The organism is Cedecea sp. NFIX57, from assembly GCF_900177785.1.
Taxonomy (GTDB): Bacteria; Pseudomonadota; Gammaproteobacteria; order Enterobacterales; family Enterobacteriaceae; genus Cedecea; species Cedecea neteri_C.
Genome location: NZ_FXAS01000005.1, coordinates 1 through 57,671, shown reverse-complemented (window position 1 = coordinate 57,671; position 57,671 = coordinate 1). Strand labels below are relative to the sequence as shown.

49 protein-coding genes are annotated in these 57,671 nt (G+C 56.5%); 21 read left to right on the top strand and 28 right to left on the bottom strand.

Annotated elements, in window-relative coordinates; translation table 11 throughout:
* Positions 1-251: 251 nt before the first annotated feature.
* The 5 genes from B9Y90_RS05325 (at position 252) to B9Y90_RS05305 (ending at position 13,095) form a co-directional block, all read left to right on the top strand.
* Positions 252-1,955, top strand: coding sequence for a ShlB/FhaC/HecB family hemolysin secretion/activation protein (locus B9Y90_RS05325; protein ID WP_441302647.1), 1,704 nt, complete (start codon positions 252-254; stop codon positions 1,953-1,955).
* A 44-nt stretch (positions 1,956-1,999) separates the two neighbouring features.
* Positions 2,000-11,110, top strand: coding sequence for a hemagglutinin repeat-containing protein (locus B9Y90_RS27210; protein ID WP_085540467.1), 9,111 nt, complete (start codon positions 2,000-2,002; stop codon positions 11,108-11,110).
* 31 nt (positions 11,111-11,141) lie between these two features.
* The gene (locus B9Y90_RS27205; protein WP_254902647.1) at positions 11,142-11,711 is read left to right on the top strand and encodes a cytidine deaminase-like fold-containing protein; all 570 of its coding nucleotides are present in this window, start codon (positions 11,142-11,144) and stop codon (positions 11,709-11,711) included.
* The gene (locus tag B9Y90_RS05310; protein ID WP_085540465.1) at positions 11,704-12,081 is read left to right on the top strand and encodes a DUF6911 family protein; all 378 of its coding nucleotides are present in this window, start codon (positions 11,704-11,706) and stop codon (positions 12,079-12,081) included. Before B9Y90_RS27205 ends, B9Y90_RS05310 begins: the two co-directional genes overlap by 8 nt.
* A gap of 465 nt (positions 12,082-12,546) precedes the next feature.
* Entirely contained in the window at positions 12,547-13,095 is a 549-nt protein-coding gene (locus B9Y90_RS05305) for a hypothetical protein (RefSeq protein WP_085540464.1), read from the top strand.
* A 73-nt stretch (positions 13,096-13,168) separates the two neighbouring features.
* On the opposite strand, the gene B9Y90_RS05300 is transcribed toward B9Y90_RS05305, so the two are convergent.
* Together B9Y90_RS05300 and B9Y90_RS05295 are read right to left on the bottom strand one after the other, a co-directional pair.
* Positions 13,169-13,609 (bottom strand): SymE family type I addiction module toxin, encoded by a 441-nt coding sequence (locus B9Y90_RS05300; protein ID WP_085540463.1) that lies wholly within the window; start codon positions 13,607-13,609, stop codon positions 13,169-13,171.
* A 251-nt stretch (positions 13,610-13,860) separates the two neighbouring features.
* Complete coding sequence (locus tag B9Y90_RS05295; RefSeq protein WP_085540462.1) at positions 13,861-14,544, bottom strand: helix-turn-helix transcriptional regulator; 684 nt, start codon at positions 14,542-14,544, stop codon at positions 13,861-13,863.
* A 90-nt stretch (positions 14,545-14,634) separates the two neighbouring features.
* Between B9Y90_RS05295 and B9Y90_RS05290 the strand changes: the two genes are divergently transcribed.
* The gene (locus B9Y90_RS05290; protein WP_085540461.1) at positions 14,635-15,030 is read left to right on the top strand and encodes a VOC family protein; all 396 of its coding nucleotides are present in this window, start codon (positions 14,635-14,637) and stop codon (positions 15,028-15,030) included.
* Between the two features lie 22 nt (positions 15,031-15,052).
* Here the strand turns inward: B9Y90_RS05290 and argE are convergent, their stop codons facing one another.
* The 5 genes from argE to B9Y90_RS05265 form a co-directional block, all read right to left on the bottom strand.
* The gene (argE, locus tag B9Y90_RS05285; RefSeq protein ID WP_085540460.1) at positions 15,053-16,201 is read right to left on the bottom strand and encodes an acetylornithine deacetylase; all 1,149 of its coding nucleotides are present in this window, start codon (positions 16,199-16,201) and stop codon (positions 15,053-15,055) included.
* Complete coding sequence (locus B9Y90_RS05280; RefSeq protein WP_085540459.1) at positions 16,194-16,868, bottom strand: DUF1028 domain-containing protein; 675 nt, start codon at positions 16,866-16,868, stop codon at positions 16,194-16,196. The genes argE and B9Y90_RS05280 overlap by 8 nt, the downstream gene beginning before the upstream one ends.
* Positions 16,865-17,293 (bottom strand): RidA family protein, encoded by a 429-nt coding sequence (locus B9Y90_RS05275; RefSeq protein WP_085540458.1) that lies wholly within the window; start codon positions 17,291-17,293, stop codon positions 16,865-16,867. The genes B9Y90_RS05280 and B9Y90_RS05275 overlap by 4 nt, the downstream gene beginning before the upstream one ends.
* Before the next feature lie 25 nt (positions 17,294-17,318).
* Positions 17,319-18,584 (bottom strand): flavin-containing monooxygenase, encoded by a 1,266-nt coding sequence (locus B9Y90_RS05270; RefSeq protein WP_085540457.1) that lies wholly within the window; start codon positions 18,582-18,584, stop codon positions 17,319-17,321.
* 176 nt (positions 18,585-18,760) lie between these two features.
* Entirely contained in the window at positions 18,761-19,684 is a 924-nt protein-coding gene (locus B9Y90_RS05265; RefSeq protein WP_085540456.1) for a LysR substrate-binding domain-containing protein, read from the bottom strand.
* A 531-nt stretch (positions 19,685-20,215) separates the two neighbouring features.
* Here B9Y90_RS05265 and B9Y90_RS05260 point away from each other — a divergent pair.
* Positions 20,216-21,043, top strand: coding sequence for an ABC transporter substrate-binding protein (locus B9Y90_RS05260; protein ID WP_085540455.1), 828 nt, complete (start codon positions 20,216-20,218; stop codon positions 21,041-21,043).
* A 24-nt stretch (positions 21,044-21,067) separates the two neighbouring features.
* Positions 21,068-22,600: an amino acid ABC transporter permease/ATP-binding protein gene (locus B9Y90_RS05255; protein WP_085540454.1), complete on the top strand. Its 1,533-nt coding sequence runs from the start codon at positions 21,068-21,070 to the stop codon at positions 22,598-22,600.
* A gap of 45 nt (positions 22,601-22,645) precedes the next feature.
* Here the strand turns inward: B9Y90_RS05255 and B9Y90_RS05250 are convergent, their stop codons facing one another.
* The 4 genes from B9Y90_RS05250 to mgtA all read right to left on the bottom strand — a co-directional run bounded on the left by B9Y90_RS05250 (position 22,646) and on the right by mgtA (position 27,714).
* A complete protein-coding gene (locus tag B9Y90_RS05250; RefSeq protein ID WP_008458076.1) occupies positions 22,646-22,987 on the bottom strand; it encodes a DUF2493 domain-containing protein in 342 nt (113 codons plus the stop codon).
* 67 nt (positions 22,988-23,054) lie between these two features.
* A complete protein-coding gene (locus tag B9Y90_RS05245) occupies positions 23,055-24,707 on the bottom strand; it encodes a Na/Pi cotransporter family protein (RefSeq protein ID WP_085540453.1) in 1,653 nt (550 codons plus the stop codon).
* Between the two features lie 2 nt (positions 24,708-24,709).
* Positions 24,710-24,946, bottom strand: a complete 237-nt coding sequence (locus tag B9Y90_RS05240; RefSeq protein ID WP_039294831.1) for a hypothetical protein — start codon at positions 24,944-24,946, stop codon at positions 24,710-24,712.
* A 74-nt stretch (positions 24,947-25,020) separates the two neighbouring features.
* Complete coding sequence (gene mgtA / locus B9Y90_RS05235; protein WP_039294828.1) at positions 25,021-27,714, bottom strand: magnesium-translocating P-type ATPase; 2,694 nt, start codon at positions 27,712-27,714, stop codon at positions 25,021-25,023.
* Positions 27,715-29,462: 1,748 nt separating this feature from the next.
* Between mgtA and drpB the strand changes: the two genes are divergently transcribed.
* From drpB to B9Y90_RS05185, 8 genes are all read left to right on the top strand, one after another.
* Positions 29,463-29,735 (top strand): cell division protein DrpB, encoded by a 273-nt coding sequence (gene drpB / locus B9Y90_RS05225; protein ID WP_085540452.1) that lies wholly within the window; start codon positions 29,463-29,465, stop codon positions 29,733-29,735.
* 720 nt (positions 29,736-30,455) lie between these two features.
* Entirely contained in the window at positions 30,456-30,770 is a 315-nt protein-coding gene (locus B9Y90_RS05215; protein WP_039294815.1) for a PTS fructose transporter subunit IIB, read from the top strand.
* Entirely contained in the window at positions 30,763-31,878 is a 1,116-nt protein-coding gene (locus tag B9Y90_RS05210) for a PTS fructose transporter subunit IIC (RefSeq protein ID WP_085540451.1), read from the top strand. The genes B9Y90_RS05215 and B9Y90_RS05210 overlap by 8 nt, the downstream gene beginning before the upstream one ends.
* Before the next feature lie 109 nt (positions 31,879-31,987).
* A complete protein-coding gene (locus B9Y90_RS05205) occupies positions 31,988-34,576 on the top strand; it encodes a glycoside hydrolase family 38 N-terminal domain-containing protein (protein WP_085540450.1) in 2,589 nt (862 codons plus the stop codon).
* 12 nt (positions 34,577-34,588) lie between these two features.
* The gene (locus B9Y90_RS05200) at positions 34,589-36,124 is read left to right on the top strand and encodes a fructose PTS transporter subunit IIA (RefSeq protein ID WP_085540449.1); all 1,536 of its coding nucleotides are present in this window, start codon (positions 34,589-34,591) and stop codon (positions 36,122-36,124) included.
* Positions 36,125-36,173: 49 nt separating this feature from the next.
* A complete protein-coding gene (locus B9Y90_RS05195) occupies positions 36,174-36,866 on the top strand; it encodes a phosphohydrolase (RefSeq protein WP_085540448.1) in 693 nt (230 codons plus the stop codon).
* A gap of 93 nt (positions 36,867-36,959) precedes the next feature.
* A complete protein-coding gene (locus tag B9Y90_RS05190; protein ID WP_085540447.1) occupies positions 36,960-38,369 on the top strand; it encodes a DNA cytosine methyltransferase in 1,410 nt (469 codons plus the stop codon).
* 12 nt (positions 38,370-38,381) lie between these two features.
* Complete coding sequence (locus B9Y90_RS05185) at positions 38,382-38,882, top strand: very short patch repair endonuclease (protein ID WP_039294796.1); 501 nt, start codon at positions 38,382-38,384, stop codon at positions 38,880-38,882.
* Here B9Y90_RS05185 and yedA read toward each other — a convergent pair whose 3' ends face one another.
* A complete protein-coding gene (gene yedA / locus B9Y90_RS05180) occupies positions 38,883-39,800 on the bottom strand; it encodes a drug/metabolite exporter YedA (RefSeq protein WP_085540446.1) in 918 nt (305 codons plus the stop codon). It lies immediately after the preceding gene.
* A 169-nt stretch (positions 39,801-39,969) separates the two neighbouring features.
* Between yedA and B9Y90_RS05175 the strand changes: the two genes are divergently transcribed.
* The 3 genes from B9Y90_RS05175 to dgcQ all read left to right on the top strand — a co-directional run bounded on the left by B9Y90_RS05175 (position 39,970) and on the right by dgcQ (position 42,989).
* Positions 39,970-40,887, top strand: coding sequence for a DUF808 domain-containing protein (locus tag B9Y90_RS05175; RefSeq protein ID WP_369678982.1), 918 nt, complete (start codon positions 39,970-39,972; stop codon positions 40,885-40,887).
* 92 nt (positions 40,888-40,979) lie between these two features.
* Positions 40,980-41,159: a YodC family protein gene (locus tag B9Y90_RS05170; RefSeq protein ID WP_039294786.1), complete on the top strand. Its 180-nt coding sequence runs from the start codon at positions 40,980-40,982 to the stop codon at positions 41,157-41,159.
* A gap of 162 nt (positions 41,160-41,321) precedes the next feature.
* Positions 41,322-42,989, top strand: a complete 1,668-nt coding sequence (gene dgcQ, locus B9Y90_RS05165; RefSeq protein ID WP_085540444.1) for a cellulose biosynthesis regulator diguanylate cyclase DgcQ — start codon at positions 41,322-41,324, stop codon at positions 42,987-42,989.
* A gap of 439 nt (positions 42,990-43,428) precedes the next feature.
* On the opposite strand, the gene yodD is transcribed toward dgcQ, so the two are convergent.
* On the bottom strand, positions 43,429-43,662 hold the full coding sequence (yodD, locus tag B9Y90_RS05160; RefSeq protein WP_052050363.1) for a YodD family peroxide/acid resistance protein: 234 nt from the start codon (positions 43,660-43,662) through the stop codon (positions 43,429-43,431).
* A 129-nt stretch (positions 43,663-43,791) separates the two neighbouring features.
* Here yodD and dsrB point away from each other — a divergent pair, with 129 nt between their 5' ends.
* Complete coding sequence (dsrB, locus tag B9Y90_RS05155; protein WP_039294781.1) at positions 43,792-43,980, top strand: protein DsrB; 189 nt, start codon at positions 43,792-43,794, stop codon at positions 43,978-43,980.
* Between the two features lie 325 nt (positions 43,981-44,305).
* Here dsrB and lpxO read toward each other — a convergent pair whose 3' ends face one another.
* The 15 genes from lpxO to fliF form a co-directional block, all read right to left on the bottom strand.
* A complete protein-coding gene (gene lpxO, locus B9Y90_RS05150; protein WP_085540443.1) occupies positions 44,306-45,214 on the bottom strand; it encodes a lipid A hydroxylase LpxO in 909 nt (302 codons plus the stop codon).
* A 181-nt stretch (positions 45,215-45,395) separates the two neighbouring features.
* Entirely contained in the window at positions 45,396-46,019 is a 624-nt protein-coding gene (gene rcsA / locus B9Y90_RS05145; RefSeq protein ID WP_039294777.1) for a transcriptional regulator RcsA, read from the bottom strand.
* 348 nt (positions 46,020-46,367) lie between these two features.
* Positions 46,368-47,153 carry a flagellar biosynthetic protein FliR gene (gene fliR / locus B9Y90_RS05140; RefSeq protein ID WP_039294774.1) on the bottom strand — a complete coding sequence of 262 codons (786 nt, stop codon included), beginning with the start codon at positions 47,151-47,153 and terminating at the stop codon, positions 46,368-46,370.
* Positions 47,150-47,419: a flagellar biosynthesis protein FliQ gene (gene fliQ, locus B9Y90_RS05135; RefSeq protein WP_039294771.1), complete on the bottom strand. Its 270-nt coding sequence runs from the start codon at positions 47,417-47,419 to the stop codon at positions 47,150-47,152. The genes fliR and fliQ overlap by 4 nt, the downstream gene beginning before the upstream one ends.
* A gap of 12 nt (positions 47,420-47,431) precedes the next feature.
* On the bottom strand, positions 47,432-48,172 hold the full coding sequence (gene fliP / locus B9Y90_RS05130; protein ID WP_008458126.1) for a flagellar type III secretion system pore protein FliP: 741 nt from the start codon (positions 48,170-48,172) through the stop codon (positions 47,432-47,434).
* Positions 48,172-48,552 (bottom strand): flagellar biosynthetic protein FliO, encoded by a 381-nt coding sequence (gene fliO, locus B9Y90_RS05125; RefSeq protein WP_085540442.1) that lies wholly within the window; start codon positions 48,550-48,552, stop codon positions 48,172-48,174. Before fliO ends, fliP begins: the two co-directional genes overlap by 1 nt.
* Positions 48,553-48,963: a flagellar motor switch protein FliN gene (gene fliN, locus B9Y90_RS05120; protein ID WP_008458131.1), complete on the bottom strand. Its 411-nt coding sequence runs from the start codon at positions 48,961-48,963 to the stop codon at positions 48,553-48,555.
* Positions 48,960-49,964 carry a flagellar motor switch protein FliM gene (gene fliM, locus B9Y90_RS05115; protein ID WP_039294764.1) on the bottom strand — a complete coding sequence of 335 codons (1,005 nt, stop codon included), beginning with the start codon at positions 49,962-49,964 and terminating at the stop codon, positions 48,960-48,962. The genes fliN and fliM overlap by 4 nt, the downstream gene beginning before the upstream one ends.
* Positions 49,965-49,968: 4 nt before the next feature.
* Positions 49,969-50,442, bottom strand: a complete 474-nt coding sequence (gene fliL / locus B9Y90_RS05110) for a flagellar basal body-associated protein FliL (RefSeq protein ID WP_085540441.1) — start codon at positions 50,440-50,442, stop codon at positions 49,969-49,971.
* Positions 50,443-50,563: 121 nt separating this feature from the next.
* Positions 50,564-51,805 carry a flagellar hook-length control protein FliK gene (locus B9Y90_RS05105; RefSeq protein WP_085540440.1) on the bottom strand — a complete coding sequence of 414 codons (1,242 nt, stop codon included), beginning with the start codon at positions 51,803-51,805 and terminating at the stop codon, positions 50,564-50,566.
* Entirely contained in the window at positions 51,802-52,245 is a 444-nt protein-coding gene (gene fliJ, locus B9Y90_RS05100) for a flagellar export protein FliJ (protein ID WP_008458139.1), read from the bottom strand. Before fliJ ends, B9Y90_RS05105 begins: the two co-directional genes overlap by 4 nt.
* Positions 52,246-52,257: 12 nt before the next feature.
* Positions 52,258-53,616: a flagellar protein export ATPase FliI gene (gene fliI / locus B9Y90_RS05095; RefSeq protein ID WP_039294757.1), complete on the bottom strand. Its 1,359-nt coding sequence runs from the start codon at positions 53,614-53,616 to the stop codon at positions 52,258-52,260.
* Entirely contained in the window at positions 53,616-54,311 is a 696-nt protein-coding gene (gene fliH / locus B9Y90_RS05090; protein ID WP_039294755.1) for a flagellar assembly protein FliH, read from the bottom strand. Before fliH ends, fliI begins: the two co-directional genes overlap by 1 nt.
* Positions 54,304-55,296, bottom strand: a complete 993-nt coding sequence (gene fliG / locus B9Y90_RS05085; RefSeq protein ID WP_008458144.1) for a flagellar motor switch protein FliG — start codon at positions 55,294-55,296, stop codon at positions 54,304-54,306. The genes fliH and fliG overlap by 8 nt, the downstream gene beginning before the upstream one ends.
* Complete coding sequence (gene fliF / locus B9Y90_RS05080; protein ID WP_085540439.1) at positions 55,293-56,984, bottom strand: flagellar basal-body MS-ring/collar protein FliF; 1,692 nt, start codon at positions 56,982-56,984, stop codon at positions 55,293-55,295. Before fliF ends, fliG begins: the two co-directional genes overlap by 4 nt.
* Before the next feature lie 229 nt (positions 56,985-57,213).
* On the opposite strand from fliF, the gene fliE reads away from it, so the two are divergent.
* Entirely contained in the window at positions 57,214-57,528 is a 315-nt protein-coding gene (gene fliE / locus B9Y90_RS05075) for a flagellar hook-basal body complex protein FliE (protein ID WP_085540438.1), read from the top strand.
* Positions 57,529-57,671 lie beyond the last annotated feature (143 nt).

The following is a 57,671-nucleotide window of genomic DNA, read 5'->3' as shown; positions in this document are numbered from 1 at the left end:
AATTCACAACACAGAAAGCGCCATATTGTCCTTTTTGCATTGTGGATATTTCGTTTAAATATCTTAAATGTACTTAGGAATACGCCGGCGTGGTCGGTAAGTTTTTAGGAGAAATCAATGCGTGCATTTAAACGTGAAGGATATATCGTCGGTCAAATTAAGCGTAATTATTGCCATTGAACGCGTTTTAACGATAATAGGCGAAATCTTAGAATATTTCATATTTCATCAGGGAAGGTGATATGCCGTCTGTGCATTCATTCCTTTTTAATTCGTTAGCCGTTTTCTGTGCAGGCAGTGTATTCCAGACTCTGGCCGCCCCCGACAGTTCCCGACTTTTCGATCATCAACAGCAACACCAGCAGGCCCAACAGGACGCTCGTGAGGCGCAATTAGCCCCCCAGGCTCCGGGCGTACGTCTGGAGGCTGACACCACGCCAGATGTGAACGGCCCATTCCCGGCTGAAACCCCGTGCTTCCCGATTCATACCGTTGAATTGAGCGGCAGGCAGGCGTTTCCCCATTGGGTGCCCCTGCCGCGCATCGCCAACGCTGGGGTCGGGCACTGCCTCGGCATAAAAGGCATCAACCAGCTTATCAGCCGCATACAAAACAACCTGATTGAGCACGGCTGGGTCACCAGCCGGGTGCTGGCACCTGAACAGGATCTGCGCTCCGGCACATTGCAGTTAACGCTCTTCCCGGGGAAAGTGCGGGCGGTTCGCTATAAAGAAGATGCCGACAGCCGGGCGATTATCACAACGGCCATGCCGGTGAAAGCAGGGGATCTGCTGGATCTGCGCGACATTGAGCAAGGGCTGGAGAACTTGCAGCGTTTACCCACCGTCGAAGCCAGTATGGAACTGGTGCCGGGTGAGCAGCCAGGGGAGAGTGACATCGTCATAGCCCGGAAACAATCCCGCCTCTGGCATACCAGCGTCTGGGTAGACGACTCCGGCACCAAAAGTACCGGGCGTACCCAGGGCGGTGTGATGCTGGCGCTGGACAACCCACTGGCGCTGAGTGACCTGTTTTATGTTTCAGCGGGGCACGATCTCGGTTTCCAGGGAAAAAAACAGAGCACCAGCCTGAATGCGCACTATTCGCTGCCGTGGGGCTACTGGCTGTTCGATATGACCGGTGGGCGCTCCAACTATGTTCAGTCCATTGCTGGCCTCAACGGCGATATCCGCTATTCCGGGCTGAGCAAAAATCTGAATACCGGCCTTAGCCGGGTGATTCAGCGCGGCAGCAACAGCAAAACCACGCTGCGCTACGGCGTGCTGTACCGCGAAACGCGTAACTACATTAACGATACCGAACTGGATATACAGCGTCGGCGGACCAGTGCCTGGCAACTGGGGTTGAGTCATCGTCACTATCTGGGAGCGGCGACGCTGGACGCTGGCGTGAGCTATCAGCGCGGTACGCGCTGGTTTGGCGCAATGCCGGCCTGGGAAGAACAAAACCCTGAAGGCGACTACGCGACAGCGCTGAGCAAAATCCTCACCTGGAACGCTTCGTTAAACCTGCCGTTTGCCCTGGCGAATCAGCAATTCCGCTACCAGGTTAGCTGGCTGCGCCAGACCAGCTCTACGCCTCTGACGCCTCAGGATCAATTTTCTATCGGTAACCGCTGGACGGTTCGCGGCTTTGACGGGGAGCGTTCTCTCAGCGCCAACCACGGCTGGTATGTGCAGAACACCCTGGCGTGGCAAACGCCGCTGCCTCAGCAGGAGCTCTACCTCGGGGCAGATTATGGCGAAGTAGGCGGCCGCGCGGACGGGTTTGCGCTACTGGGGCGTCATCTGGCCGGGGCGGTAAGCGGGGTTCGCGGCAATATCAGCAGCACGGGAATTGGCTACGACTTGTTTGCCGGCATACCGCTCTCTAAGCCTTCCGGCTTTCGCACCGATCCGGTGACCTTAGGCTTTAGCGTTAACTGGCAATATTAATTCAACATGGACTGCCTGAGGCAGAATGACGGGAAGTTATTGTTATGAACAAGCTGTGCTACCGCATCGTTTTTAATCGTGCCCGCCAGATGCTGGTAGTGGTGTCAGAATTAGCTCGTGCACACGGCGGAGAGTCAACGCGGGGTCCCGGGGCTGTACCTGGCGCCTGTCTCCGTCTCTCAGCGCTAACCTTCTCGTTATGGCTTGCCGGTGGCATCGTTGCACCTTTGGCCTGGGCCGACGGCATTGTGGCGGACGGCTCCGCTGCCGGTCACCAGCAGCCGACGGTGGTCAACACGTCCAACGGTCTGCCTCAGGTCAATATCCAGGCCCCAAATGAAAACGGCCTGTCACACAACCGCTACAGCCAGTTTGATGTTGGCGAACGCGGCGCCGTGCTGAACAACAGCCGGGTTAACAGCCAGACACAGCTGGCCGGTGCAGTGGCGGGCAACCCGTGGCTTGCCAAAGGCGAAGCCAAAGTCATTCTCAACGAAGTGAACAGCCGCAACCCCAGTCAGCTCAACGGCTTTATTGAAGTGGCCGGGAAGCGCGCGGATGTGATTATCGCCAACCCGGCGGGCATTACCTGTAGCGGCTGCGGTTTTATCAACGCCAATACCTCCACGCTGGCAGCGGGTAAAGCGCGCATTGAAAATGGCCGTCTGCAGGGGGTTGACGTGGATAACGGCCGGATCCGCATCGAAGGTAAGGGGCTTAACGATGGGCAGAGTGATTACACCCGGCTGATTGCCCGCTCGGTTGACGTCAATGCCCAGTTACAGGCAAAAAATTTGCAGCTCACAACCGGGCGTAACCAGACCGACGCCCAGGGCAATGTGTTGTCCAGCCAGCCGGAAAGCGCGGGAGACAAGCCCGAATTTGCGCTGGACGTGGCTGCGCTGGGCGGCATGTATGCCAATAAAATTAAGCTGGTGGGCACCGAGCGTGGCGTTGGGGTGCGTAACGCCGGGGAGATTGGCGCGTCAGCGGGGGAGCTGTCGCTCAGTGCCGACGGCAAGCTCACGAATAACGGGCTAATGACCTCGACGCAGGCGATACACGTCGCCTCCGGTGATATCGATAACCGCGGCAATATCCGCTCGGACGGGCAGATTCAGCTTGATGCCCGCCATCAGGCCACTCAGCGCGGTACGGTGCTGGCGGCAGGCAATGTGCAGGTTACGGCAGAGGCAATCAACGCAGAGCAGAACAGCGTCACCGCCGCGGGTGTGGATGAGAAAGGCAACCTGACGAAGCCCGGCGCTATGACGCTAACGGCGAGTGGCCAGCTTCAGGCTCAGGGGCAACTCCTGGCCGGCGAGCGCCTCTCCGCCAGCGGGCAGACGCTGGATTTACAGGGTGCAAAGCTGAAGGCGAAAGACATGTCTCTCACCGCCACTCAGGGGGACATTGACACCCGTAGCGCCACGCTGGCGGCGGATCGTAGCCTGAGCGCCAGCACCCAGGGCCAGCTTCGCAATGATAAAGGCCACCTTAGCGCGGAAACTCTGCAGCTTCAGGCAGGGGCAATCAGCAACCACGAGGGGCAACTGGTGCAGACCGGGGCGCAGGCTTTAACTCTCAAAACCGGCGTCGTCGATAACACCCTGGGATCGATCACCGCGGCGCATGGCCTGGCGGTTGAGGCTGATACGTTGAACAACAGCCAGGGGCAGGTGGGCAGTTTTGATGGCGGCGTCACCCTCAAGGCCGCGCGCATCGACAACCAGCAGGGGCGTTTGATAGCGCAGAAAAACGGCGGGCTGGCCGTCACCAGCCAGGATTTTGTCGGCGACAAGGGCGACATACTCAGTGAGGATTTCCTGAGCCTGAACAGCGCTCGCCTGTCCCTGAACGGGGCCAGGACTGAAGGCCAGCAGCTGCAGCTCGAGGGGAACAGCCTGTCCCACCGGTGCGGCACGCTGCTGCAGCGGGGGCCGGGGGAAGCCACATTCACATTCAGCGGTGAGATCGATAACAGCGGCGGGCAAATTGCCAGCCTGAGCGGAGTGCGCATCAATGCGGGCTCGCTCAATAACCAGCAGGGCACGCTGAGCGGCGACGGTGATTTTACCCTTAGCTACGGTGCCGGGCTGAATAACCAGCAGGGCAGCATCAGTGCGTCAGCCGTGACCCTTGCCGGGCGCGGACTGGACAACACGGCGGGCCTGATCCAGGCCAGAGGCGATTTATCACTTAATACCCAGGGCCAGCAGCTGAATAACTCGCAGACCCTGGGCGATAAAACCGGTATTCGCGCGGGGGGAACTGCGACGCTGCAAGCCGGAGAGGTGAATAACCAGTCCGGGCTGATCGCGGCAGACAAGGTAAACGCCGTGGGGAAATCCTGGGATAACAGCCGCGGTGAAACCAGCGGTGCGAGCGAACTGACGCTGAGTACGGAAGGGCTGGATAACAGTCATGGTCTGCTCAGCAGCCGTGACGGGCAGCTAAAACTGAACGCCAGCGACGCGGTAAACAACCAAAGCGGCACTATTCAAAGCGGCAGCGGCGTCACCCTGGCAGGGGCGGCCCTGGATAACCGGACAGGTACGCTAATGGCGGCCAACGGTGGCGTTAATATCTCGCTGGCGCGTGGCATGGATAACCGTAACGGGCGGGTGGTCGGGCAGCAGGGAATCACCCTCAATGCTTCAGATCTGAACAACCAGGCGGGGCGAATCAGCACGCCTCAGGGGGCGGTGAATCTGCTGATCTCCGGGGCGCTTGATAACAGCCAGGGCACCCTTGAAAGCCTGCGAGGGCTGGGGCTTCGGGCCGGTAGTTTGAACAACGCCGGCGGACTGGTTCAGTCGGCGGATGACGATGCCAGCCTGACGCTGGACGGCGCCTTGCTCAACGGTGACGGGCGCATTGCCGCCCGGCAGGCGCTGACGATTCAGGGCGACCAGGTGAACAACCAGCGCGGCAGGCTGACCGGCAGCCAATTGACGCTGACCGGCGGAGCACTGGATAACACGGGCGGCCTGATCCAGGCGACCGGCGATCTTACCCTTGATACTCAGGGGGCAAAGCTTACCAACGTAGGTACCAGCGGCGATGTCACCGGCATTCGTTCCGGTGGCAAGCTGACTTTGCGCAGCGGGGATCTCGACAACCAGGCAGGCCTGCTGGCGGCGGGGCAACTGGAGGGCAAAGGCGGGCAGTGGGATAACCGGGGCGGGCAGATTAGCACGGTGGGGGAGGCATCACTCACCGGCACGGCGTTTAACAACCAGGGTGGCCAGATACAGGCAGGCGGCACAATGCACCTGGACGCGCAACAGGGCGTGTTCAACAACCTGCAGGGCCAGATCCTGGCTAACCAGACGCTCACCTTGCTGAGCGGGTTGCTGACTAATCAGGGCGGGACGCTGCAGGGTAACACCATGCTCTCGCTGTTCAGCGGGCACATCGACAACCAGAGCGGTAAACTGCTGTCGGGCGGTGGCCTGACGCTCAGCGCCAACACGCTGAATAACCAGCAGGGCAAAGTTTTTGCCTGGAAAGACGGCGAACTGAAGGTTAATCAGGATCTCAATAACAGCCAGGGCTTTATCAAAGCTAACGAGACGCTCACGCTCGCGGCGGACAGCGTGGATAACCACAACACGCGCACCAGCGCGCAGGGCGTTGAGGCGGGCAACCTGCAGCTGGCGGCGCGCACGGTTAACAACCAGCAGGGCGCATTGCGGGCGGCGAATCAGCTTGCCGCAGATATTCAGGCGGCGCTGGACAACCGCGGCGGCCTGCTCTCTTCCCAGCAGCAACTGGACATTGCGCCGATGAACGCCAGCGCGCTGGTGATGAGTAATCAGGGCGGGGAACTGGTTTCGCAGGGCAACATGAACGTTCAGCTTCGCCAGCTTGATGGCGTGGGGCGCATCACGGCCGAGCAAGCGCTTAACCTGACAACGCTGGTGCACCTGTTACAGGATGGCACCCTCGCCAGCAACGGCGACCTGATCCTTGACGCTCGCGGGGGGCTGACCAACGCAGGCTTACTGACGGCGCTCAGAACGCTGGACATTACTACGCCTGTGCTGAACAACAACGGCAGCGGCGAAATTAAAGGCAGCACGGTCGCGATCCGCGCCGGGCAAATGACCAACACGGGGCTGGTGGACGGCACTAATAGCCATCTCATCGCCGACACGCTACACAACAGCGGCACCGGGCGGATCTACGGCGATAACCTGCTGATTGACGCCCGCAGGCTGATTAACGACAAAGATGCGTCGCAGAATAAAGCCGCGACGATTGCCGCTCGACAGCGGCTGATTGTCGCGACAGACAACCTGACTAACAGCGACCATGCACTGATTTACAGCGACGGCGATATGGCGATTGGCGGGCAGATGAGCCAGGACGGCACGCTTTCCGGCCTGGCGCAAAAAGTGGAAAACTTTAGCGCCGATATTGAAGCCATGGGGGCCATGCACCTGGCGGCACAGCAAATCGACAACCGGGATATTCATCTGTTACTGAGTGATGCGCCTGTGCTGGTGTCGTCTTCCGGTGAAGTGAGTGAGTTCCAGTTCTGCAACGGCGATGGCGATGGCGCCTGTTTTGGCGGGGATGGAAAACGCTATCGCCTCGGGCCGTGGGAAGGTCGCTTCCGTTACGCCATTGATGAGAACGGCAACCGCATTCCGGGCGTCAGCCTGCAAAAAGAGCCGGGGAGCAATAACCGACTGCGCTTCTTTATTCCCGGCGGCGTGACGAAGCACTTCTATGAATACCGCTACACCCGGCAGGTCTGGCAAACGCAGGTGGTGCAGAAAGATCCGTCGACAATTCGCAGCGGCAGGGATCTGACGGTTGAAGGTGGCACCCTCACCAACCAGGACAGCCGCATCATCGCCGGGGGCGATCTGGTCATCCGCACGGCGCAGGTCTTCAACAATGAAAGCCAGGGGATTCAGCGGATTGTTGAGCAGGGCCAGACCATCTCTAACTATAAAGGCGGCGGCAACTGGAAAACCCGGCAGTCCGTCTATGCCTATGCGGGTAATAACAGCGAAACACCGCTGGCGATGGGGCTGATGCAGGTGGCCACGCGCGCCGGGCAAGGGGCGGGGCAGCTCATTGGGCCGCAAAATAATTCAGGGACAAAAATTGTTGCCGACGGCGTGACGCAGGAGGCAGCGGCAGGGGGCCGTGCCAGCGGCAGTGGGACGGTAGACGTGACGCTCAATAACCCGGCGGACCTGGACGCGCTGGCGGCGTCGCAACCGGGGGGGATCCTCGACCTGCCGTTGAAACAAAACGGCCAGGCGAGCGAGCTGGTTGTGCGTGTCGTACCGCCGGTGTTGCGCCTCCCGGAAAGCAGCCTGTTTGTGCTGTATCCTGGGAACAACAACCATTATCTGATTGAAACCGACAGCCGCTTTACCAGCGGTAAGGCATTGTTCAGCAGCGAAGATGTCTGGGGCGACCGCCTGCAGAAACGGCTGGGCGACGGATTTTACGAGCAAAAACTGGTGCGCGACCAGGTTGCTCAGGCGACCGGGCAGCGCTTCCTGACGGGAATGAGCGACGACAATGAGCAGTACAAATGGCTGCTGAACAACGGCAAAACCTTTGCGGAACAGTATCAGCTTAAGCCTGGCGTGGCGCTGAGCGCTGAGCAGGCGGCGTTGCTCACCAGCGACATGGTGTGGATGGTGAATAAAACCGTTACTCTGCCGGACGGCAGCACCGAAGTCGTCAGCGTGCCGCAGCTTTATGTCCGGGTGAAACCGGACGATGTGACCGGCAACGGCGCGCTGCTGGCAGGCAACCGCGTGCTGATGAATACCCAGGGCGATGTTACCAACAGCGGCACGGTAAAAGGCCGCGATCTGACGCAAATCAGCGCGGAAAACCTGAGCAACGAAGGCTTCATTCAGGGTGACAAGCTCACGGTGCTGGCGAAAAACGATATCACCAACACCGGCGGCAAACTGATGGCGGGCGACAGCCTGACGCTGGCGGCCGGGCATGACATCGTCAGCCAGACCCAGGGCGGCCGCCAGGGCACAGAAGCGTGGCTGGAGCGCACGGCCGGGATCTACGTTGAAAACGACCAGGGGAAACTGATTCTTCAGGCCGGCAACGATATTCGTCTGACCGCCAGCGAGCTGGTCAACCGGGGCAAAGAGAGCGACACGCAGCTGACGGCGGGGCGGGATCTGACCCTGGATACGCGGCAACTCAGCCACGGCACCGACTACACGCGGGATGCCAAACACTTCGATCGCACGCTGCAAACCAGCGAGGCGGGCAGCCGCATCGACGCCGGAGGCAGCCTCCAGCTTTCCGCCGGGCGGGACATTAACGCCCGGGCAGCAGATATCACCGCGCAGGACGGTTTAATCGCCCAGGCGGGGCATGACATCAACCTGACCAGCGGCGAATCTACCTTCGACCATGAAGGCCGTAGCCAGTGGACGAAAAAAGGCTTCCTGTCGAAAACGACCTATGATTTTTACGGCAACACCAGCGAGCGCGACGCGCAGAGCACCACGGTCAGCGCGGACAGCATGCAGATGCGCGCGGGGAACGACCTCACTGTACAGGGCAGTAATGTGGTCGGCACGCAGGATGTGGCGCTTGCGGCAGGCAACAACCTGACGTTAACCACTGCCGATGAATCAATGCACGACACGCAGGTCACGCAGAAGAAAAAATCTGGCCTGATGGGCACCGGCGGAATCGGCTTTACGGTGGGCTCGGCCAGCCAGAAGGTGACCACCGAGAGCGACAGCAACGTCAAAAAAGGCAGTACCGTGGGCAGCAGCGTCGGGAACGTCAGCCTGACGGCGGGCAACGCGGCGACAGTGCACGGCAGCGACGTGGTGGCCGGGCAGGATCTCAGCATTATCGGGCGTGAGGTCGCCATTACGGCGGCGCAGAACAGCCATACCGAACTGACGAAAACCGAAGAGAAATCCAGCGGCTTCACGCTGGCGCTTTCCGGTACTGCTGGCAGTGCGGTGAACACTTCGGTACAGCAGGCGAAGTCGGCCCGCAACGAAAGCGACGGGCGACTGGCGGCGCTGAAGGGCACCCAGGCGGCACTGACCGGGGTCAGCGCCGCGCAGGCGGTGGCGAAAGATGATGCCACGGGCGACGTGAAGGGGAACGACAACACCGTTGGCATTAGCCTCAGCTACGGCAGCCAGTCGTCAACCTCCGAGCGTAAGCTGGATCAGCAGACGGCCTCGGGCAGCAAGCTGAATGCCGGGCGCGATATCCATATTCAGGCCACCGGCGGGGATATTGCGGTGGTGGGCAGCCAGCTCCAGGCCGGACGCGATACGACGCTGAATGCCTCACGTGATATTCTGCTGTCTTCGGCGTCGAACACCGAAACGGTCAGTGGCAGCAACAGCAGCCACGGCGGTAGCGTGGGCGTCGGGATAGGTTATGGCTCTGGCGGCGCGGGGATCAACGTGTCGGCCAGCGTGAACGCCGGGAAAGGCAAAGAGAATGGCAGCACGGTCACGCGCAGTGAAACCACGGTGGAAAGCGGGAACCGCGTGACGCTGACCAGCGGGCGGGACACCACGCTGCAGGGCGCGCAGGTCAGCGGCAACAGCATTGTGGCCGACGTGGGGCGTAACCTGACGCTGACCTCAGAGCAGGACAGCGACCGCTACGACAGCAAACAGCAGAACGTCAGCGCGGGCGCGAGCTTTAGCTTTGGCTCGATGTCGGGCTCGGCAAGCGTGAACGTCAGCCGGGACAAAATGCACAGCAACTACGACTCGGTGAAAGAGCAGACCGGGCTGTTTGCGGGCAAGGGCGGGTTTGACGTAACGGTGGGCGAGCATACCCAGCTTAACGGGGCGGTGATTGGCTCGACGGCGTCGGCAGACAAAAACCGCCTGGATACCGGCACGCTGGGCTGGGGGGACATCCACAACCAGGCCGATTACAAGGTGGAACACCAGAGCGCAGGGTTCAGTACCGGGGGCGGGGTGAGCGGGCTGGGCCAGCAGTTTGTGGGGAACATGGCGAACACGCTGCTGACCGGGGTGAATAAAGAGGGGCACGACAGCTCAACGACCCGGTCGGCGGTGTCGGCGGGGACTATCACGGTACGTGACAAAGACAAACAGCAGCAGGATGTGGCCGACCTGAGCCGCGATGCAGAGCACGCTAACCAGACACTGAGCCCTATCTTCGACAAAGAGAAAGAGCAGAAGCGGTTGCAGGAAGCGCAGCTTATCTCGGAAATCGGGAACCAGGCGGCGGATATTGCGCGGACGCAGGGTGATATCGCGGGCCTGAAGGCGAAAAAAGACCCGGCGGCGCTGGAGGCGGCGAGAGCGGAACTGATTGCCAAAGGGAATAAAGAGCCAACGGCCGAACAGATAGCCGATAAAGCCTACAACACGGCGATGGCACCTTACGGCACCGGGAGCGCCATTCAGCAGGGCATCCAGGCGGCAACGGCAGCGGTGCAGGGGCTGGCGGGGGGAAATATCGCGCAGGCCATCAGTGGGGCAGCCAATCCGTATATTGCAGAGCAGATCCATAAGCTGACGGCGGGCAATCCGGCAGCTCAGGCTATGGCGCATGCGGTGGTGGGTGCAGTCGTATCATATGCCGCGGGCAACAGCGCAGCGGCGGGTGCGGCAGGTGCGGTCAGTGGAGAGCTGATGGCAAAAGTCGTGATGGGCGCGCTGTATCCGGGCAAGGAAGTCAGCGACCTGAGCGAAGAGCAGAAGCAGACTATCAGCGCACTGGGTACCCTGGCGGCGGGGCTGGCAGGTGGCCTGGCAGGTAACAGCACGGCGGATGTGGTGGCGGGTGCGCAGACAGGGAAAAATGCGGTTGAGAATAACTGGCTGAGCGTGTCGGAGAAGACTGAGCTTGAAATCGCGAAGCAGAAACTCCAGAACAGTAAAGACCCTGTAGAGCGTGAACAGGCTCAACAGAAATATAATGAGCTGCGTGAAAAAGATATCACCAGTGACCAGAAAGTGATGGATGCGTGTGGTAACGGTAAGGCTGCAACACCGGGATGCGCCAGTGCAAGACTTGAGGTTATTGTGGCGAAAGGTGTATACGAGAACACTGGCAACTATAACTCGAAGGCCAGCCAGCAGTATGCGGATGCTTACCGGCCAGATAGTAAACCTGCTGAATATCACCAGCGTTGATGCACAGAATCAACAGCAAATCCAGGACGCAATGATCAACTATTTTATGACTACTAGAGGAGTTGATTACGCAAGAGCCAAGGATTATACCGAGTTGAAAAAGGGAGCTGAGGACTTTTTAGCTTCAGTGACTCCACTTGTTGGTGCTGCAGCAGGGAAACAACTTAGCAAGATTGTTGATGCAAATCTTAAGGTTGTTGCAAAAGGTAATGTTGATGGGGTTAGATTTTCTGATACCAATCAGGGGGCCAGACCTTCACAACTGGCTGATTTTAATAAACCGACTCTTATCAACGATGTAGTACAGGCTAAGATAGCTAAAGATCCTAGTAAAAATCTACCTAATGGAAATATGGGAACAGCTCACGCGGAAGTGGGAGTAATCCAACAAGCTTATGATAAAGGGATGACTAACGGCAAAGATATGCTTATGTCTGTGAAGGGGGAACCTGTTTGTTCATATTGTCTCAGCGATATAAAAGCAATGGCTGATAGAGCAGGGCTTAAGTCTCTAACAATTTTTGAAGAGGGTACGGGTAGAACTTTGTACTGGGAAGCTGGTGCGAAAAAATTCCGTATCAAAGGAGCTAAAGATGAGTAAGTTGCAGATCTCATGGTCAAGTCTGCAAAAAAGTGGCATTAAAGCACTTGATTGTTGGGGTGAAATAAAAAACGTATTAAATAATATAATGTTGTCCAATGGTTGTGTTACATTGGATAAATTAGATGACGACGGTTATTTAATTTCGGAAATTCAAGTAAGAATGGATGGGGGGGTATATTTGGTTACATTTTTGAATGAAGATGATGAGGTTATGACTCTCTCTGATTTAACGCAGCCAGATGAAAAAGTTCTAATTTCCGGAGACTATTGGTCAATCAGGCAGACGACAAAAGACTTTGATCTTGTCGTTAGGATATTTAAAGAGTTTTTTGATACTGGAAATGTATCAACGGATATTTTGAATTAACACAAATTGTAGTGGCTGAGGGCAGTTTGGATGTTGAGGATAGCTATCTGAATGAGAAAGAAGATCGCTAGCTTGACAAAGAAATACACGACTGCACAGCCTCTGGTGGTGATAGTAATAAGGTTATCGGGAAATATATCAGTATAAGTAATAAAAACAATTAATTGGTTGAATCGTATGCTAGTTGCGGGACTGAGGAGTGGTTAGTATCAGGTCGCCAGATATTACTTTACTTTTTTTATTTTATCGTGCCGAGGGACATATGATGCGTAAGGATGAATATAAAATACTGTAAACACAATTATGAACGGGCTAATGCCATTTATAATAATGATGAGATGTCCTGAAACATTGATTGTAATTAATATAGATAATGCTACAATTTTTCTACATTACACAGAAGAGTTTTTTAGCTAACCAACAGATGTTGATTGCTATTTTTTATTTACCTTAAGGATTGAGTCAATGAAGTATAAGAGTGTTTATTTAGTGCCATTCTTAGCGATTTTATTATCTGGATGTCAGCTTGATATGAAGCGCTCGGTTGAGGACTATAGCGGAAGTGATTCAGCAAAAATAAGAGTTCTGGATGAGGGGAAGCTCAGTCTGGTTTTTTATGAGAAAAATGGTGATTGCTATGAAGAGACCGAAACCAGAAAGTTAACCTCAGCCTTTCATTTGTCGTTGTTGAGTACTGCTGATTACAGTACCGGTTCCGATAAAAAAATCAATATGCAAACCCCGAGTAGCTTTGGAAATAAAAAAGTGAAAGAGTATGTAATAAAAGCAGATCAACCTTTAGCAATCATGAGCACCAATACTCGTTCTGATTCTTATGGGAATAATATTGTTAATACCCGTAGTATCTCTTTTATACCGGAGAAAAATCATGAGTATGAGATTTATGCTGAAGCTCCGGAATACATAGGAAGTGCTGGAAATATAGTCATCAGTGATTTAACTACACATGAAAGTGGCAAAGAGTGGAAAGTCAAAGAGTGTAGGAAAAAATAGCAGTTCTGATAAATAAACTCCCGTCACCAACGGTAAAATCCCGGCCATCAAGCCGGGATTTTCATATTAAACCTCAGCCCTTGCCCCGCTTCAGGCTGTCATAGCGGGGAGACTCCCGTCTGATGACCGGGATATCGCCGGTATCGTTCAGTGCCCCTGGAAAATCCTTGATCCACTGGTTCATCTTCTTCTTGTTGAAATGCGTGACGCTCAACCCTTCGGCACAGCCCCACAGCTCGCGGCTGTTCTGGGTGGTGATCACAATACAGTCGGGCATCACTCTGATTTTTATCGGCATCCCAGGCGTAAAGCCCGCCTGTGAAATCCATGCACCCTGGAGCGGCAGATAGTCATACCGCACCCGGTCATAGAACTCAGCACGGGAAAGCGGGGCTTCCGGCAAACCTTTATCTGATTTATTGCGCACCGAATCGCAAACTTCAGCCTTAGTTTCAGGTTTGTTTGAATTCGTTTTGGAAATAGATACTTCTGGCTTAAAATCTTTCGCAGCCATATTCAACTCCGTATTAGTTGCCTGTGGTTAGCGGCATAAAGGTGGTGGTACACCTCTATGTCGCGTTATTTAATCATTTATGCTTCGGGGAATCTTACTCACCTCTGACGTTAAAACCTTACCTGCCGGAACATTATACCTTGCTGGACAAAAATACAGTGCTTAAAAATCTGCTAATGTAGAAAACTGCGACGCGGCCTTTAAAATAAAACCGCGGAATGCAACAATTACATTATCGATAACAATCACCTTTATTTATTCTCTTCCCGCCAGCGCCGCCAGTTTTCCTTCAGCGCCTCTGCCGCTAACGGTATTTTCTCCTCCAGCACGGCTACCTCCTCAATACGATCGGCGCGGAAGTGGCGAAAGTCGCTTCGGGTTTCGCACCAGGCAATCAGCAGGCAGTGCTCAAGGTCATAGCCCAGCACAACCGGCCAGACCACCCTTACAGACATTTCATCCTTGACTGCCCGGTAGCGGAGCCGCAACTTTTTACCTTGCCGAATGGCGGCTCTGATGAGGCGGGTATCCGGCTGCTGAGCTGGCACGATATCCGGCCTGATCGCCACCGCTGAACTTGTGACAGTCCGCGCCAGCCTGTCCGGCAGGGCAGAAAGAATTTTCGTCAGCGCATCCTGGGCGTTGTTGGCGAGCGTCGCGTCCGGCAGTCTGCTGACAAACTCCGCGCCTAACAGCAGGGCTTCCAGTTCATCGGGCGTAAACATCAGGGCGGGCATGTCGTAGTCCGCGCTGAGGGTATACCCGCTCCCGGCTTCTCCCTCCACCGGCACACGCTGCCCGGCCAGGTCGGCAATATCCCGGTAAACCGTGCGTTTTGATACCTCCAGCTCTTCGGCCAGGCGTGCGGCGGTGACAGGGCGAGAGGCGCGCCTGAGGATTTGGATCAGCTGAAATAATCTGTCTGCTCGCCGCATTTTTATATCCTGTTGCCACCACGCTGGCAGCATGCCTGGGGGATGATGCCTTCAGGGCCGCGTCGTTCGCCGCCCATAAGGAGATCATCAATGAAATTTGTGTCTGTCCGTCTGATTGCGCAAAACATGCAGCAAATGGTGCCGTTTTATGAACAGGTGACCGGCGCTCGAGCCGACTGGCTGGCCCCGGTTTTCGCCGAAATTATCACGCCGGTGGGGGTTATCGCCATAGGGAGCGCGGAAACCGTCCCGCTCTTTAAAGCGGGAAGCGCGGAGCCTGCCAGCAACCGCTCGGTCATTTTGGAATTTAGGGTGGAAGATGTGGACGTGGAGTTTGCGCGTTTAAACGGCTATGTCGAGATGGTACACGAGCCCAAAGAGATGCCGTGGGGCAACCGTACCATGCAATTTCGTGACCCGGAAGGCACGCTGATTTCACTGTACACGCCAGTGACTGAGGCGGCGAAAAAGCGGTTCGCGCGCTAAATACAGGCGCGCTTTTTAGCGTTCAGGCGCTCATCCACTGGCGCAGTTTCTCCAGCATCGCCATACATTTTTGCAGCTGCTCTTCGGCAACAAACTCATCGGGCTTATGCCCCTGTTCCATACTGCCGGGGCCACAAATCAGCGTGGTTATCCCGGCTTCGTCAAAAAGTCCGCCCTCGGTGCCAAACGCCACGGTGCTGTAGTCAGCGCTGCCGCACCACTGCGCCAGCCATCCGGCAAATTCAGACTGCGCGTCCGTCAGCAGGCCGGGGTAGTGGCTCAGAGGAGTAAACCGGATAGCGCTTGCCGGGGAAACACTTTGCATGGCGGGCACCAGGTTTTGCTGCGCATAGCCTTGAATGTCGGCGATCGCCGCCGTGGCTTCGACGCCCGGCAGGTAGCGGATTTCAAAATCAAACTGGCATTCCTGCGGCACAATGTTCAGCGCGCTGCCGCCGTGAATGGTGCCAACCTGGAGCGTGCTGAACGGGGGATCAAAGCGGGCATCCGTTTTTTGGGTCAGCGCCTCGCGAACTTCTCCCAGTTTGCCGATAAGCCGGGCGGCATATTCAATGGCGTTCACGCCTTGTGGCGCATAGGCAGAGTGGCAGGCGTGGCCGTGTACCTCGCAGCGCATGGCGATTTTGCCTTTGTGCCCGTAAACCGGGCGCATTTCGGTTGGCTCCCCGACAATGCAAAGCGCGGGTTTCTCTTTGGAAGCACGGAGGTGCTCCACCAGGCTGCGCACGCCGAGGCAGCCGACTTCTTCGTCGTAGGAGAAGGCGAAGTGCAGCGGCATTCTCAGCGGCTGGGCAAGAAACGCCGGGACGGCGGCCAGCACGCAGGCGATAAAACCCTTCATGTCTGCCGCGCCGCGCCCGTAGTAGCGGCCCTCCCGGTAAGTCATCTCGAAAGGAGGGACGCTCCACTGTTGCCCGTCCACCGGCACCACGTCGGTATGGCCGGAGAGCATCACGCCGCCGCCACCTGCCGGGCCAAGCGTCGCATAAAGATTGGCTTTACGCCCGTCTGCGCTGTGAAACAGCTCCGCGTTAATACCCCATTCGGCGAGATAATCATGAATATCCTGGATCAGCGCCAGGTTGGACTCCCGGCTGGTGGTGTCCCGCGCCAGCAGTTTTTGCAATAAAGGAATCAGGTGTTTATTCATCGCCTGGTACGCCGTAGCTGGGGGCTTCGCGCGGATCGAGCGCACGGATCAGGTAATCCTGCATTTGTGGTTTATAGGCCAGCCAGAGCGAATGCAGTGCGGCAATCGGGTTTTCGTCCGCCCAGTCCACGCGCAGGTCGACAACCGGCCAGGCGACGGTGTCCACCACCTTTAACGCCGCCGAGTGTACCGGCCCGGCTTCGCCCCCTTTTTCCAGCGCCGTTTCAAGGGCGGCCATCAGCCTGTCCGCCAGCGGGCCGGGGCTTTGTTCGAAGCGTTCGACCATGGCGTTAATCACTGACTTATCGGCCAGCATATTGCCCGCCGCCACGCAGTTATCTCCTTCTACGGCGTGGTAAATGCCCAGTGAATTAATGCCGCTGTGGCAGGCGGTTTTACCGTTACTGTCTATGACCGTCACCTGCCGGTAGTCGCCGTGCAGATGTTCACTGGCGACCAGCTTTAGCGCCTCCTGCGGCGCAACACCTTCGCCCAGCTTCGACAGCACCATCGGCCCCAGCGCGGGCAGCGTTATATTCTGGCTCGACACCGCGCCGACGTTCGGCACCAGCCACGGGCAGCGAGCGCCGACCGCGATGCTGGACGAGCTAATGGCGATGCCAAGCTGGCCGGTCTCCCGGCAGCGTGCGGCGATGGAAAAGGTCATTTTTCCCCCTGAGTCTCGTCCGGGATCACTGCGATAACGTCGATTTCCATCAGCCACTGCGGCTGGCCGAGGGCGGAAACCACCAGCCCGGTGGAAATGGGAAAGACGCCTCTCAGCCATTTGCCGACTTCCTGATACACCGGCTCGCGGTAGCGCGGGTCGATAATATAAGTTGTGGTTTTTACGATATGGGAAAGGTCGCTCCCGGCTTCTTCCAGCAACTGTTTAACGTTTTTCATCGCCTGCTCAGCCTGCGCCTGCGGGTCGCCCAGCCCAATCAAATTCCCTTCAAAATCCGTCCCGACCTGCCCGCGGACATAGACGGTGTTTCCGGCTCGCACCGCCTGGCAGAGATCGTTGTTCAGCGACTGGTTAGGGTAAGTCTCTTTGGTGTTAAACATGCGAATACGGGTATGCGTTGGCATCGGTTAATTCCTTGTTGGCTGAAGGTTAGCGCTGGGAAGCGTCGAGGTAGCGGCTGTACTTGCGCTGGGTTTCAATGTGGTCGGCAATGTATTTCGCGTCATGCCACACGCCCCAGATAAATGTCGAACCCCGGCGGGAAAGCCACGGCAGGCCGAGGAAATAGACGCCTGGCTCGCTGGAAACGCCGCGCTGATGACGCGGTTTGCCCTGAGCATCAAAGGCATCCACGTTGAGCCAGCCGTAGTCCGGGGCGTATCCGGTTGCCCAGATAATCGACGTGATGCCCGCTTCGGCCAGGTTCAATTCCAGCGTGGGCTGGGTGACGCACAGCGGATCGGCCGGGAAGACACGGGCCTGCGGCTCTTCGGGCAGATCTATCCCATTACGGGCAATCCACGCATCGGCGGCGTCCAGCAGGGCCAGGTAGCTTTCGTCGCCCTGGCGGATGTTGTGCGCCAGGTTATCTTCAAAAAAGACTTTCCCGTCGGTAAAGCGTTGGGTCAGGCCGACGAGGTGAATGCCCTGGTGCGCGAGGGCCCGGAAATCAACGGTGTGGCCGCCGCGTGCGCCGCTCACTGCAATGGTGACGTGTTCTTTGCCGGGTTGATTGGCCGCCGCATCCCACAGCCCAAGCACCCCCAGCCACCAGCAGAAGTCCCGGTTGCGGTAGGCGCGGGGAGGGCGGTCGTGGGCACCCACGGACAGGTAAACCTGCTTGCCTGCGCGCTGTAGCTCATCGGCGATTTGCACCCCGGAAGAGCCTGCGCCCACCACAAGCACCGCACCAGTCGGAAGCTGAGCCGGGTTTTTGTAGGCGGCGGAATGAATCTGATGCAGCCCGTCATCTGCCGGAGCAATGGCCGGGACGATCGGGCGCTGGAAAGGCCCGGTGGCCGCTACGATATGCTTGGCTTCAACAATGCCGTCGCTGGTTTCCACCGTGAAACCCGGCCTGCCGTGATGGCGCGTCACGCTTTTCACTTCCACGCCCGTTTTTACCGGTGCTTCAAATTTCCGGGCGTAGTTTTCGAAGTAGCTCGCCACCTCATCTTTGGGGATAAAACTGTCCGGGTCGGCGGCGTCAAACTCAAGGCCAGGAAAACGGTCGTGCCAGGCCGGGCCGTTGGCGACCAGTGAATCCCAGCGGCCGCTGCGCCAGGCTTCGGCAATGCGATTTTTCTCCAGCACCAGATGGGGAATGCCGAGGCGCGTCAGGTGCTCGCTCATGGCGATCCCGGCCTGGCCGGCACCAATCACAAGGGTATCTGTCAGTGTTTTTATTTCGGTCATGTCTGTTTCCTTGGTGCTCGGGAAATAAGATTCAGCGCAGCTTCGCTATGGCACAAGGTTATTAAGCGGCAGACATTCCGTAAAATATTATAAATCTAGGGATAAGGTATAAATAAAGTAGCCTCAATCTGGAGGCTATGAATTTTCTGTATTTTAATACGGTGAAACACCTCTTTTTAATTTTCGGCCAGGGTTTCCGGCATCAGCTCAAAAGTGCGGCAGTAATCCATAAATAAGCGCGTCGGCCGGGTTGGCTCGTTATTGCGTAAATAAGCCATCACCAGCGTGGAGGCCGCCATATCATCAATGATTTCCACTTGCTTAACGCGCTGGCCGTCATAGGTTATGTCGGTGCAGGGGCGGGTGACCAGCACCGAAAAACCCATGCCCTGGCCGACCATGCAGCGCACCATTTCAATCGACGGCGAACTGTAGGCCACTTCCGGGTGCAGCCCTTTGTCGGTGAAAATGTTCATGAAGTAGCTTTTGCTGGGAATGACGTCCAGCAGGATCATCGGTTCACGGCTGAGTTCTTTGAGCGTCACGGTGGTTTTTTTCGCCAGCGGATGGTCTGCAGGCAGCAGAGCGTAAGGCTTCTGCGGGGCGTTCAGTTTTTCGGTGTGCAGCGTGCTCTCTAACTCCAGGTTGTACATAAACGCCAGGTCGAAGCGCCCGCGGTGCAGCCCGTGGGTCAGCTCGTTTTGCTCCCCGTCGTACAGCCGGATGGTAATGTCAGGGTAAAGCTTGCGAAACCCGGCGATAAGGCGAGGCAGATAAAGCGGGGCCGCGGACTCGAAGCAGCCGATGGCGATAGTGCCGGAAACCAGGTCGTTATCCGCTTTGGCATTTTGCTCAAACTGGTATGAAAGCCGCAGCAGCTCGCGGGCTTTTTCATAAAACCGCAGCCCGCCGGGCGTGAGCGAAACCCCTTGCGCGTGGTGGCGAATAAAAAACTGCTGCTCAAAGGTGTCTTCCAGGTTTTTGATGGCAATGGAAACGGAAGGCTGGGCGATATGCAGCTGCCTTGAGGCTTCGGCGATGCTCTGCGCCTCCACGACGGTGACAAAGTACTTGAGCTGCTTGAGCGTGAAATGTGTCATGGCGCTAACCCCGCTTTTTTATTGTCAATGCAGCCTCGAAGAGAGTTTCAGGCTATTCAGTCAATCTGCAGCAAGGCCCATGCCAGGTGTTACCTCGGTAGACGCAAACGATAAAAATCATGCCCTGAAAAAATATTTTTATTTTTATTAACTAGGAATCATCCCCAAAAAGTGGCAGAGGGAAAATAATCTGCACTTTTTTGGTGCGGGTAAATATTTTGAGCCACTATTATCTGCCTGAAATATGTCTTTATTGGCTTTTCTTCGGGGGATTAATACCTTGTGCTGCGCTGGTGCAAAAAAATAACTATTGCATTAAAACAATTTTTTATAGAGGTAAGGCATATTTTTCGTCCTTTATCCCGACGCGCTTCTCCTGCAGCATGGCCCCATCGCAAACGCTCATCGAGTGATTATCGTCCTGGCGAATATATTGCAAGGCATTCCCCGGCGCGAAAATCATACGTTGTTTAAGGCGCCGCCGTTTTGGCATCCATAAAAATGATTAACCACCTGCACTGGAGTCATCGCATGTTTACATCCTCACACAGCAAGGCGTTATTTTCCTGCATGGCGGCGGCGCTGCCTTTACTGCTCAGCGGCGGGGCTCAGGCGGCCGTGATGACCCCCGGGCAGCTTACGGTGGGCAGTGACATTACCTTCCCGCCTTACGAATACCTCGACGGCAAAACCCCGGCGGGCTTCGATATTGAATTTATCAACGGTGTGGCCGAAGCGATGAAGCTGAAGCCCAATTACGTGGATACCCGTTTCACCAGCCTGATCCCCGGCCTGCAGGCGAAGCGCTTCGAGCTGATTGCCTCCGCGCTGTTTATCACCCCGGAGCGCCAGAAAGTGATCGACATGGTGCCGTACCTGAAAACCGGTGAGTCGCTGCTGACACTGAGCAACGCCAGCTTCAAGCCAACCAAGCCAGAAGAGCTTTGCGGGCATAAAGTCGGGTCGATGCAGGGCACTTACTGGCTGGAAAAACTGCACACGCTGTCGGCGGATTACTGCGTGAAGCAGGGGCTGAAGCCGATTACGGTCAGCGAATTCTCCACCGACCCACAAACCACGCAGGCGCTGCTTTCCCACGCGGTTGAAGTGCAGATGACCGACGCCGCTGTAGCCAGCCAGGTGGTGGACAAAATGAAAGGGCGGCTGACGGTAACCTCGGCCGAACTGCTGTACCCGGTGCTGGTGGGGCTTGGCGTGAGTAAAACCAACCCTGAATTGAAAAAAGCGCTGAACGACGGCATTGCGGCCTTTAAAGCGAGCGGCAAATACTCGGCCTTAGTGAAAAAGTATCACCTGGCGGAGCCGTCCGAAGCCGAAATTCAGGCCAGCAGTTTGTAATTTTCATCGCCGGGGAGTGCGGATATGTCTTTTGACTGGAACTATTTATTCAGCCTGTTTAGCAACGCTGATTTTTGGCTGGCAACCTGGACCGTGATTAAGCTGAGCCTGCTGAGCTGGGTCATCAGCATTGGGTTGGGCTTTCTGCTGGCGCTGGGCAAACAGGCGGCCTCTCCCTGGCTCTCTTTACCGGCGCGGGCCTATATCTGGCTGTTTCGCAGCCTGCCGCTGCTGGTGCTGCTGATTTTTGTCTACAACTTGCCTCAGGCGCTGCCCGGCAGCTCGGCTTTGTTAAGCGACCCGTTCTGGGCCGGGCTTATCGCGCTGGTGCTGAGTGAAACGGCCTACATTGCCGAGATTCACCGTGGTGGCCTGCTGGCTATTCCTCGCGGGCAGCGTGAGGCCGCCCATGCCCTGGGGCTGCGCTATGCGGGCATTCAGTGGCTGGTTATCGTGCCGCAGGCGCTGCGGGTGGCGCTGCCGTCACTGGCGAACGAATACATCTCCATTGTGAAACTTAGCTCGCTGGTGTCGGTGATTTCGCTGACCGAGATCCTGATGGTTGGGCAGCGGCTTTACTCGCAAAACTTCCTGGTGATGGAGACCATGGCGGCGGTGGCTTTCTATTATGTTTTCATCGTCACGGTGTTTGATTTCCTGTTGAAGCTGCTGGAAAAAAGGCTGGATGTCACCCAGCGTAAAACTGCCCGCCTGCCGGAAGCCGAACTGGAAGCGATGGCCGCGCAGGAAAGCGGGCTGGTTGCTCGCCCGGCACTGGCAGTGAATGTTCCCGCGCTGCAGGCTCGCAAGCTGCACAAGGCCTATAACAACGTGGAGGTGCTTGGCGCGGTGAACCTGGACATCAAGCCCGGTGAAGTTGTGTCGGTTATTGGCCCGTCGGGCTCAGGCAAAACCACGCTGATTCGTCTGCTGAACGGCCTCGAGCAGTTGGATAACGGCGAGATCCTGATCAACGGCCAGCCGTTTATTCGCCTTGAAAAACACGGGGCCCAGAAGCCGCAGTATGTTGAAAACGCCGCGCACCGGCTGAACATCGGTATGGTGTTCCAGGGCTTTAACCTGTTCCCGCACTTAACGGTGATGAAGAACCTGATGCTGGCCCCGCACTACCATCGCCTGGCGACGGATGCAGAGCTGAAGCGCGAGGCTTGCGTGTTGCTGCGCAAAGTCGGCATGCTGGAGCACGCCCACAAATACCCGCACCAGCTTTCCGGCGGGCAGCAACAAAGGGTGGCGATTGCCCGGGCTTTAATGATGCGTCCGCAAATCATGCTGTTCGATGAGCCTACCTCGGCGCTGGATCCTGAAAAGGTGAATGAGGTGCTGCAGGTGATTGAGAACCTGGCGGAAGAGGGCATTACGATGGTGATCGTTACCCACGAGATGAACTTCGCGTTCAGCGTGTCGGACAGAATTGTGTTTATGGAAAAAGGGCGCGTCGTCTGCGATGACTCTCCTCAGGCTTTGCGCAGCGGAGAGAACCCGCGCATTACCGAATTCCTGAAAGACGTAAACTTGGCACCCGTCGCGGCCTAAAAAAAACGGGCTGCTGTAACATTAGCCTGCCGCAGCCCGGGTGGATTAAATCTCTATTACCTTCACGCCGGAACTGCGCGCCATTCGTACGCACTCCGCCGTGTCTTCTCCCCCTGGGAAAGCCAGCAGCACGTCGGGGCGGCTGTCCTCCAGCATAAACAGATTGCGGCGGGTCTCCGCATATTTGCCGTGCAGCGCCCAGTTGGCCGGGTAGCGAATAACGTGTACGTCGGTGCCGCGAGCCCAGGTTTCAATGGCCCCGCCGAGCGACTGATGCCCCCCGTGGATCAGCACATTCATTGTCTGCGTGCTGGCATATAAATCCAGCACGCGGGTGAGGGTGTGGGTGTCGGCATAAAACCGACCTGCGCAGATTAAAACTCTCACTTTTCTGTACCTTAACGTTGCTTTCCTTGAAAAGATGCTTCGTCCACCTTGCGGCGGTTATTGTTTTTTAAGCGTCCGGCGGCGTTTCGATAAAGCGCAGCGACTTATCGCCCAGACGGTCGATCACCGGGTAGGCCACGGCCGCGATGTGGTGATGCACGCGGCGGTAGTCCCGCAGCACTCGCTGGAAAATGTCGCCGGATTCCGCCCAGGCATTTTTGTCCTCTCGCAGTTTTTTGAAGTGCTCGCGGCTGGCGGAAGCCTCGAGCTGACGAATGGTTTCTTTGCGCTGCACCAGCTGATGGGCCGCGGATAAATCTTCACGCATAAACGCGGCGATGCCGAGGCGCAGGCTGGTGAGGATCTCCGCGTGTAGCAGGCGAATATTGTGCAACTCAAAGTCATTAAACAGTTCGCCCCGGCGCGCCCGGCGTGTTGCCAACTGGGTCAGGTTGCTGGAAAGAATGTCCCCCGCGTGCTCGAAGTTGATGATGAACATCAGGATTTCCTGGGCGCGATCGGCATCCGCGTCATTCAGCCCGTCGTGGCTGATATCGGCCAGGTAAGCACGCACCGCAGCGCTGAGCAGATCCACCGACTGATCGAGCTGCCGAATTTCATCGGCGGCCTGCTTTTCCTGGGTGACAAACAGCACCAGCAGCCGGTCCAGCATGATGGTTAGCATGTCGGCGGCGCGCAGCGATTCGCGGACTGAGTTGGACAGGCCGATGTAAGCCACTTCGAGGCCGGCATCGTCCAGATACATCGGCATCCCAGGGTCGCCCACGCGCTCTTCTTCCGGGAAAAGACGCTCCAGGAAACGAGCCATCGGCGCGGTCAGGCCAATAAACAGCAGCGCGAGTACGGCACTAAACGCGGTGTGGAACCACACCACCAGCTGCGGCGTGCTCAGCCCGGACTTCTGCGCGAGATCCGTCAGCAGCGGGAGCAGTAACAGCGCCAGCGCGCAGCCGGCCAGGCGAACAATCAGGTTGCCCACGGGCAGGCGACGAGCCACGGCGGAGCCCGCGTTGAGTACCGGCGGCAGCGCCCCGCCAATATTGGCCCCCATCACCAGGATCAGCGCTGTTTCTGCCCCCATCGCGCCGGTGGCTGCGAGGGAAGCAATCAGCAAAATAATCGCCACGCTGGAGTGGCACAGCAGCGTCAGGATCGCGGCCACCATCAGGGCAATTAATATATCCCCCTGCAGCCCCTGCATGACGGCGTGAAACACCGGGGTGACTTCGATTTCCGCCAGCGTGCCGCTCAGTAAATGCAGGGCAAGCAGCATCAAACCGAGGCCAATCAGGGCGCAGCCCACGCTCTCAAAGTTGGAATGGTCGCGCAGCTTAAAGACCACAAACCCGGCCAACAGCAGCAGCGGGATGGCCATTTCCATATTGAAGCTCATCAGCTGCACCACCAGCGTGGAGCCGATGTTAGCGCCGAGCATCACCGCCAGGGCAGGGGCAAGGCTCAGCGTCCCGGCGGCGGTGAACGACGTCGCCATCATGCTCACCGCGGTGCTGCTTTGCAGAACGCCGGTAATGCCGATCCCGGCGAACAGAGCCGTCCAGCGGCTGGTAAGGTGGCGTCCCATCCAGTTGCGCAGCGGCGTGCCGAAGCCGCGCTGCAGCGCAGTCGAAATCATATGGCTGCCCCAGAGCAGCAAAGCGATGGCGCCAGCCAGGTTAATTAACAGAGTAGTTCCGGACATAATCAATTCCCCCTCTTCAGGGCGGGTGGTGTAACAAAACGCAGTAACCTGATCGAAAAACGATGTATGGCGCTGGCGAGGTTCAGTAACGCTTTCGCGTGTCGATAGTTGATTTTCCCTCCGGCGAACCAGGCCAGGGCGCGGACGCGAAGGGTGCGGGTTATTTTCATTAAAAATAAGACAACCAGTGCGATGGTCTTATTTTTAATCAGGAAAATAATGGAATGTTGCTTTTCCATGATGCTTTCCGCTTGTGTTACTTGCCTGAAAGGTGCCGCCGAAGCGGCACCGAATTACCTTACTTAACGCAGCATTAGTGCCACTGCTTGAAGCGACGCATGTAGAACGTTTTCATGCCCTGAGCCACGCAGCAGTAGGCGAGCAGGGTCGCCACCAGCCACGGGAAGTACTGCCACGGCAGCGCCTGCAGCCCAACCAACGGCCCGAGCGGAGAGAACGGGACGTAAATCCCAATCGCCATAACCAGCCCGGTCATCATCATCACCGGCCAGGCGGCGGTGCTCTGAATGAACGGAATTTTCTGGGTACGCAGCATGTGTACCACCAGCGTCTGCGACAGCAGGCCTTCAACGAACCAGCCGGACTGGAACAGGGTCTGCATGTGCTCGCTGTTGGCGCTGAACACAAACCACATCAGCGCGAAGGTGGTCATGTCAAAAATGGACGACGTCGGGCCAATCCAGACCATGAAGCGGCCAATGTTTTTGGCATCCCACTTGCGCGGCTTGCTCAGGAACTCTTTGTCCGTTTTGTCCCACGGCAGCGCGAGCTGGGAGATGTCGTACATCAGGTTTTGCAGCAGCAGCTGGATCGCAAGCATCGGCAGGAATGGGATGAATGCGCTGGCGACCAGCACCGAGAACACGTTGCCGAAGTTGGAGCTGGCGGTCATGTTCAGGTACTTCATGATGTTGCCAAAGGTCTCGCGGCCTTTGATCACGCCTTCTTCCAGCACCATCAGGCTCTTTTCCAGCAGGATGATATCGGCGGATTCCTTGGCGATATCGGTGCCGCTGTCGACCGAGATACCGACGTCGGCATCACGCAGGGCAGGGGCATCGTTAATTCCGTCGCCCAGGAAGCCCACGGTATGGCCGTTGGCCTGCAGCGCTTTCAGCACGCGAGACTTCTGCAGCGGGGTCAGCTTGGCAAACACGGTGCGCTCTTCCACCAGTTGCTGAAGAGAGGCATCGCTCAGTTGCTCAATCTGCGGGCCGAGTACCGGCTCGCCCGGCTCCAGCCCGACCTGGCGGCAGATGCGGGTGGTGACGATGGCGTTATCGCCGGTCAGCACTTTCACCGCCACGCCAATGTCCATCAGGGCAGCAATTGCCGGGCCTGCGCTCTCCTTCGGTGGATCGAGGAAGGTGAGGAAACCGCGGATAATCAGGTCGTGCTCATCGTCGGTACCGTACTGTTTTTTCGCCTCGGCTTTAGGGATGTCGCGAGTGGCCACCACCAGGACGCGGAAACCATCCTTGTTGTAGTCATTGGTCATTGCCAGCATGGCGTCACGACGTTGATTATCCAGCGCGACAACCTTGCCGTTCTCTTCCATGTGGGTGGCAATGCTAAGCATCTCTTCCACGGCGCCTTTGCACACCAGCAGGTGGTTGCTCTGGCTATCCTTCACCACAATCGACAGGCGGCGGCGGACAAAATCAAACGGCATCTCGTCGACTTTGCTGTAGCCCTGCGGTTTAACGAAGTTTGGCTCATTGTCAGAGAAGTAAATGACCGCCTGATCCATCAGGTTTTTGATGCCGCTTTGGTGATAGCTGTTAAGCCAGGCCAGCCCCAGCACGGACTCGTTTTTCTGGCCGTTGGTGCCTACGTGGTGCTCGAGAATGATCTTATCCTGCGTCAGCGTCCCGGTTTTGTCGGTGCACAGCACGTCCATTGCGCCCAGGTTCTGGATGGCGTTCAGGCGCTTAACCACGACTTTACGCTTCGCCATCGCCACCGCGCCTTTGGCTAGGTTGGCGCTGACGATCATCGGCAGCATTTCCGGCGTCAGCCCCACGGCCACCGCCAGGGCAAACAGCAGGGCATCCCACCATTCGCCTTTCAGCAGGCCGTTAATCAGGAACACCACCGGCACCATCACCAGCATAAAGCGGATCAGCAGCCAACTGACGCTGTTCACACCGCGGTCGAAGGCCGTTTGCGCGCGGCTCCCGACAATCGCTTTGGCCAGCGAGCCAAAGTAAGTGCGTGGCCCGGTGGCAACCACCACAGCCTGTGCGGTGCCGCTCACCACGTTGGTGCCCATAAAGCAGATGTTCGGGATATCCAGCAGGTTTTCGCTGTCGATCGCCTTATCGTGCGCGGACTTTTGCGCCACATCGCCCAGGGTGTCGTATTTCTCAATCGGCAGCGCTTCACCGGTCAGCACGGCCTGGCTGATGAACAGATCGCGGGACTCAATCAGGCGCACGTCTGCCGGGATCATATCCCCCGCATAGAGCTGCACGATGTCGCCCACGACCAGCTCGCGCATCGGGATTTCACGCGGGGTTCCTTTTTGCCCCGCGTGTTCACGACGCACAACCGTGGCAGTGGTGCGAACCATTGCTTTTAGCGCCTCGGCAGATTTCGCCGAGCGGTGTTCCTGCCAGAAACGCACCAGGCCGCTGAGCGCCACCATGGTGCCGATGATAATCACCGTCGTCAGGTCGCCGTCTTCGCCGTGGCTGGTGGGCAGCCAGTAATCGGTAAAGAAGCTGATCCCGGCGAGAATACCGAGCACGTAGATAAACGGGTTATTAAATGCCATCAGCAGCTGAACCAGCGCGTGAGGCGGCTTGTCATGGGCAACTTCGTTCAGGCCATCCCGCTCCAGCCGGGCGCTGGCGTGGGCTTCCTGCAGCCCTTCCCGGGTGGTGTTCAGGTTGACCAGGGTTTCTGCGATGCCGTTTTTGGCTTCCTGGGCGGCACGCATAGACAGCGTGCTTTTTTTATTACGGTTCTTGGTTTGTACAGTCATGGTGGTGCTCCTGTCGCCGGACGGCAGCAGACTCTTTAGGGTAAACGCCAGATTAAGGGCGGCCGAAAATAGCCCGATGTCGTATGAACGATCGGTTTTAAATTAATTTCGCACAGGGTTTCTCGCTATTTATTTATTAAAAATAAACAGGTGAGAAATTTATATTTTCTTTTCTTGGGACGTGTTTATTCCTGCTGAAAAATATGCCAGAAAGCATCAGCGAATAAACAGGTACCAACAGTGACGTAACTCAGCGTGGCGCACGGAAGCGGACTGCGGCATAGCGCGCAGACGCACCCGACAGCGTAACGGCTGAATCAGGCTACGAAGGGTCGACTTTGTGGGTCTTCGCCATCAGAGAAGCTGCAACGACGCTCCAGCTGGCCGGTGACAGGACTGACTCGCCAGTTGGTAATGCGTTGATTCAACTCACTGATTTTCGAAGAGAAAATTGAGTTTGACTGTTTTTTACGTGCGGACAACACCCGATCGCGAGGCGGCCGGACACGCAGCGTTGATGTCACTGTTTTGACACCAGGAAAAAGGGTAGATTTGAAGTTCATAACACACCTCGGGACCGTGAAAACCCTGGTCGAGGTGGGACAACACGAGAGCATCAGGCTCCGGCGAGACACACCAAAACGAAGAAGTGATCACAATCGATTTCATGTTTACTTTCCCGAACCGCCATTAAGGCCATGTTCGGGCAGCTACTAAATTCAGTATCCATTAGTCTCTTATGTCAGGTTAGGAAAGGCCGCAACTTCGGCCCGTGAAATCTACCCATGGGCAGTACTATTGTCAACCCGCTAATGGAAATTAAATTCGTTCGTTTATATTTCAGAGAGGAAATATTGAGGGAGGGGAATAAAGGGTATTTTTTATGGTGATTTCGAGGGAGCGTATTGTCATGTTAGCACAATGAAATTCCGTTCACTTTTAGTTCTTTCTCATATGCTGACACCATTACAGTGAACGTGTCAGGTGGCATTACGCCATGCCCCCTGACAAACCCCGGCGCCCGGCGAGCTCATCGCCGCTGAAGCGGTAAACCCACCGGCTATCACCCAAACATTCGGGGTCGTTCGCGATTCGTTCCCGACGATCGCTCTCTTTCGCTGTTCCCGACAGCTCAACCCCGCCTGTTTGGGTCATAACCGGGGGCGATGAGAGCCGGGAACAAGGGCGTGACTGTAGGACTTGAAGCAACGTTAACGTTCCGAGTAGCTGCGGAATTGAAGCGAGGCAAGGTTCCGGCTTAAATCGCCTCCGTTTTCTCTCCGACTGGCCAGGGTCCGGCCGTCGGGAACGGCCGGAGGCTGAGAGCGTCGGGAACGCATCTCAGCCGACCCAGGACTGGGAGATAAAACGGAGGTCTGCCGCTTCAGCGGTCGATTTATTTCGCCGGGAGTCCGGGTTCTTAGGGGAGTGACGGTGACTCCCCTAAGACGTTCACCGGTGCGGTGGCTGTATATGAAACAAGACTAGAAGTGAACGGAATATTCGCCAGCCCGCATGAGTGCGGATATCTCTCTAGAGGCCTCACCGCGATTAAGAATTTTCCTTAAGCTAAATCAAACCCCACTGGCAAAGCCGATTTATGCCAAGCAGACTTTGATTTGAAACAAAATTTAACGCTTATAGCGGTTCGTCTAATCCGTTAGTGTGATAAAAATCACATTCAGGCGGCAGGGGAACTGCCGTCGACAACCCGTTTTTGTTTCAGTTGAAAAGTTAGGTCGAACGTTATGGATGCGAAACCAACTCGCAGCCCCGGCGGCAAAATTGCGCTGTGGCTGTTCTATGCTTTTTGTTTGTACATCGTTTGGGCGATGGTGCGTTATTTTTGGGTCGTCAGCGGGGTAACCAGCGGCGATTTAGGCACCTTCAGCGGCAAACTTCTCGGCGCGCTGATGGGGTTGCTGGTGCTTGGTTCCGTGGCGGCGGTACTGGGCTGGATAGCGTGGTATACAAGGCCGCGTGTTTATCCCGTTCGCACCAGGGAAAATCGAATGCGTTGAAACCAGATTGCCCGATGAGCCACCTGCATTTGCGTGGCTCAGGATGTATACCTTCCCGCTTTGAAACTCTTCGTTGGCCTCAGCCTATTTATTTCATTCTCTTCCCTGACATCATTTAATTTTTCGTGTGTATTTCAATGTCATTTATCCATTATAAAAAGAGGGTTTTTCGTATTTATATAACTGTGCGTAAAGTCACGTTTGTTATTTTTCGAACTGTCTACACTGCGGGAAGGTTAATGGGGGAAACTATGCGCGTTTATATTGTTCGGGTCATAACGCTTTTTCGCTTTATGTTGCTGATGCTTGGCAACAAGGCGCGCGTTTGGCTGAATAATAGCTGCTGGTTTAATAGCGTGAGTGAACTGGAAAAAGACGACGCCGTTTATTTTGATTCTCTCGATAACGCCTGTGTCGTGAACTGGTCCCGGCTATGGTGCAGCGCAGAGACTCTATATCATTCGCTTCGCTATTCACATTCTCCGTCATTAAAAAGAGGGCAAAGCGTTGCACGCCCGCACCGCCTGGCCGTTCGCAAACGCTATGAACTCTCGTTCTTGTGCCGTATTTCCAGCCTGCATCAGCTGATGATGTGTCTTCACGCCGGTGGTGATGCCGGAGACGCCGCGATGCTGGCCGTTGTTCGTCCCCAAAGCACAATGCGCTTTTCAGCCATTGTGCTTTTTTTATTGCCATTCTTCAGCCAGATAAGGAGTTGTTATGTATATCGTTTGTGTTGCCGCTTGCCCTACGGGCGTCGCCCATACCTACATGGCTGCGGAAGCGCTGGCCCTGGTTGGCCAACAGCGCGGTCATGAGGTGAAAGTCGAAACTCAGGGCAGCATGGGCGTTGAAAACGAAATTACCGCTGACGATCTTGCACGGGCCGACGCGGTTATTCTCGCCGCTGATGTGGCGATTACCGGCAAAGAACGTTTTGACGGCATGATGAAACTAGAGTGCAGCGTGGCCGATCCTATCAAGTTTGGCGAGGCCGTATTTGAGGCGATAGAGGCGGAGATAGCAAATGGCTAAATTCAGGGCAGAGGCGGGGATGTCGACCGGCAAAGAAGTCAAAAATGCCATTATGACCGGGGTGTCGTGGATGCTGCCGTTTGTCATCGCCGGGGCGGTGATCATGGGCATTGCGCGCATCGGCGCTTCGCTCTACGGCATTGATAATATCTGGGATGCCAGCCATGCCCAGGCGGCGAGCATCATTGTGCAGATGCTGCATAAATTCGACGGATTTGGCGGCCTGGCGCTGTCGCTGATGCTGCCGGTGGTCGCCGGGTATATCAGCTTTGCTATCGCCAATAAGCCAGGCCTGGCGCCGGGGATGGTGGGGGGACTATTGGCCAGCAGTCTGGGAACCGGGTTTCTTGGGGCGCTCGCCGCCGGTTTTGTCGCGGGTTATATCGTGCGGGCGCTGGCAACCTGGATCAAACTGCCTGCTGCGCTGGCCTCGGCTGGCCCTATTTTTATCCTGCCCGTTGGCGGCACGCTGCTGACCTGCATAGTGATGGCGTTTATTATCGGCGGCCCGCTGGCGGCGCTGAATCACGGGATGGAAAGCTGGCTGCTGGCGATGTCCGGGACGAACAAAATCATCCTGGCCGCCGTTGTGGGCGGAATGGTAGGTTTTGATCTGGGCGGCCCGGTGAACAAGGCGGCGGTGACCACCGCGATGGCGCTGCTAGCTTCCGGGATTTACGATCCCAACACTGCCGCACAGGTGGCAATTATCGTCCCACCGATAGGCCTCGGCGTCGCAACGCTCATCTGGGCCAAACGTTTCCCGGCTTCACTGCGTGAGGCGGGTAAGGCTTCAACGCTGATGGGCCTGATTGGCGTATCTGAAGGGGCCATTCCTTTCGCGCTGGCAAACCCCAAAATTATCATCATCAACGTGGTGGGTTCTGCCACCGGGGCCGCATTGGCCGTCGGCCTGGGTGCGGTAAACCATGCACCGATTTCGGGGTTTTACGGTTGGCTGGCGGTAGATCAATGGCCCATTTATGTGCTGTCTATTGCTGTCGGAGCGGGGATTATTGCTGTGGGGTCGTTATTAGTGTTTCGGGGTGAAACTGTCGTTGAAAATAAACCTTCGACAGCCGTGCCTAAATTTAAAGTAGGGCGCTAGTCGCCCGGTTAATTTATTTCAGACTGTATGAGTTGTGCTTTCACGGTATTTCATGCCGGGAATAGCTACGCCTTAAATATTTATCCTTAGCCGTCAATAAGGTGATGTTATGAAGACTGTGCATTTGATTCAGCACACACACTGGGACAGAGAGTGGTATTTCACCGAGAACGACTCAAAAGTCGTGCTCTATTATTTTATGCTGGATTTAATCACCCGGCTGGAACAAGACGAAGCACTGGGGCCGTTTATTTTAGATGGCCAAACGGTGATGCTGGAGGATTTTTTACAGGTGGCATCAGAGCACCGGGCACGCCTGCAAAAATTAATTACCGACGGGCGGGTACTGATTGGCCCGTGGTACACGCAGAGCGATTTCCTGGTCGTCGGTGCGGAGTCAATCACCCGCAATTTGCTGCTTGGGCTGGCGGATTGTAAAGCCTGGGGCAGCTATATGCCGGTGGGCTATGTGCCTGACTCATTCGGGCAAAGCGCGCAGCTACCGATGTTTCTTCGCGAGTTCGCTATCGACAGCGCGGTGCTCTGGCGTGGGTGGAGCGAGCATGATGTGCCGACCAGTGAGTTTAACTGGCAGGCGCAGGGCGGGCAGCAGGTGCTCACCGCCGTGCTCCCCTGGGGCTACGGCTGCGCAAAGTGGCTGCCCACGGCTTCGCAGGAACTGGTTGAAAAATTACCGCCGATTCTGGAAAAGCAGGCGCGTTTTTCCGCCACGAATCACCTCCTGCTCCCCAACGGCAACGATCAGTCGCCGTTCGAATATGCGGTACCTGCTGCGCTGGAAAAACTGAATACCAGCCAGAGTGAATACCATTTCAGGCGTAGCAGCTTCAGCGATTTCTTCGCCGCTCTGCGGAGCGACGAGCACAAGCTGCCTGTTTTGCGCGGCGAGCTGCTCAGCCCCAAATACATGCGTATTCATCGCGGCATTTTCTCTACCCGAATGGATATTAAGCAGCTCAATGTCTCGCTGGAACAGTTTGTCAGCCAGACGCTGGAGCCCTTGCTGGCGGTCAACTGGCGGCTGGGGTTGTCTTATCCGCAACAGGCGGTGGAGCACATTTGGCGGGAGGCGATGAAATCTCACGCTCATGACAGCATTGGCGGCTGCAATTCAGACCGGGTCAACCAGATGGTGAAGGGGCGTTTGCAGTCCGGCAAAGAGAGTGCCGAACAGCTGTTTGACCTGAACATGAAAATGCTTGCGGAAGGGATTGAGGCGAACCAGCACGGGAAAAAAATCGTGGTCTTTAACCCGCTGCCCGCACGGCGCGATACGCAGGTGAGTCTCACGCTTTATACCCCGGAAGAGGACTTTCGCATCATGGATGGCGAGGGTAATCCGTGCCGCTGGCAGCTGCTGCATGAAGAGCCGCAGGACATGTCGCTGGTGGTGCAGGAGCTGTCCAACAGCACCACAACAACCTGGTATCGTAAATGTCATATTTTGCTGGAGGCGAGGGCGCTACCGGCCTGCGGCTATAAAACTTTTTACCTGCAGGAAGGAGAAGCCGCTGGGTTTGAGATCCCAGCAAGGCAGAGCGATTGCCTGGAAAATGCCTGGCTACGACTGGAGCATAAAGCGGGAGAGCTTACGCTGACAGATAAACGCACGGGCGAAGTTTACCCGCACATCCTGCGGCTGGTCGACGGCGAAGACGCGGGGGACAACTATAACTATTCGCCACCGACGGTTGACTGGAAGATTAGCAGCGAAGGCTGCCTGCAGCAGGCCATCCTTACGCGGGGTGTGCTCAAAGACACCCTGCAGCTAACGCTGCATATGCCTGCGCCGGTGGATGCGGAGGCACGCCACGCCAGGCGGCTGGACGCGCGGCTGGACGCGGTGATGACGATTTCCCTGCCGCACGATAGCGCCTGGCTGGATGTTGACGTCGAAGTGAACAACACGCTGCGTGACCACCGTTTGCAGGTTGAACTACCGACCGGCGTGCATCAGACCACCCATTTTGCCGATCAACCTTTTGGCCTGATCGAGCGCGAAAATGTCCCTCGTGCGCTTGAGATCTGGCAGCAGGAAAACTGGACGGAAATGCCTGCTTCGCTGTGGCCAATGCAGAGCCTGGTGATGATGCATCAGGCACGGCGTGGCCTTGGTGTGGTGACCGCCGGGCTGCGGGAGTACGAGATCCCCGTCGGGCAGCCGGATACGCTGGCTATTACCCTGTTCCGCAGCGTGGGCTGGCTCGGGCGGCCCGCGTTGGAATGGCGGCCCGGACGGGCATCGGGCATGGTGCTGCCAGCCCCGGAATCACAAATACCCGGTCGCCACGAGTTTCATTTTGCCGTCATGCCGATGAACGACGGGCAAAGCCCAGCGTTCTGGCGGGCCATCGAGCAATGGCGCACCCCGACTTTGGGCTACCTGGACTCTGGCTGGTCTCGTTTTCGCACTAATCCCCACGGAAAAATCTTCCCGCCGCACTTCAGCGTATTGAGCTGGGAGAGTGCCCTGCATTTCAGCACCCTGAAAAAAGCGCAAAACGAAGAGGCGTTGGTGCTCCGAGGCTGGAACCCAGGCCTGACGGTGCTGGAAAACCTTCCCCCTGCAGTAAACGCTACGCCGCAGCAGATTACGCTGGCGGAAATACCTGCCACGCCAACGGACGCTGTCGAAGCAGGTACGCCGGTTTCCTGGCTCATTCGCTCATTTGAATAAGGGGCTATCAACATGCAGACATTTTTATTTCGTTGCCCGCTGGTGAACGGGCTTCATGCCAGGCCGGCCAGCGCACTTGAGCGGCAAGCTTCACGCTTTGTTTCCGCGGTGACGTTAGTGAACCAGACTAAGTCACGCCAGGGTGATGCTAAGAGCGTGCTGGCGCTGGTGGGGGCGGATGTTGCCGCTGGCGATGAATGCCAACTGCTGATTGAAGGCCCGGACGAGCAGGCGGCCTGGCAGGCGCTTGGCTATTTTATTGAGCATGAGTTCGCGCAGAGTGACTCGCCGCTGGCGGCTGCCGTTGAAGAAGAGCAACCGCTGCCGGTGTTTCTTTCCCGAAGTGCATCCCCAGTTTGGCAAGGTAAGGGCGTTAGTCCGGGGGCGGCGCTGGCAAAGGCCGTTTTTGTTGAGCAGATCGATCTTAACGTGCTGGCGCTGCGGCACGATGAGGAACCTTTTCCCCTGCAGCAACAGCGGCTGATTGTCGCGCTGCAGGCAGCACGGCAGCGTTTACGGGAAGAGATCGGCCAGCAAGCGGGTGAGGCGGCGCAGATTCTGGATGCGCAAAGTCAGTTGCTGGATGATGAAACCGTTGCAGATTGCCTGCTGGACGAGCATGACGCCCGTAATACGCTGGCCGCGCTGGCAAAAGCGGTGGACGTACTGCGGGAGCCTTTCCGGCAAAGCGACAGTGAATATCTGCGTCAGCGGGAGCTGGATGTTTTTGATTTAGGCCTGCGAATTGCGGCCGAACTGACCGGCGACCTGCGGCTGGGGCTGCCGCAGCTGGACGAAGACACGCTGGTGATTAGCGATGGCGTGCTGACGCCGGGGCAGTTGCTCATGCTGCAAGGGCCATCTCTGCGGGGGATTGTGATGCCGACAGGCGGCGAAACGTCTCATACCGCAATACTTGCTTGTGCGCTTTCGACGCCGCTATTGTGCCTGGCTTCGACGAAGCCACTATTTGCCGCAGGAGAGGGGACATATTTGCTGGGCGCCGGACATGGTTTTGTGCTGGCTAGACCCGATGATGTGGCGCTGCGCTGGTATGAACTGGAGTGCAAAAAGTTTGCTGCTGTGGTCGCAAGTGAAGAAGGCATGTTTAGCCCGGCCCTGGTGTTTCTGGATGAAAAGCTTCATGACAAGCACGAGGTGATTAAGCGGCTGACGGACAATCTTGAGGTTCAGGGGCGGGCGCTTTCTGCGACGCTCGCCGAACAGGCCATCTGGCAGCGTGAAGCGGTATTTACCACCGCGCTGGGCTTTTCCATCGCCATTCCGCACTGTAAGTCTGCCGCGATTTCCCGCAGCAGTATATCCGTACTGCGGCTGGCAGACCCGCTGGACTGGGGAGGGGACGTGGCGGTACAGCTGGTGATTATGTTGACGCTCAGTGAGCAGGAGCAGACTCAGCATATGCGGATTTTCTCAGTTTTAGCCCGGCGACTTATGCATGAATCCTTCCGTGAGAAGCTGCTGGCCGCGGCTACGGCGCAGGCCGTGGTGGATGTGCTCCGCGAAGAGGTCATAATCCTGTCATAAATCTGGTTATACTCAGACTGGCGCTTTTCACGAGAAGGGGAGTACGTGTATGCCGATTGCCCGCTGGCAGCAGTTTGAGCAGTATCTGATTGAGAACTGGGCGCAGGACGACAAAGCCCATGACGTGGCGCATTTTCGGCGAGTATGGAAAACCGCCCAGCATATTATGGAAGGGACGGAGGCGGACAGGCTGGTGGTGCTGACCGCCTGCTACTTCCACGACATCGTTAACCTGCCAAAGAATCACCCGGAGCGCCATCTGGCTTCAACACAGGCCGCGCAGGAAACGCTGCGCATTCTGGAAACACATTTCCCGGACTTCCCACGCGAGCTGTATGACGCGGTAGCCCATGCGGTGCGGGCCCACAGTTTTAGCGCGGCTATAGCGCCGCAGACGCTGGAAGCGAAAGTGGTGCAGGATGCGGACAGGCTGGAATCGCTGGGGGCGATAGGCCTGGCGCGGGTGTTTTATGTCTCCGGTGCGCTAGGGCGTTCACTGTTCGACAGCGACGATCCGCTGGCCGATCGCCGTGAGCTGGACGATACGGAGTATTCGGTGGACCATTTTCAGAAAAAGCTTCTGCGCCTGCCGGAGTCAATGCAAACCGAAGCCGGGCGTGCGCTGGCGCGTCACAATGCGGATTTCCTCGTCGGCTATATGGCGAAGCTGTGCGCCGAGCTGAAAGGCGACTACCTGCAGGTGGACGAGCAGGTGCTGCAGCGTTTTAAATCACAGGCTTAATCCTTCCGGCCCGCATTTCTGCGGGCTGTTTCCATTCTTTCTGGGTCAAATCAGTGATACAGTTTCACTCCCTTTTCCCATTTTTGGTTCACGATGAACGATCTTGACGCGATAGCAGAACACCTCTCCCTTCAGGCACAGCGCCATAAACAAACTCAGCAAGACGAAGATCACGCGCTGGTCAGCCGGTTACTGGAAATCTACGATCAAAAAACCGTCGCTCTGCGCCTGCGACAGGTGGGAGGTGACTGGACGCGTGAGTCCCTGAACCGCTGGTATAACGGCAAGTCTGCGCCACGGGGCTTAACCGAAGTTGAAGTTCAGATGCTGCAAAGTATGCTGCCGTCGCCGCCGGCGCATCACGGGCGTTATGCTTTTCGTTTTATTGACCTGTTTGCCGGGATAGGCGGGATCCGCAGCGGTTTTGAGGCTATCGGCGGCCAGTGCGTGTTTACCAGCGAATGGAACAAATACGCCGTGAAGACTTATAAAGCGAACTGGTACTGCGACCCGGCAGAGCATCAGTTCAATGAAGATATCCGCGATGTGACGCTCAGCAACCGGGGCGACGTCACGGACGAGCAGGCGACGGCGCACATTCAGGCCACGCTGCCCGATCATGATGTGCTGCTGGCGGGTTTCCCCTGCCAGCCGTTTTCGCTGGCGGGCGTCTCGAAGAAAAATGCCCTTGGGCGCGCGCACGGTTTTGCCTGTGAAACGCAGGGCACGCTGTTCTTTGACGTGGCGCGGATCATTGCCGCCAAACGTCCTCCGGTTTTTGTGCTGGAAAACGTTAAGAATCTCAAGAGCCACGACAAAGGCAATACGTTCCGCATAATCATGCAGACGCTGGACGAGCTAGGCTACGACGTAGCCGACGCCGCGGTTTCCGGGCGTGACGACCCGAAAATTGTCGACGGTAAAAACTTCCTGCCGCAGCACCGCGAGCGCATTGTGCTGGTCGGCACGCGCCGCGATCTGAAGCTGGATGCGGCGGTGACGTTGACAACCCTGAGCGATTTTTATCCGGCTCGCCGCCCCACCTTTGGTGAACTGCTGGACGATGAGGTTGACGCGAAATATGTGCTGACGCCGACGCTGTGGAAATACCTCTATAACTATGCGAAGAAGCATCAGGCCAAGGGGAATGGCTTTGGGTACGGTCTGGTTGACCCGAAGAACCCGGCAAGCGTCGCGAGAACGCTGTCGGCCCGTTATTTCAAAGATGGCGCGGAGATCCTGGTCGATCGCGGCTGGGACAAAGCGCTGGGTGAGGCTGATTTTAACCATGCTGATAACCAGGTGAACAGGCCGCGCCGCCTGACGCCGCGCGAGTGCGCCAGGCTGATGGGGTTTGAAGCGCCGAAGGGGAAAGCGTTCCGTATTCCTGTATCCGATACTCAGGCTTACCGCCAGTTTGGCAACTCCGTCGTCGTTCCCGCGTTTGCAGCGGTAGCAAAGCTGCTGGAGCCGGTGATTAAACAAGCGGTGAAAAAGCGCTAAGCGGAGAAAGAAATGGCGGATGTACACAGCAAAGCGATACGCAGTAAAAACATGCGGGCGATTGCCACGCGCGACACCGCCATTGAAAAACGCCTTGCCGCGCTGCTGGCTGAATGTGGGTTTAGCTTTCGCGTTCAGGATGCGGCCCTGCCAGGAAAACCCGACTTTGTGGTGGATGAATACCGCTGCGTGATCTTCACCCACGGCTGTTTCTGGCATCACCACGACTGCCATCTGTTTAAAGTCCCGGCCACGCGTACCGAGTTCTGGCTGGAAAAGATAGGCCGTAATGTTATTCGGGATAAGCGAGACGCGGCGCTTTTGCTCGCGCAGGGCTGGCGGGTTTTAATCGTCTGGGAATGCGCGCTGCGTGGCCGCGAGAAAATGCCCGATCGGGCGCTGTGTGAACGTTTAGAAGAGTGGATTTGCAGCGGCGGGTACAGCGCGGAAATTAACGTGACCGGCATTCACCAGCAAAACAACAGCGGCCAGTTCAGGCTGGCCGCTGACTAGTTATTTTTCCACTTCGCATGCCTCAACCACCGGTTTGGCCGGGAACAGATATTTCCCCAGCGTGACCAGCACCACGGCAAAAATAATGATCCCCAGCGCCAGCCATTCAATCGCCGACAGGTTTTCCCCCGCAAAAGTGGTGCCCAGCAGCACGGCCACAACCGGGTTGACGTAGGCATAGCTGGTGGCCACTGCCGGAGAGACGTTGCGGATCAGGTACATGTAGGCGCTGATGGAGATCATCGACCCAAACAGCGCGAGATAGCCCAGCGCCAGCCAGCCGGAGGTGTCCGGCATCGTTGTCAGCCGTTCGCCAGTGAGCGCCGCGAGGCTGAGTGCGACAATCCCGGCCGCCAGCATTTCCACCGCGCCGGCCATCATGCCTTCGGGCAGTTCGATACGCGAGCCGTAAACCGACCCAAATGCCCAACTCAGGGAACCAATCAGAATCAAGATAGCGCCGGAGGGATTACCGCTGAGATTGCCGCCGCTGTTTAGCAGCACAATCCCCGCGAGGCCAATGGCAATGCCGAGCCACTCCAGCTTGCGCGTTTTAATGCCAAACAGGCGGCTGAAGCAGAGGGTAAACAGGGGCACGGTGGCAACCATGACGGCGGCAATGCCGGAAGGCACATGCTGGTGTTCGGCCACCGTGACGCAACCGTTACCCACGGCCAACAGAAGCACGCCAATAAGGGCGGCATTAAGCGTCGGGCGCAGTTTTGGCAGCTTGTGGCCGCGAAGCAGCAGAATGCCCATCAGCAGTGAGCCAGCAAGCATGAATCGCGTCCCGGCGAGGATGAACGGCGGCCAGGTTTTCACCCCGATAGCCAGCGCCAAATAGGTTGAACCCCAGATAATGTACAACGCAAACAGCGCCGCTATCAGCGGCACTAATTGACCAGAACGAGCTCGCATAATCCCTCACCAGACACCAATTTCAGGCCGACAGTTAACGCCAAAAGCGGGCGGATAGCGAGCATTATACTTGTTGATATAATGTTAATTTTTATTGACAAGGGCGGCGATTTTTCCCGACGCGTTTTTTGCTTCATACTCTTGGGTATCGACATCAATAAGGACAGATATTTTGGCTGGAAGTAGCTTACTCACCTTGCTCGACGACATCGCCACGCTGCTGGACGACATTTCCGTTATGGGCAAACTCGCGGCAAAAAAAACGGCGGGCGTACTGGGCGATGACCTCTCTCTGAATGCTCAGCAGGTTTCTGGCCTGCGCGCGAATCGGGAACTGCCCGTGGTCTGGAGCGTGGCAAAAGGGTCGTTCCTCAATAAGCTTATCCTGGTGCCGCTGGCGCTGGTCATCAGTGCGTTTGCGCCGTGGGCAATTACGCCGCTGCTGATGGTGGGCGGGGCATTTTTATGTTTTGAAGGCGTGGAAAAGGTGCTGCACAGCCTGCAGGCGAGAAAGCACAAAGAAAGCGCGGAGGAAAAGCAGGCGAGGCTGGAGGAGATTGCCGCTCAGGACCCGATGGCCTTTGAAAAAGATAAGGTGAAAGGGGCGGTGCGCACGGACTTTATTCTTTCGGCGGAAATCGTCGCCATCACGCTCGGCATAGTGGCGGAAGCGCCGCTGCTGAACCAGGTGCTCATCCTGGCGGGTATCGCGATTCTGGTGACCATCGGCGTATATGGTCTGGTCGGGATGATCGTGAAAATTGACGACCTCGGATACTGGCTGGCGGATAAACGTGCGGCGCTGGCTCAGGCAGTGGGGAAAGGGCTGCTTGTTCTTGCTCCCTGGCTAATGAAGATCCTCACGTTTGTCGGGACGCTGGCGATGTTCCTCGTCGGCGGCGGTATCCTGGTGCACGGCGTGCCGGTGCTGCATCACGGCATTGAGCAGTGGGCGAGCCAGTTTGGTGGCGTTGTGGCGCTCGTGGGCCCGACACTTGTTAATCTGGTGCTTGGTTTTATCGCGGGCGGTATTGTGTTGCTGGTGGTGAACGGCATAAATCACCTTCGCGGGAGCGCTTCACACTAAGTTCGAGATGAAAAATAACGCTTTACTCAGGAAAAAACGCTGACCATTGGCTATACCTTTAGAGGTTTTCACCCTTAATGCCGGAGGCGGCTATGGTTTATGTGGTCAGCGATGAAGTCCGGCGTAAGAACGGTGGTCCACGCATGATTGTCACGGGTTATTCCAGTGGCATGGTGGAGTGCCGTTGGTACGACGGGTACGGCGTAAAGCGTGAGGCGTTCCGTGAGGACGACCTGACGCCTGTTGAAACCATGGAGCATCAGCACGTATGAAGCCCTTGGTTTCTTAACTAAACCCGGCTTTGCCGGGTTTTTTTACGCCCACGGCGTGGGCCAACTTCGACAAAGCGCTGTCGCGGTGGCAAAATCTGCAAAGACTTCATTCTTCCGGGGTTTTTGGAAGGAACTGATAACCGCGGCCAGGGAGTATCCCCCTTGATCGGTAATGCATTTGAGCGGTTTTTAAGCCGCTATAAACGACCGCAGCGGGTGGTAAACCTCTGTTTTATCGTCGTGTTTCTTTGCTCAACGCTGCTCACCTGGCGTGAGGTGGCGGTGCTGGAATCCGCCTACATTGCTAACCAGCGCAACAGTCTGGATAACATCGCCACCGCGCTGGACCGGCAGCTGCAGCACAGCATTGATAACCTGCTGTTTTACCGCAACACCATGCACTATGCGCTGCAGTCTCCTATTTCCACCGATATTTCACGTCAGGCGCTGGCGGATTTTGCCGTCCAGCGAACGCAGCCTTACTGGCAATTAAAGCTGGATCTTAATCGCGGGATGCCGATTAACGGCGTTTCCGACGAGTTTGTCAGCCACAGCCACGTGCTCGACCGGGATGAGGCCTGGCTTTATCCTGAGCTGGAGGCGGCGCTGGAATTCAGCTACATCATGCAGCTTGCCGACGACAAGCGAGATCTGCAAAGGCGCGTATTTTACGCCTCCAGAGCGGGCTTTTTCCTCTCAAGTACGCCGCCGGAAAACGATCCGGCGATCGTTTCGCTCTATTATCGGCTGATTGCCCAGCCGTATTTTGGCGCTCAGTCGCCGCAAAACAACCCCGGCCGTGGCCTTCAGTGGACGCATACCTATAACCCCGCCAGTTCAAATGGGCAGATTATTACCGCTTCGGTGCCGCTGGATCTCAATCAGCGCTGGTACGGCGTGCTGGCCATGGATTTCCCTGTCAGCGGCATGCATGCATTCCTTCAGGGGCTTTCTCATGACCGTTATGAAGGCACCGTGATGCTGTTTGATAAACACTTCTCGCTCATTGCCACCGCGGCTGATAGCGCCCCGCTGTCGCCGGTGTTTAACGCCAGGCAGCAGGCTGAGATTGCCCGCTCAATGGAAAGCGGAGAAGAGGGCGAGCTGCGAATGGACAGCCGCTTCGTGACGTGGGCGAAGCTTGGGAACTTTGACGGCGTGCTGATCAAAGTGCATACCCTGGGCGAAGGCGTGCAGGGGGAGTTTGGTCGAATCAGCATTGTGCTGACGGTACTCTGGCTGCTCTTTACGCTGATGCTGTTTATCTCCTGGCGGGTTATCCGGCAGCTGGTCAGCAATATGCTGACGCTGCAGCAGACGTTAAGCTGGCGCGCAAATTACGATACCCTGACCCGGCTCTACAATCGCGGAGCCTTCTTCGATATCGCCCACGGCATGGCGCAGGACTGCCAGCGCGAGGATAAACCGTTCTCGGTCATTCAGATGGATCTCGATTTCTTCAAAGGGATTAACGATCGCTACGGGCATCACGCTGGCGACAGGGTGTTATCTCATGCAGCCGCGTTGCTTGCGTCCTCCCTTCGGGAAGAGGATGTTGCCGGGCGCGTGGGTGGGGAAGAGTTCTGCGTGCTACTGCCGGGGACGAAGCTTCCTGAGGCGGCCGCTGTCGCCGAGCGGATTCGGCACCGCATCAATACCAAAGAGCTACTTTTACAGGCCGGACAGGCCCTAAAAATCAGCGCTTCGTTCGGGGTTAGCTGCGCCCATGAGCGCCATGATTATGATTTTGAGCATCTGCAGTCCATTGCGGACCGACGGTTGTACAAGGCGAAACAGAATGGCCGCAACCAGGTTTGTACCCAGGACTGATTTTTCCGGTCTGGTGTGGCCGCTATATCATATAAGCATTGCTGATGTTTTATTCGGTTGGTGAAGAGGGGATTTGCTCAAGCAAGCGTAATGTTTTTGTCACCCTGTGGGAGAGGTAGAGGCGATTTTATTTTTCATTCGTCCCAATACGGCAAGCGAAATCAGAACGCTCAGTTTGGGATAAATCTTAATTTATTCAGCACTCAAATGGCCTTGTGCTGCGGGCCATAGGTCTAAAAAAACGATTTAACAAGGCATTGGAATCAAATTCGCTGCGTCAATAGGTGCGGCTGCGGGCATTCTTGAAAAGAATATATCCTTGTATTCAATAAAATTTAAGGTAATGTGGTCAACACATCAGATTTCCTGATGTAACGAATTTCAAGTGCTTCTTGCTTCAGCAAGTTTTCATCCCGGCTCCCCGGCCGGGATGCTTTTCTTAGCGGTTAATTTCATTCACGCTAAAATCCCGAATATCCAGTTCAAAAGCATCCGCCAGTTCCTTATAGCTATGCCAGTCTCGTCCATCCACGCTCACTCGCTGCGGGTGTTCCTCGCTGCTGGCGTGTCGGATATCGCTTTCGCTAATTTCGTTGATGGCGGCAAGCAGTGCGTCAACATCCACATCCGTTGTCTGATGCGCCGCGCTGCCGCTGATTTTCACGGTCTTCATCACTTTACCCTCGCTGACTACCACCCTTAAGTATAGTCGTTCCAGATAATGTGCCAGCCAGCCCGGAGTAAGGGCATTCAAAGGGTTTTTGATCTACAATGGCAAACAATGTCTCTGGAGGAAATAACCATGAAAATCAATGATCGGGTGACCGTGAAGACCGATGGCGGCCCGCGACGTTCGGGCGTAGTCCTGGCGGTGGAGCCGTTTAACGAAGGTACAATGTATCTTGTGTCGCTGGAGGATTATCCGCTGGGGATTTGGTTCTTTAATGAGTCAGGCCATCCGGACGGGATTTTTGTGGAGAGTGAGGAGTAGGTTTTTGGGGTTTGACCCTCACCCCGGCCCTCTCCCTGGAAGGGATAGGGGGAAATCTAACAGATGAACACCGTGCTGTCCCTCTCCGGGAAGGAGAGGGGGAAAATCTAACAGATGAACACCGGGCTGTCCCTCTCCGGAAGGGAGAGGGGGAAATCTAACAGATGAACACCGGGCTGTCCCTCTCCGGGAGGGAGAGGGGGAAATCTAACAGATGAACACCGGGCTGTCCCTCTCCGGGAGGGAGAGGGGGAAATCTAACAGTCTTGCTCTGGATAGTCCCCTCTCCCCCATGGGGAGAGGGTTAGGGTGAGGGGGCAACCTTCTACACCACGCTTGGCACAATCACCGCCGCAAAAATCAGCGTAATCACCGAATATTTCATCGCGTAATACACCTTCCGGTTTCGCTTTTTCAGGTTTTGCCCGCTATCGCGCAGCGCGTGAACATACTTGAAGATGCGATTCAGCCCGCCGGTACGGTCGCTGTCGCTGTTTGGCGAACTGGCGGCGGACATTAATGTGGTCCCCACCCAATGGTTGACGGCCTGCGCCCAGCGCCATTTCATCGGGCGTTCAATATCGCAGAACAGAATGATACGGGTCTGTTCGCTTTTGTTTTCTGCCCAGTGCACGTAGGTTTCGTCAAAAATCACGGCCTCACCATCGCGCCAGCTGTGGCGTTGCCGGTCGACTTCAATAAAACAGCGATCGTCGTTGGGCGTGGCAAGGCCAAGATGGTAACGCACAGATCCGGCATACGGGTCACGGTGCTTGCCCAGGTATGATCCTGCGGGGAGTTCGGCGAACATCGCCGCCTTAACGGACGGAATTTCGCTGACCAGCTTTGTAGTGATCGGGCAAAGCTCATGCGCGGACGGGTGCGCGTCGCTGTACCACTTCAGGTAAAAACGCTTCCAGCCCCGCTTGAAGAACGTATTAAATCCGGCATCGTTGTGGCTTTCTGCCGCTTTGATGTGGCCCTGCAGGCGCAGCGCTTCTTCACGAATGACTTCCCAGTTGTCCGTCAGCTTTTGCAGTTCCGGGAAGTCGCTGGTCGGGAAATAGGGCTGTTCAGGCGGCAGACGCGAGAAACGCGTCATGAACATATTGACCGGAGCCATAAAGGTCGAGTGGTCAAAAAGCTGACGCGAAAACTTCTGTTTTTCGACGCCGCGGGAGTGGGCGTAGACGACGCTGATAATAAAAATGCCAAGAATAATAACGGCTACCATAGCAACAAATCTCTCCATGAATAATGGTAAGGTGTAAGTCTAGTGAGATTTATCTGCTTTTTTTGGCAAAGGTTGCGGTTTTGTTACGAAAAAGAGCGTCGTTTAACTTGTATTTAATCTCTGACGGGCGTCAGAGATTAAATACTGCGGCCAAAGCGGCGTAGGGTGCAGCGTAAGTCAGCTACCGGAGGTTAACAAAAATACCGTTGGTGACGTTGTCGGTAAGACGAACTACATGATATATCACCTGCTTGTTATGGGTCTTGATTTTGCGTTTTATATTTCCTTTATGCGACGAAACAGTTTTTGCCTTGATGTTCATTTGATCGGAGATTTGAATCGTTCCTTGTCCTGACATCCACATTTTAAGCATGCTGGACTCTGTGCGACTAAGAGAAAGTGTCGGCAAATTAATATGTCCAATACATTGTGCATTTTTTGCTAAGTATTCCGATAAAATATCGTCTAAAGATTCCGGCTTGATGGATTTCGAGCTGATCAGCAGATTTTCTCTGACCAGAAGATATTCATCAAAGTGAATATTAGCAATCGCCATAAAGACTAAAAATAGCGTCCCTGGATGTTGATTAATGATCTGCTTAATTCGCTGACTGCTTTCCGGGTCATGAATAAAACAGTCTTCGTTAATAAACACCACGCTGGGTGCCTGCGACTGGCATGCCTGTGCCAGCTGTTCTACCGTTTCTACATCTGCAATATGCCGTTTTCTAACCCCGCGGCTGGCTAAGTAGCCGACAAGCCCCAGCCGGGTATAGCTGCATAAGTCCATAATAATCGTTGACATAGCAAACCCTCACTAAGCGCGTTATACCCGTAATAATCAGGAGCGCAGATTGAAAGCTGTACTGGTTTTGACCGTGAGTGACAATGTCAGTCCCAGAGCAAAGCCAATCCGCCGCATTTTCCGCAGTTCTAATTATTTATGGGTAACCATTATTAATAATTTAAAAGGCGAAATCACTATCCCGGAAAGTTGCCTATAATTTGCCAGGAATGTTCTTAAAGTAAAGTGAATGTTGCGTAATGTGAGCAAGGTAAAAACTTATATTCCGCGCCAGATATATCTTGGCGGATGTTATTAACATTTTTTTTTAGGAATATCCTCAGAGAGGCATTATAAAAGTTATGGATATTAATTTGCGGGGATTTCACTGACTATATCCGCGAGCAGATCAAAAATCTCGCCGAATAAATGCTCGGTAAAGGGGGCGATAAGCGGCATCATTACCATGAAAATGAGCATGCCGATAGACAGGGTAACCGGGAAACCGATAACAAATACCGATAGCTGGGGTGCCATGCGGTTTAACAGACCCAGCGCAATGTTAAGCGTCAGTAACAAAGTGATTAACGGCAGCGCCAGCATCAGGCCATTGAGAAAAATCAGGCCGCCTGCCCGGGTCAGCGCCATAAAGGCGTTACTGTTGATCGGGTCGCCGCCGATGGGCAGGGTATGAAAAGTATCGACCAGCATCGAAATCAGCCATAAATGGCCGTTAAAGGTCAGAAACAGCAGCATCGCCAGAATATCAAGAAAACGGGCCAGCACCGGCATATTGAGGCGGCTGCCGGGATCGAAGAAGGTCGCGAAAGAAAGCCCCATCTGCAGGCCCACAATTTCTCCGGCGGTACGCACGGCAGCAAAGGCGAACTGCATCGTAAAGCCCAGCGCGACACCGATAAGAATTTGTTGTATTGCCAGCCAGAAACCGGCGGCGGAAAAGATCGTCACTCCGGTTGCCGGTAGAGAAGGGGCGATGATGAAAGTGATCATCAGCCCCAGCCCGAGCTTGACCCGTTTCGGAATCGACCGCTCGCTCAGAATGGGGGCGGTCATGATCAGCGCCAGCACGCGCAGCAATGGCCAAAAATAGAGGCTCAGCCAGTTAAGCCACTGGGTGCTGTCAACGTGGATCATCCAATAGTGTTCGGCAGATTGGTCAGCAGGGAACGCATGTAATCCAGCAGCAGGTTAAGCATCCACGGCCCGGCAACGACGATGGTCACAAACACGGCCAGAATTTTTGGAATAAACGACAGCGTCATTTCGTTGATCTGCGTCGCCGCCTGCAGCAGGCTAATGACCAGACCGCTTATTAGCGCAACCAGCAGCAGCGGGGCCGCAAGGGCAAGGGCCACCTTCATCGCTTCGGTGCCCATCATCATGACCGATTCTGGCGTCATTTTCTTTCTCCGCTAGCTGTAAAAACTTTGCGCCAATGAACCCACCAACAGCTGCCAGCCGTCGACCAGCACGAAAAGCATCAGCTTAAAGGGCAGGGCAATTGTCGCGGGGGGAACCATCATCATCCCGAGCGCCATCAGGACGCTGGCGATCACGAGGTCGATAATCAGGAACGGGATAAATACGGTAAAACCAATCTGGAATGCGGTTTTCAACTCGCTGGTGACATAGGCCGGCAGCAGGATGCGCATCGGCACGGCTTCCGGCCCCTGCAGCGGTTGAGTATTCGCCAGGCGCGCGAACAGGGCCAGATCGGCTTCACGTGTCTGGCGCAGCATAAATTCGCGCAGCGGCTGAGCGCCTTTATCCATCGCCACTTCCATCGAGATCTTGTCTTCGCTAAAGGGCTGGTAGGCGTCGGTATAAATCTTGTCGAACACCGGCGACATAATGAAAAAGGTCAAAAACAGCGCCAGGCCAACCAGCACCTGGTTAGGCGGGGCGGACGGCGTGCCCAGGGCATTACGCAGCAGGCCAAAAACGATAATGATGCGCGTAAAGCTGGTCATCATCAGCAAAATGGCCGGCAGGAAGGTCAGAGAGGTAATAAAGACCAGCGTCTGCACCGGCAAGGACCAGCTCTGCCCGCCGTTGGCGAGGGGCTGGCTTATCAGGCCCGGTAATTGCGCAAAGGCGGCCGCAGGGAGGAGCAAAAATAGGCCCGGTAACGAGAGCGTCAGCAAACGTTTCATCAATCTTTCCCGTTACGTTTAAGCAGGTTCTTCATCAGTTTCTGGAAATCGGCAGGGGCAGGCGCTTTTTCAACCGTCTCCGTGACCGGCGCCGGAGGCAGCGTGTGCAGGTGTGTGATTTGACTGGCGGTGACACCGAGGACCAGGCGGGCATCCTCGACGTCGACTACGACCACGCGCTCGCGCGGGCCTACGCTTACGCTGGCGCTAATGTTCAGCGACTTCTTTACGCCGACGCCCGCGCCGTGGAAACCAAAGCGCTTTGCCAGCCAGGCGGCCACCAGAATAAAAATAACAATGCCAGCCAGTGCGCCGCTCACCTGAACGAGCGGTGAGCTGGCGTTGACGCTCGGCTGAGTGACGGTGGCCTGGGTTGTCATTTAGCGGCTCAGGCGACGCATACGTTCTGATGGAGTGATGATGTCGGTAATACGCACGCCGTATTTGTCGGCGACAACCACCACTTCACCCTGAGCAATCAGGTAACCGTTGATCAGAATATCCAGCGGCTCACCGGCCAGCCCGTCAAGCGCGACCACGGACCCCTGCGTCAGACGCAGCAGCTCTTTGATGGTCATGCGGGTACGGCCCAGTTCAACGGTCAGCTTGACTGGAATGTCCATGATCAGGTCGATATCCTGCACGTTGCCGGCAATATCATTACCTTCCAGCGCACGGAAGACGTTATCCGCGGTACTTTTCCCGGAACTTTTCTGCTCGTTTAACGCATCAGCCCACAGATCGTCCACTGAGCCTGCATTGTCATCGGACGGTTGATTAATATCACTCATTTGGGCTGTTCCTCATTCAGCGAATTCAATATCGGGTTGATCAAATGTTCTACGCGCAGGGCATACTGGCCGTTGATCGTACCGTACTGACTGGTCAGAACCGGTACGCCGTCTACGTGCGCGATAATACGATCTGGCTTTTCGATGGGCAGCACATCGCCAGGTTTCAGTTTTAGGATTTGGGACAACCGCAGCGGGATATCGGCGAAATTCGCCACCAATTCCAGCTCGGAATGCTGCACCTGGCGCACCAGGGTGTCGCGCCAGCTTTGATCTTCCTGACGGGAGTTCTCCAGCGGAGGGTTCACCAGCAGCTCGCGCAGCGGTTCAATCATGCTGAACGGCAGACAGATGTTGAACTCACCGGTCAGGTTGCCAATTTCGACGTGGAACGGGGTGTTAACCACGATGTCGTTAGGCGACGTGGTGATATTGGTAAATTTGACCTGCATCTCCGAACGAACGTATTCCACGTCCAGCGGATAAATCGCCTTCCACGCATCGCTGTAGGATTCCAGCGCAAGTTTCAGCATACGGTTGATCACGCGCTGTTCGGTGTGGGTAAATTCCCGGCCTTCCACTTTCGTTGGGAAGCGGCCATCCCCGCCAAACAGGTTGTCTACCGCAATAAACACAAGGCTGGGTGAAAACACGAACAGCCCGGTGCCGCGCAGCGGTTTCAGGTGAATCAGGTTCAGGTTCGTTGGCACCGGCAGGTTGCGGGCAAACTCATGATAAGGCTGGATACGGATGGCCCCGACGGTGATGTCCGGGCTACGACGCAGCAGGTTAAACAGCCCCATACGGAACTGACGAGAAAAACGCTCGTTAATAATTTCCAGCGCCTGCAGGCGCTCACGCACGACGCGACGCTGGGTATTAGGGTCATAGGGACGAATATCGGATTCGCCCGGTGCCCTGGCCTTCGGCTCGTCGTTATTCTCACTGTCGCCGTTTAACAGCGCATCGATTTCGGCCTGAGAAAGAATACTGTCGCCCATGGACTTACCGCAAAATAAAGGCGGTATACAGCACGTCGCTGACTACCTGTTGAGGTTGCCCGGCGACCAGAGGCGGCGCCAGAGTAGTTTTAATCGCTTCCACCAGCTTCTGCTTGCCGGCATCGGTGGCAAGCTGATTGGCGTCCTGGCGAGAGAACAGCAGCAACAGACGGCTGCGGACTTCCGGCAGGAATTCGCTCAGACGCTGACGGGTCGCTTCATCTTTTAAACGCAGCGTGACGCCAATGTACAGCACGCGATCCGCATCACCCAGATTGACGGTAAACGTATCCAGAGCGAAGAATACAGGCGCAGGCGCAGGCGGTGGCTCAGGCGCTTTAGCCTGGGCTGTGGCTGGCGTTTGCTGCATGCGCCAGTAGCTGTAGCCTGCGGTGGCGCACGCGGCGAGTGTGATAAGAACCAGTATCGGCACCCAGATGGCGCGCTTACGGCCTTTCGTGATAGCGGTATCAGTCATTGAACGCTTTATTCCTGTATCGGTACTGCTGAATAGCAATTATCCCGTGTCTCCGGGCGGTCAAAGCCCGGAAAACACACGTTTATTGTCGCTAGCTCTGGCGTTTACCCTTTAACGGGGCTCAGGCGAAGATATCCACCGTGCCGTTGCTGCTTGCCAGGCGCTGCAGGCTATCGGCCACCGGCAGCGGTTCTGCGTCGTTACCGCTCAGGGAGAAACGCTCCCCGCTGCGGGCGCTTTGCTGCTGTTGCTGCTGGCCGGACTGCTGCTGAGCGAAGCTTTCGCTGCTGATGTTGCTCTGGCCAAGCTGGATGCCGCTTTCAGCCAGCGCAGTACGCAGTGAAGGCAACGCTGCTTCAAGCGCAGCCCGCACGTGACTGTGCGGGGACATCATTTGCAGCTGTGCCTGGTTATCTTCTAGTTTTAGACTAATTTGCACCTGACCGAGATCTTCCGGGTGCAATCTCAGCTCGGCGCTGTGCTGGCCCTGGCGGGTAAACAACGTAACGTGCTGAGAAATCTGCTGTTGCCACTCGTGGCTGCCCAGCTGGGCGCTGATCATCGGTGCCGTCGGCGTGGCGATGTGCGTTGTCGTTGGGGTTGCCACGGTGGCGCTGCTGATGGCCGGGGTTATCTGGGCGGTAACAGGGGCGGTGTTATTTGCCTGTGGAGCCGCGTTGTCGCGACTGTCTGGCGTGTTGTTAGCAACCAGTTGCGCTTTGTCATCCCCCTGCGGCTGGGCTGCAGCCGGGGCGTTGGCGGCAACAGATTTACTGTCTGCAAGCGTTGCCCCCGCCGGTGCGGCTTTCTTGCCGCCGTTGTCAGCAGGCAGCAGGCTGTCCACGGTGTTTTTACCGGTAGTCGTGCCGGCCGCGGAGGTCAGGGCGGACAGCGATGCCGTATCGGTTGCGGCTTTAGGCAGCGTCACGCCCTGCGCAGCGGTGACAGGCTGAGGCAGCATGGCGAACAGTGCACTCAGCGTTTGTAGCTCTGCATCACTCAGCGGCTTATCGGTTTTGGCGTCTTTCAGCGCTGCATCGGGCTTATCAGTCGTTTCTGTTTTGCCGAGGGAGGCGAGCAGGGCGGAAAGTGCTTCAGGTTGCTCCGGCGAGTTTAACAGCTCAGTCAGGGCCGCCTGGCCGTCTTTGCTATCACCTTTTGCCGCATTGGCCGCGGCAACTTTGCTTAACGCCGCGCCCAGAAGCAGCGATTTGCCGTCCTCCAAAGCGACATTACCCGGCAAAGCTTTGCCAAGCAGCGTCAGGAAGTCTTCACCGAAGCCTTTGCCGTCCGCGCCTTTTGCATCCCCGGCGGCAGCGGTGTCGGCCCCGGTGTTTAACAGAATTTTTGGCAATGTGATCATTCACCTTTCCTCAATGTGGCCCGCTGGGCGTATTCGTCCATCTGCTTCTGATCGAGTCTGTTCTCTGCGAGCAACAGCTCTGCTGCCTTTCTGTCCTGCAAGGTTTGCCATGCCTGCAGGCGCTTTTGTTTTTCCTGCCACGCGCCTAATGCCTGGTCGACTTTATTGCTCCACTGCATCAGCTGCTGGCGGTGCTGTTCGATGGCTTTTTCCAGCGTGCGTATAAACTGCTGATAGTTCTGCCAGCGCGTGCTGGCAATCCCCTGACTCATGTTGTCATTCAGGCTGTTGCTGTACTCAAACTGATAGTTAATCAGCATGTTGAGTTGCTCTTCCGCCTGCTGGCAACCCCGGCGCATCTCCCCTAAACGAATCGCTGCTTTTTCCACTTCCTGGGCGGCGAGTTCACGCAAAGTATCCAGTGCGCTGTTTTGGTTCATGGTCACCTCTCATCAAACCGTGGGGAAAAGCGTCTCCAGTGCGAGGCTGGCTTCTTCCCAGTTTGCGCGTTCAAAAATGCCTTGTTGCAGGAAGGCTTCAAGATGCGGCCACAGTTCAATGGCCTTATCGAGCATCGGATCGCTGCCTTTGGCGTAAGCCCCCACGCTCACCAAATCACGGTTGCGCTGGAAGCTGGATAACAACTGTTTGAAACGACGTACCCGGGCGTAATGCTGCTCGGTAATCAACGATGTCATGGCACGGCTGATAGAAGCTTCGATGTCGATGGCCGGGTAGTGGCCCGCTTCTGCCAGGCGGCGCGACAGCACAATGTGGCCGTCAAGAATGGCTCGCGCGGAGTCGGCAATCGGGTCCTGCTGATCGTCGCCTTCGGTGAGTACGGTATAAAACGCGGTAATTGAGCCGCCGCCGTGAATGCCGTTCCCCGCACGCTCAACCAGCGCCGGGAGCTTGGCAAAGACCGAAGGCGGATAGCCTTTGGTCGCCGGAGGCTCGCCAATGGCGAGGGCGATTTCACGCTGGGCCATGGCGTAGCGCGTCAGTGAATCCATAATCAGCAGGACGTGCTGGCCGCGATCGCGGAAATCTTCGGCGATTCTTGTCGCGTAGGCGGCACCCTGCATACGCAGCAGCGGAGAAACGTCCGCTGGGGCGGCAATCACAACCGAACGCGCACGGCCTTCGGCACCGAGAATGTTCTCGATAAAGTCTTTTACTTCGCGACCACGCTCGCCAATCAGGCCCACGACGATCACGTCTGCCTGGGTGTAACGCGCCATCATGCCGAGCAGGACGCTTTTACCGACGCCGGAGCCTGCAAACAGGCCCATACGCTGCCCGCGACCCACCGTCAGCAGGGCGTTAATCGGGCGAACGCCGACGTCAAGAACATGTTCAATCGCGGTACGCTGGAGCGGGTTAAACGGGGCCGCACCCAGCGCGCCCATCAGGTCGGAATCCGGCGAAGGCAGCCCGTCGAGCGGGCGGCCGCTGCCGTCAAGCACGCGTCCCAGAAGGGCCGGGCCAAGCGGCAGTTTTTTACCGCTGTGCAGACCTTCGGATGTCGCGGAACGGGCATAAACCCTGGCGCCGGGCAGAATGCCTTCGACTTCTTCCAGCGGCATCAGGAACAGCTTGTGGCCGTTGAAGCCCACGACTTCACATTCGACTTCGCGATCGTGCTGCTCAATGATGCAGGTCGCACCCAGCGCCAGCTGCAGGCCGGTGGCCTCCAGGACCAGACCGGTGGCACGGGTCAGGCGGCCGTAGCGGCGAACGGACGGCAGTTCGACCATCCGCGCTTCAAAATTATCGAGCGTGTTCAGCCAGCGGGTCAGGCGCGCGGTCATCAGAGCACTCCCGGCGCGGCCAGACGGCAAAGCTCTTGCCAGCGGGTCGCCACGCTGGCGTCAAGGTCGCCTTCATCGGCGGAGACTTTGCAGCCGCCCTGGTGCAGGCTTGGGTCACCGCGCAAACGCCAGCCGTGCAGGCTTAGGGTCGCACCCAGCATCTCTTCCACCCGCTGCAGATCATCCGGGTGTACGCGCAGCTGCGGTTTGCCACTAAACAGCGGTTCCTGCATCAGCAGGCCCTGAATCTGTTTGATCAGCGCGTTGTTATCCACGGCAGGCGTCTGGCCAATGACCTGCCGCGCGGCTTCCAGCGCCATTTGCATCAGGCGGGAGGCGATCACGCTGTCCAGCGCGTCCAGCGTGTACTGGAATTCGCTCACCAATTGCTGCATACGGGCGTGTACCGGCGCCTGCTGCTGGCGGGCCTCATTGATGCCCTGCTCAAGCCCTTGCTGGAAGCCCGCTTTCCGGCCTTCTTCGACGCCCTGATCGTGCCCGGCGGCAAAGCCCGCGCTGTGGCCCTGTTCACGGGCCTGGGCCTGCATCATCGCCAGCGTTTGCTGGAGGTCCGGCTCGCTTTCCGGCTCTTCCTGCTCAGCTGTGGCTTCCGGCATCACAATCTCTTCGAACACCGGCGAAGGGAAGGCGAGATCTTCAGGCGTCCAGCGTTTCCATGGCAGCGTATTAGACATAGGTATCCTCGCTGGTGCCGATCACCATCTCGCCGGTCTCCGCCAGGCGACGCACGATAAGCAGGATAGCTTTCTGTTCGTTTTCCACCTGCGACAGACGTACCGGGCCGCGGTTGGCAAGGTCGTCGCGCAGGATGTCCGCAGCACGCTGGGACATGTTGCGCAGGAACTTCTCGCGCAGCGCCTGCTCTGCACCTTTGAGGGCGATAAGCAGAGATTCGGACTCCACTTCCTGCAGAAGACGCTGAATACTGCGGTCGTCCACGGCGACGAGGTTTTCGAACAGGAACATCTCGTCGATAATTTTCTGCGCCAGTTCGCCGTCGAAGTCGCGCACGGCGGTAATAACAGCTTCTTCCTGCTGGGTTTTCATCAGGTTGATGATTTCCGCCGCCGTTCTCACGCCGCCCATTTTGCTGCGCTTGAGGTTCTGGCCGTCGAGCAGGTTGTTCAGTACTTCGGTCAGTTCTGCCAGCGCGGCCGGCTGGACGCCGCCAAAGGTGGCGATACGCAGCATGACGTCGTTGCGCAGGCGCTCGTCGAACAGCGCCAGAATATCCGCCGCCTGGCCACGCTTGAGGTGAACCAGAATGGTGGCGATGATCTGCGGGTGTTCGTCGCGAATAAGGTCGGCGGCGCTCTGCGGCTCCATAAAGTTGAGCGTTTCGATGCCGCTGGTGGTGTCGCGGGTTTCGAGAATGTCTTCCAGCAGGCTGGAGGCACGCTCTTCGCCCAGCGCTTTGATAAGCACGGTGCGCAGGTAGTCGTTGGCGTTGATGCTCAGCGCCGCGAACTGTTCGGCTTCTTGCTCAAACTCGGCCAGCACTTCGGTCAGCAGTTTGTTTGAGATTTGATGGGTGTTCGCCATCGCCGCACTTAAATGCTGCACTTCACGCGGGCTAAGGTGTTTGAACACCTCGGCGGCGCGGTCTTCACCAATGGTCATCAGCAGGATGGCGCTCTTTTCGGTTCCGGTAATACTCATATTTCAGTACTCATCCATTGGCGGATCACCAGCGCAACTACGCGAGGATCGTTGTCGGACATATCACGAATACGCTGACTCATGACTTCGGCGCTCAGGCGCTGGTTAGCTTTACGCTGTTGTTGCTGTTCATCACGGCTAAGCGACACGGCGACGGCTTGTTCTTCGGCTTTACGGTTCTCTTTCTCTTCGCTGGCAGCTTTCAGAATTTCCGCGCGGCGAGTGAGCTGCGGACGAATCGCCTTACGCCACAGCACCCAGGCCACAATCAGCACAATCAGCCAGCGTCCCGCAGAAAGCAGCATGTCGAAGAAGGCCGGAGACTTCCAGAACGGCAGGCTGCTGCCGATGTCGTCCTCGGTGGCGGTAAACTGCGAGTTCACCACGTTCAGGGTGTCACCGCGCGCTTCGGAATAGCCCATCGCTTCACGCGTCAGGTTCTCGATCTGCTTCATCTGGTCGGCGGTGAGCGGCAGAGGTTTCCCGTCGGCCAGTTGGCGATAGTTCACCACTACGGCAACAGACAGACGCTGAACATCCCCCACGTTCAGCTTGGTGTGACGGATGGTACGGTCCACTTCATAGTTGGTGGTTTCGTCACGCGAAGTGTTGCTGCTGCCGTTCTGGCTGGTGGTGCTGGTCTGATTCTGCTGGCCGTTGTTGGCCTGCTGATTAGCCTGGTTGTTCTGCGGCGGCGTCGAAATCGGTGCCGTGTTAGCCGGAGCTGGCTGGTTGGAAAGTGCACCTGGCACGCCGCCCGGGAACTGACCGTTGACCTGAGAGGTCTGGTTCAACTGGCGAGAACGGATAGCGGTCTGGGCCGGATCGCCATTAGGGTGATACTGCTCTTCGGTTTGTTCTTTGTTGGCAAAATCAATCTGCGCGGTGACCTGAGCGTGCACGTTCCCGTTGCCCACAATTGGGCCAAGAATAGATTCAATGCGGCGCTGGTAGCGACTTTCTACGTCAGTGGCGTATTTGAGCTGGGCATCGTTAAGGTCGCGGCCTGCGTTGTTGGACTGCGTCAGCAGATGACCACCCTGGTCAACCAGCGTGACGTTACCCGGCGGTAAGCCAGCCACGGCGCTGGAAACCATATGCACGACGGCATTGATTTGCCCTTCATCCAGCGCGCGGCCAGGCTCAAGGCTAAGGGTAACGGAAGCGGAAGGGGATTTTTGTTCACGAACAAACAGGGATGGTTTTGGCATGGCGAGGTGTACGCGGGCGTTCTTCACCGGGCCTAGTGTTTCAATGGTGCGGGCCAGTTCGCCTTCCAGCGCACGCTGGTAGTTCACCTGCTCGCTAAACTGACTGATACCAAATTTTTCCTGATCCAGAAGTTCGAAGCCGACGGCGCCGCCCTTAGGCAGACCCTGCTGAGCCAGACGCAGACGCAGGTCATAGACGTTGTCTGCCGGGACCATGATGGCGCTACCGTTGTCTGAGAAACGGTAGGGGATATTCATTTGTTGAAGCTGGGTAACAATCGCGCCTCCGTCCTGATCGGCGAGGTTGCTGTAAAGCACGCGGTAATCAGGAGATTTTGCCCAAAGTACCAGGGCCACCAGCACGGCAACGGCGGCGGAGCCGCCCACAATCAGCGGGATCCTTGGATTAGCGCGAAGGCGATTTAACCACTCAAGTGTCTTGTTTTGCGGCGTTTGCGCCTGAGCAGCAGTGGTCATTCCACACCTCGCGGCTTAGCGTTGACAGAATTTTTAGAGTAATGAGTGAACAAGACTGACTCCCGGGTCGACAAACACGACAAAAGTTCCATATGGATGGCAGTGTCATTATTTTCGTTTCAGGAAATTTCGATGGCTGAATTAGCTCTATTTTTTACGTCTATTTAACGCCTTTATCCTATTGACAGGGTGGTAATCTTCACTCGCTTAATCAATGTGAGGCGAGAAAATGGCAATTCAGGGTATCGAAGGCGTACTGCAACAACTTCAGACAACCGCGCTGGCGGCGACCAATCCTGCCGCGTCGGCTGCTGCGCCAACGGTGAGCTTTGCTGGAGAGCTGCAGGCCGCTTTAGGGCGGATAAGCGAGACCTCTAACACCGCACGTGTCCAGGCGGAGAAATTTGCTCTCGGTACGCCGGGCGTCGCGCTGAACGATGTGATGGTGGATCTGCAGAAATCTTCCGTTTCGCTGGCGATGGGCATTCAGGTACGTAACAAGCTGGTTGCTGCCTACCAGGAAGTGATGAACATGCAGGTGTAGTGACACCAGCACGGTTTTAGTGGGTAAAAGGTCTGTCTACGACAGGCCTCAGACTGCTGACAAAGTCCTGGCCGTGAGGCCGGGACTTTGATCTAATAAGGTCAGTGCAAAAAACGGACTGACCGCCATGCTCAGAGAACTTT

Coding starts and splice junctions, on each gene's coding strand:
- B9Y90_RS05255 (WP_085540454.1), top strand. CDS start 21,068: ATGTCTTTTGACTGGAACTATTTATTCAGCCTGTTTAGCAACGCTGAT.
- dsrB (WP_039294781.1), top strand. CDS start 43,792: ATGAAAATCAATGATCGGGTGACCGTGAAGACCGATGGCGGCCCGCGA.
- B9Y90_RS05245 (WP_085540453.1), bottom strand. CDS start 24,707: ATGTCCGGAACTACTCTGTTAATTAACCTGGCTGGCGCCATCGCTTTG.
- B9Y90_RS05300 (WP_085540463.1), bottom strand. CDS start 13,609: ATGGCTGCGAAAGATTTTAAGCCAGAAGTATCTATTTCCAAAACGAAT.
- fliH (WP_039294755.1), bottom strand. CDS start 54,311: ATGTCTAATACGCTGCCATGGAAACGCTGGACGCCTGAAGATCTCGCC.
- fliE (WP_085540438.1), top strand. CDS start 57,214: ATGGCAATTCAGGGTATCGAAGGCGTACTGCAACAACTTCAGACAACC.
- fliF (WP_085540439.1), bottom strand. CDS start 56,984: ATGACCACTGCTGCTCAGGCGCAAACGCCGCAAAACAAGACACTTGAG.
- lpxO (WP_085540443.1), bottom strand. CDS start 45,214: ATGGTAGCCGTTATTATTCTTGGCATTTTTATTATCAGCGTCGTCTAC.
- B9Y90_RS05210 (WP_085540451.1), top strand. CDS start 30,763: ATGGCTAAATTCAGGGCAGAGGCGGGGATGTCGACCGGCAAAGAAGTC.
- B9Y90_RS05240 (WP_039294831.1), bottom strand. CDS start 24,946: ATGGAAAAGCAACATTCCATTATTTTCCTGATTAAAAATAAGACCATC.
- B9Y90_RS27210 (WP_085540467.1), top strand. CDS start 2,000: ATGAACAAGCTGTGCTACCGCATCGTTTTTAATCGTGCCCGCCAGATG.
- fliM (WP_039294764.1), bottom strand. CDS start 49,964: ATGGGCGACAGTATTCTTTCTCAGGCCGAAATCGATGCGCTGTTAAAC.
- fliN (WP_008458131.1), bottom strand. CDS start 48,963: ATGAGTGATATTAATCAACCGTCCGATGACAATGCAGGCTCAGTGGAC.
- fliQ (WP_039294771.1), bottom strand. CDS start 47,419: ATGACGCCAGAATCGGTCATGATGATGGGCACCGAAGCGATGAAGGTG.
- argE (WP_085540460.1), bottom strand. CDS start 16,201: ATGAATAAACACCTGATTCCTTTATTGCAAAAACTGCTGGCGCGGGAC.
- yodD (WP_052050363.1), bottom strand. CDS start 43,662: ATGAAGACCGTGAAAATCAGCGGCAGCGCGGCGCATCAGACAACGGAT.
- B9Y90_RS05195 (WP_085540448.1), top strand. CDS start 36,174: ATGCCGATTGCCCGCTGGCAGCAGTTTGAGCAGTATCTGATTGAGAAC.
- fliG (WP_008458144.1), bottom strand. CDS start 55,296: ATGAGTATTACCGGAACCGAAAAGAGCGCCATCCTGCTGATGACCATT.
- B9Y90_RS05305 (WP_085540464.1), top strand. CDS start 12,547: ATGAAGTATAAGAGTGTTTATTTAGTGCCATTCTTAGCGATTTTATTA.
- rcsA (WP_039294777.1), bottom strand. CDS start 46,019: ATGTCAACGATTATTATGGACTTATGCAGCTATACCCGGCTGGGGCTT.
- B9Y90_RS05310 (WP_085540465.1), top strand. CDS start 11,704: ATGAGTAAGTTGCAGATCTCATGGTCAAGTCTGCAAAAAAGTGGCATT.
- B9Y90_RS05170 (WP_039294786.1), top strand. CDS start 40,980: ATGGTTTATGTGGTCAGCGATGAAGTCCGGCGTAAGAACGGTGGTCCA.
- fliR (WP_039294774.1), bottom strand. CDS start 47,153: ATGATCCACGTTGACAGCACCCAGTGGCTTAACTGGCTGAGCCTCTAT.
- B9Y90_RS05295 (WP_085540462.1), bottom strand. CDS start 14,544: ATGCGGCGAGCAGACAGATTATTTCAGCTGATCCAAATCCTCAGGCGC.
- fliJ (WP_008458139.1), bottom strand. CDS start 52,245: ATGAACCAAAACAGCGCACTGGATACTTTGCGTGAACTCGCCGCCCAG.
- B9Y90_RS05200 (WP_085540449.1), top strand. CDS start 34,589: ATGCAGACATTTTTATTTCGTTGCCCGCTGGTGAACGGGCTTCATGCC.
- fliI (WP_039294757.1), bottom strand. CDS start 53,616: ATGACCGCGCGCCTGACCCGCTGGCTGAACACGCTCGATAATTTTGAA.
- B9Y90_RS05275 (WP_085540458.1), bottom strand. CDS start 17,293: ATGCCAACGCATACCCGTATTCGCATGTTTAACACCAAAGAGACTTAC.
- B9Y90_RS27205 (WP_254902647.1), top strand. CDS start 11,142: ATGATCAACTATTTTATGACTACTAGAGGAGTTGATTACGCAAGAGCC.
- B9Y90_RS05265 (WP_085540456.1), bottom strand. CDS start 19,684: ATGACACATTTCACGCTCAAGCAGCTCAAGTACTTTGTCACCGTCGTG.
- B9Y90_RS05280 (WP_085540459.1), bottom strand. CDS start 16,868: ATGACCTTTTCCATCGCCGCACGCTGCCGGGAGACCGGCCAGCTTGGC.
- B9Y90_RS05215 (WP_039294815.1), top strand. CDS start 30,456: ATGTATATCGTTTGTGTTGCCGCTTGCCCTACGGGCGTCGCCCATACC.
- B9Y90_RS05205 (WP_085540450.1), top strand. CDS start 31,988: ATGAAGACTGTGCATTTGATTCAGCACACACACTGGGACAGAGAGTGG.
- B9Y90_RS05185 (WP_039294796.1), top strand. CDS start 38,382: ATGGCGGATGTACACAGCAAAGCGATACGCAGTAAAAACATGCGGGCG.
- drpB (WP_085540452.1), top strand. CDS start 29,463: ATGGATGCGAAACCAACTCGCAGCCCCGGCGGCAAAATTGCGCTGTGG.
- B9Y90_RS05190 (WP_085540447.1), top strand. CDS start 36,960: ATGAACGATCTTGACGCGATAGCAGAACACCTCTCCCTTCAGGCACAG.
- mgtA (WP_039294828.1), bottom strand. CDS start 27,714: ATGACTGTACAAACCAAGAACCGTAATAAAAAAAGCACGCTGTCTATG.
- fliO (WP_085540442.1), bottom strand. CDS start 48,552: ATGACAACCCAGGCCACCGTCACTCAGCCGAGCGTCAACGCCAGCTCA.
- yedA (WP_085540446.1), bottom strand. CDS start 39,800: ATGCGAGCTCGTTCTGGTCAATTAGTGCCGCTGATAGCGGCGCTGTTT.
- B9Y90_RS05290 (WP_085540461.1), top strand. CDS start 14,635: ATGAAATTTGTGTCTGTCCGTCTGATTGCGCAAAACATGCAGCAAATG.
- fliP (WP_008458126.1), bottom strand. CDS start 48,172: ATGAAACGTTTGCTGACGCTCTCGTTACCGGGCCTATTTTTGCTCCTC.
- B9Y90_RS05270 (WP_085540457.1), bottom strand. CDS start 18,584: ATGACCGAAATAAAAACACTGACAGATACCCTTGTGATTGGTGCCGGC.
- B9Y90_RS05260 (WP_085540455.1), top strand. CDS start 20,216: ATGTTTACATCCTCACACAGCAAGGCGTTATTTTCCTGCATGGCGGCG.
- B9Y90_RS05105 (WP_085540440.1), bottom strand. CDS start 51,805: ATGATCACATTGCCAAAAATTCTGTTAAACACCGGGGCCGACACCGCT.
- fliL (WP_085540441.1), bottom strand. CDS start 50,442: ATGACTGATACCGCTATCACGAAAGGCCGTAAGCGCGCCATCTGGGTG.